The sequence below is a fragment of the Psychrobacter urativorans genome, from assembly GCF_904846695.1.
In the GTDB taxonomy this organism is placed as follows: Bacteria; Pseudomonadota; Gammaproteobacteria; order Pseudomonadales; family Moraxellaceae; genus Psychrobacter; species Psychrobacter urativorans.
This window is the reverse complement of sequence record NZ_CAJHBR010000004.1, coordinates 115,344-173,014: the sequence shown is the minus strand read 5'-3', so window position 1 is coordinate 173,014 and position 57,671 is coordinate 115,344. Positions and strand designations below refer to the sequence as shown.

48 protein-coding genes (1 of these 48 only partly in view) are annotated in these 57,671 nt (G+C 41.9%); 30 read left to right on the top strand and 18 right to left on the bottom strand.

Annotation, left to right across the window (positions count from 1 at the left end; translation table 11 throughout):
• Positions 1–412: 412 nt before the first annotated feature.
• On the bottom strand, positions 413–898 hold the full coding sequence (locus JMY09_RS05100) for a hypothetical protein (RefSeq protein ID WP_201622510.1): 486 nt from the start codon (positions 896–898) through the stop codon (positions 413–415).
• A 283-nt stretch (positions 899–1,181) separates the two neighbouring features.
• Between JMY09_RS05100 and JMY09_RS05095 the strand changes: the two genes are divergently transcribed.
• From JMY09_RS05095 to JMY09_RS05055, 9 genes are all read left to right on the top strand, one after another.
• On the top strand, positions 1,182–2,882 hold the full coding sequence (locus JMY09_RS05095) for a phosphoethanolamine transferase (protein WP_201622509.1): 1,701 nt from the start codon (positions 1,182–1,184) through the stop codon (positions 2,880–2,882).
• 182 nt (positions 2,883–3,064) lie between these two features.
• Entirely contained in the window at positions 3,065–3,751 is a 687-nt protein-coding gene (locus JMY09_RS05090; RefSeq protein WP_201622528.1) for a response regulator transcription factor, read from the top strand.
• A 121-nt stretch (positions 3,752–3,872) separates the two neighbouring features.
• Positions 3,873–5,213 (top strand): sensor histidine kinase, encoded by a 1,341-nt coding sequence (locus tag JMY09_RS05085; RefSeq protein ID WP_201622508.1) that lies wholly within the window; start codon positions 3,873–3,875, stop codon positions 5,211–5,213.
• Positions 5,214–5,588: 375 nt separating this feature from the next.
• Positions 5,589–5,990: a diacylglycerol kinase gene (locus JMY09_RS05080; RefSeq protein WP_227677176.1), complete on the top strand. Its 402-nt coding sequence runs from the start codon at positions 5,589–5,591 to the stop codon at positions 5,988–5,990.
• A gap of 78 nt (positions 5,991–6,068) precedes the next feature.
• Complete coding sequence (locus JMY09_RS05075) at positions 6,069–6,851, top strand: PAP2 family lipid A phosphatase (RefSeq protein ID WP_201622506.1); 783 nt, start codon at positions 6,069–6,071, stop codon at positions 6,849–6,851.
• A 145-nt stretch (positions 6,852–6,996) separates the two neighbouring features.
• A complete protein-coding gene (locus JMY09_RS05070; RefSeq protein WP_201622505.1) occupies positions 6,997–7,587 on the top strand; it encodes a YceI family protein in 591 nt (196 codons plus the stop codon).
• A gap of 56 nt (positions 7,588–7,643) precedes the next feature.
• Positions 7,644–9,053, top strand: a complete 1,410-nt coding sequence (locus tag JMY09_RS05065; protein WP_201622504.1) for a cytochrome c — start codon at positions 7,644–7,646, stop codon at positions 9,051–9,053.
• Positions 9,054–9,100: 47 nt separating this feature from the next.
• Positions 9,101–10,702, top strand: coding sequence for a flavin monoamine oxidase family protein (locus tag JMY09_RS05060; protein WP_201622503.1), 1,602 nt, complete (start codon positions 9,101–9,103; stop codon positions 10,700–10,702).
• A 157-nt stretch (positions 10,703–10,859) separates the two neighbouring features.
• The gene (locus JMY09_RS05055) at positions 10,860–11,513 is read left to right on the top strand and encodes a c-type cytochrome (RefSeq protein ID WP_201622527.1); all 654 of its coding nucleotides are present in this window, start codon (positions 10,860–10,862) and stop codon (positions 11,511–11,513) included.
• A gap of 351 nt (positions 11,514–11,864) precedes the next feature.
• On the opposite strand, the gene JMY09_RS05050 is transcribed toward JMY09_RS05055, so the two are convergent.
• Positions 11,865–12,287: a DUF1810 domain-containing protein gene (locus tag JMY09_RS05050; RefSeq protein ID WP_201622502.1), complete on the bottom strand. Its 423-nt coding sequence runs from the start codon at positions 12,285–12,287 to the stop codon at positions 11,865–11,867.
• 218 nt (positions 12,288–12,505) lie between these two features.
• Between JMY09_RS05050 and JMY09_RS05045 the strand changes: the two genes are divergently transcribed.
• Positions 12,506–13,801 (top strand): M20 family metallopeptidase, encoded by a 1,296-nt coding sequence (locus JMY09_RS05045; protein WP_201622501.1) that lies wholly within the window; start codon positions 12,506–12,508, stop codon positions 13,799–13,801.
• 87 nt (positions 13,802–13,888) lie between these two features.
• On the opposite strand, the gene JMY09_RS05040 is transcribed toward JMY09_RS05045, so the two are convergent.
• The gene (locus JMY09_RS05040; RefSeq protein WP_201622500.1) at positions 13,889–14,059 is read right to left on the bottom strand and encodes a hypothetical protein; all 171 of its coding nucleotides are present in this window, start codon (positions 14,057–14,059) and stop codon (positions 13,889–13,891) included.
• Between the two features lie 121 nt (positions 14,060–14,180).
• On the opposite strand from JMY09_RS05040, the gene dinB reads away from it, so the two are divergent.
• The 7 genes from dinB (at position 14,181) to infA (ending at position 22,958) form a co-directional block, all read left to right on the top strand.
• Entirely contained in the window at positions 14,181–15,305 is a 1,125-nt protein-coding gene (gene dinB, locus JMY09_RS05035; protein ID WP_201622499.1) for a DNA polymerase IV, read from the top strand.
• A gap of 269 nt (positions 15,306–15,574) precedes the next feature.
• Positions 15,575–16,771: a tRNA preQ1(34) S-adenosylmethionine ribosyltransferase-isomerase QueA gene (gene queA / locus JMY09_RS05030; protein WP_201622498.1), complete on the top strand. Its 1,197-nt coding sequence runs from the start codon at positions 15,575–15,577 to the stop codon at positions 16,769–16,771.
• A 300-nt stretch (positions 16,772–17,071) separates the two neighbouring features.
• A complete protein-coding gene (locus tag JMY09_RS05025) occupies positions 17,072–18,310 on the top strand; it encodes a type IV pilus assembly protein FimV (protein ID WP_201622497.1) in 1,239 nt (412 codons plus the stop codon).
• A 112-nt stretch (positions 18,311–18,422) separates the two neighbouring features.
• On the top strand, positions 18,423–20,324 hold the full coding sequence (locus JMY09_RS05020; protein ID WP_201622496.1) for a FimV/HubP family polar landmark protein: 1,902 nt from the start codon (positions 18,423–18,425) through the stop codon (positions 20,322–20,324).
• Positions 20,325–20,507: 183 nt separating this feature from the next.
• A complete protein-coding gene (locus JMY09_RS05015) occupies positions 20,508–21,620 on the top strand; it encodes an asparaginase (protein WP_201622495.1) in 1,113 nt (370 codons plus the stop codon).
• Between the two features lie 127 nt (positions 21,621–21,747).
• Entirely contained in the window at positions 21,748–22,602 is an 855-nt protein-coding gene (gene truA / locus JMY09_RS05010) for a tRNA pseudouridine(38-40) synthase TruA (RefSeq protein ID WP_201622494.1), read from the top strand.
• Between the two features lie 131 nt (positions 22,603–22,733).
• On the top strand, positions 22,734–22,958 hold the full coding sequence (gene infA / locus JMY09_RS05005; RefSeq protein ID WP_007395612.1) for a translation initiation factor IF-1: 225 nt from the start codon (positions 22,734–22,736) through the stop codon (positions 22,956–22,958).
• Between the two features lie 343 nt (positions 22,959–23,301).
• Here infA and JMY09_RS05000 read toward each other — a convergent pair whose 3' ends face one another.
• The 6 genes from JMY09_RS05000 to leuC form a co-directional block, all read right to left on the bottom strand.
• Positions 23,302–24,390, bottom strand: coding sequence for a L,D-transpeptidase family protein (locus tag JMY09_RS05000; protein ID WP_201622493.1), 1,089 nt, complete (start codon positions 24,388–24,390; stop codon positions 23,302–23,304).
• A gap of 300 nt (positions 24,391–24,690) precedes the next feature.
• Positions 24,691–25,794: a 3-isopropylmalate dehydrogenase gene (leuB, locus tag JMY09_RS04995; protein WP_201622492.1), complete on the bottom strand. Its 1,104-nt coding sequence runs from the start codon at positions 25,792–25,794 to the stop codon at positions 24,691–24,693.
• An 80-nt stretch (positions 25,795–25,874) separates the two neighbouring features.
• Positions 25,875–26,630, bottom strand: a complete 756-nt coding sequence (locus JMY09_RS04990; protein ID WP_201622491.1) for a hypothetical protein — start codon at positions 26,628–26,630, stop codon at positions 25,875–25,877.
• 121 nt (positions 26,631–26,751) lie between these two features.
• Positions 26,752–27,402: a 3-isopropylmalate dehydratase small subunit gene (leuD, locus tag JMY09_RS04985; protein WP_201622490.1), complete on the bottom strand. Its 651-nt coding sequence runs from the start codon at positions 27,400–27,402 to the stop codon at positions 26,752–26,754.
• A 53-nt stretch (positions 27,403–27,455) separates the two neighbouring features.
• Entirely contained in the window at positions 27,456–27,722 is a 267-nt protein-coding gene (locus tag JMY09_RS04980) for a hypothetical protein (protein WP_201622489.1), read from the bottom strand.
• 50 nt (positions 27,723–27,772) lie between these two features.
• Positions 27,773–29,191: a 3-isopropylmalate dehydratase large subunit gene (gene leuC, locus JMY09_RS04975; protein WP_201622488.1), complete on the bottom strand. Its 1,419-nt coding sequence runs from the start codon at positions 29,189–29,191 to the stop codon at positions 27,773–27,775.
• A 364-nt stretch (positions 29,192–29,555) separates the two neighbouring features.
• On the opposite strand from leuC, the gene JMY09_RS04970 reads away from it, so the two are divergent.
• Together JMY09_RS04970 and putP are read left to right on the top strand one after the other, a co-directional pair.
• Positions 29,556–30,428: a LysR family transcriptional regulator gene (locus JMY09_RS04970; protein WP_201622487.1), complete on the top strand. Its 873-nt coding sequence runs from the start codon at positions 29,556–29,558 to the stop codon at positions 30,426–30,428.
• Between the two features lie 1,208 nt (positions 30,429–31,636).
• A complete protein-coding gene (gene putP / locus JMY09_RS04965; protein WP_201622486.1) occupies positions 31,637–33,148 on the top strand; it encodes a sodium/proline symporter PutP in 1,512 nt (503 codons plus the stop codon).
• 352 nt (positions 33,149–33,500) lie between these two features.
• On the opposite strand, the gene JMY09_RS04960 is transcribed toward putP, so the two are convergent.
• The 3 genes from JMY09_RS04960 to JMY09_RS04950 form a co-directional block, all read right to left on the bottom strand.
• On the bottom strand, positions 33,501–34,943 hold the full coding sequence (locus JMY09_RS04960; protein WP_201622485.1) for an OmpP1/FadL family transporter: 1,443 nt from the start codon (positions 34,941–34,943) through the stop codon (positions 33,501–33,503).
• A 325-nt stretch (positions 34,944–35,268) separates the two neighbouring features.
• Positions 35,269–36,510 carry an OmpP1/FadL family transporter gene (locus JMY09_RS04955; RefSeq protein WP_201622484.1) on the bottom strand — a complete coding sequence of 414 codons (1,242 nt, stop codon included), beginning with the start codon at positions 36,508–36,510 and terminating at the stop codon, positions 35,269–35,271.
• Positions 36,511–36,700: 190 nt separating this feature from the next.
• Positions 36,701–36,961 (bottom strand): SlyX family protein, encoded by a 261-nt coding sequence (locus tag JMY09_RS04950; protein ID WP_201622483.1) that lies wholly within the window; start codon positions 36,959–36,961, stop codon positions 36,701–36,703.
• A gap of 209 nt (positions 36,962–37,170) precedes the next feature.
• On the opposite strand from JMY09_RS04950, the gene JMY09_RS04945 reads away from it, so the two are divergent.
• From JMY09_RS04945 to JMY09_RS04920, 6 genes are all read left to right on the top strand, one after another.
• On the top strand, positions 37,171–39,108 hold the full coding sequence (locus tag JMY09_RS04945) for an ATP-binding cassette domain-containing protein (protein ID WP_201622482.1): 1,938 nt from the start codon (positions 37,171–37,173) through the stop codon (positions 39,106–39,108).
• Between the two features lie 606 nt (positions 39,109–39,714).
• Positions 39,715–40,299: a ubiquinol-cytochrome c reductase iron-sulfur subunit gene (petA, locus tag JMY09_RS04940; protein ID WP_201622481.1), complete on the top strand. Its 585-nt coding sequence runs from the start codon at positions 39,715–39,717 to the stop codon at positions 40,297–40,299.
• Positions 40,300–40,321: 22 nt separating this feature from the next.
• A complete protein-coding gene (locus tag JMY09_RS04935; RefSeq protein WP_201622526.1) occupies positions 40,322–41,527 on the top strand; it encodes a cytochrome b in 1,206 nt (401 codons plus the stop codon).
• Entirely contained in the window at positions 41,527–42,243 is a 717-nt protein-coding gene (locus tag JMY09_RS04930) for a cytochrome c1 (RefSeq protein ID WP_201622480.1), read from the top strand. The genes JMY09_RS04935 and JMY09_RS04930 overlap by 1 nt, the downstream gene beginning before the upstream one ends.
• Before the next feature lie 308 nt (positions 42,244–42,551).
• Positions 42,552–43,166 carry a glutathione S-transferase N-terminal domain-containing protein gene (locus JMY09_RS04925; protein WP_201622479.1) on the top strand — a complete coding sequence of 205 codons (615 nt, stop codon included), beginning with the start codon at positions 42,552–42,554 and terminating at the stop codon, positions 43,164–43,166.
• Positions 43,167–43,225: 59 nt separating this feature from the next.
• Positions 43,226–43,660: a ClpXP protease specificity-enhancing factor gene (locus tag JMY09_RS04920; RefSeq protein WP_201622478.1), complete on the top strand. Its 435-nt coding sequence runs from the start codon at positions 43,226–43,228 to the stop codon at positions 43,658–43,660.
• Positions 43,661–43,764: 104 nt separating this feature from the next.
• On the opposite strand, the gene dcd is transcribed toward JMY09_RS04920, so the two are convergent.
• From dcd to JMY09_RS04900, 4 genes are all read right to left on the bottom strand, one after another.
• Positions 43,765–44,340, bottom strand: coding sequence for a dCTP deaminase (dcd, locus tag JMY09_RS04915; protein WP_201622477.1), 576 nt, complete (start codon positions 44,338–44,340; stop codon positions 43,765–43,767).
• 265 nt (positions 44,341–44,605) lie between these two features.
• Positions 44,606–45,844: an iron-sulfur cluster carrier protein ApbC gene (gene apbC / locus JMY09_RS04910; protein ID WP_201622476.1), complete on the bottom strand. Its 1,239-nt coding sequence runs from the start codon at positions 45,842–45,844 to the stop codon at positions 44,606–44,608.
• Between the two features lie 230 nt (positions 45,845–46,074).
• Positions 46,075–47,412 carry a magnesium transporter gene (mgtE, locus tag JMY09_RS04905; protein ID WP_201622475.1) on the bottom strand — a complete coding sequence of 446 codons (1,338 nt, stop codon included), beginning with the start codon at positions 47,410–47,412 and terminating at the stop codon, positions 46,075–46,077.
• Between the two features lie 216 nt (positions 47,413–47,628).
• A complete protein-coding gene (locus JMY09_RS04900) occupies positions 47,629–48,429 on the bottom strand; it encodes a 3-hydroxybutyrate dehydrogenase (RefSeq protein WP_201622474.1) in 801 nt (266 codons plus the stop codon).
• A gap of 797 nt (positions 48,430–49,226) precedes the next feature.
• Here JMY09_RS04900 and metG point away from each other — a divergent pair.
• The 5 genes from metG to JMY09_RS04875 all read left to right on the top strand — a co-directional run bounded on the left by metG (position 49,227) and on the right by JMY09_RS04875 (position 56,053).
• On the top strand, positions 49,227–51,323 hold the full coding sequence (gene metG, locus JMY09_RS04895) for a methionine--tRNA ligase (RefSeq protein WP_201622473.1): 2,097 nt from the start codon (positions 49,227–49,229) through the stop codon (positions 51,321–51,323).
• Positions 51,324–51,654: 331 nt separating this feature from the next.
• Entirely contained in the window at positions 51,655–52,719 is a 1,065-nt protein-coding gene (locus tag JMY09_RS04890) for an ABC transporter substrate-binding protein (protein ID WP_201622472.1), read from the top strand.
• Between the two features lie 87 nt (positions 52,720–52,806).
• Positions 52,807–53,835, top strand: coding sequence for an ABC transporter substrate-binding protein (locus JMY09_RS04885; RefSeq protein WP_201622471.1), 1,029 nt, complete (start codon positions 52,807–52,809; stop codon positions 53,833–53,835).
• A gap of 464 nt (positions 53,836–54,299) precedes the next feature.
• Entirely contained in the window at positions 54,300–55,199 is a 900-nt protein-coding gene (locus JMY09_RS04880; RefSeq protein WP_201622470.1) for an ABC transporter permease, read from the top strand.
• Positions 55,200–55,258: 59 nt separating this feature from the next.
• The gene (locus JMY09_RS04875; RefSeq protein WP_201622469.1) at positions 55,259–56,053 is read left to right on the top strand and encodes an ABC transporter ATP-binding protein; all 795 of its coding nucleotides are present in this window, start codon (positions 55,259–55,261) and stop codon (positions 56,051–56,053) included.
• Between the two features lie 141 nt (positions 56,054–56,194).
• On the opposite strand, the gene JMY09_RS04870 is transcribed toward JMY09_RS04875, so the two are convergent.
• Together JMY09_RS04870 and JMY09_RS04865 are read right to left on the bottom strand one after the other, a co-directional pair.
• The gene (locus JMY09_RS04870) at positions 56,195–56,851 is read right to left on the bottom strand and encodes a response regulator transcription factor (protein WP_201622468.1); all 657 of its coding nucleotides are present in this window, start codon (positions 56,849–56,851) and stop codon (positions 56,195–56,197) included.
• 94 nt (positions 56,852–56,945) lie between these two features.
• A protein-coding gene (locus JMY09_RS04865) for a sensor histidine kinase (protein ID WP_201622467.1) crosses the window boundary here: on the bottom strand, positions 56,946–57,671 show its 3' portion. The gene runs 1,488 nt beyond the window's last position; 726 of the gene's 2,214 nt are visible here — the last part of the coding sequence; the start codon falls outside the window, past its right edge; its stop codon occupies positions 56,946–56,948.

The following is a 57,671-nucleotide window of genomic DNA, read 5'->3' as shown; positions in this document are numbered from 1 at the left end:
CTAAGCACTAGTTGCTTGGGTTTTTTTATAGCAGATAGCTTTCACAAAAGTAAGATTTTAAATGAAGGATAAATAAAATGAAAGGGCCTCTGGGCTTCTAATAATAGTAAAACTCTGTACAAATGACCTTAACTTTGCATTAAAAGTATTATAAGTATGATTAAATATTTTGGATACTATAGAATTAGCCTAACAGCATACGAAGTATAACGGTTAGCAGTTAGCAAAATTGAAGTATGGGGTGCTCTGATAAATGTATTATGGTTGAATAAACGGCTTATCTTTGCAACAGCTATAGAGACTTGTACAAAAATCTTTGCTTAATGAGCACTCAAGGTCAGAATAGAGCCACCTATTAACTCGTAAAACAGAATAATTTAGACGAACAAACAAACTATTAACAGCTAAGTTACTATGACATACCATAGATTAGGCCATAAGGAACACAAAAAGCCGTGCTGTTTTTGATAGGTTTAAAGCAATGTAAAACGTTAGAAAAATCAGGATTTTTTCTTTTATAAATTCTATCCATTTCAGCTTGTTTTAGGCGCTTTAGAGTACGTGAGTCCAGCTTTATTACTTCTGCTGGCTTATCATTAAGAGTTATGGTTTCTTCAAGATCAAACATCTCTCCATTATCACCAAATCTAAAAGTGGCGTTATTAACAGTGGAGAAATCTTCATGAGAATCGGTTAGAAAATCAAGCTGCTGAACCGAATAAACTAGGCTGGCACCTACAGCACCCGCAAAGCTACAAGGGGTTTGTTTGAGTAATTTTTTATTGATTAACGATACTGTGCTGCAAGTGGTATCGCCAGCAACTTCACCGACCATAGCCATTGCACTAATAGACCCTAACATCATAGGCAAAATAATAAGCCATTTCTTAATAGACATTGGAGCAGCTCCCTATTGGTTTTGAAACTATCAAATATGAGTTAGAGTTGTTTGCCAACCACCTCTTCAATGTACAACTGGCCTTCAATAGCATGACGAGGATAGAAGTGAGATAAACTTTGCTAATCCAAATAATCTGACCTTAGAATATAAACATTTTAACGCTATTAAACGATAGTTTATTGTAATGAGGATACTTCCTGACCTACTTAACATCTTCTTAACAAGGTACTTGTTACCTTAGCAAATGAAACCCTCTCCTATTCTATTGAGAAGTCTGTGAATGTCAAAACAACCTATAAATAATCCAAGTATGCCACAAGATAATGCTACAAACCTTAGTAAAACGGCTACTGTAGCTAGTATTAAAAGCCGACTCTATAAGCGTCAAATCCATTTGGCCTACCTGATTATAGCAGTCACCTTGTATTTAGTAGCTAGCGCCAATATTGGTTTCTTTGAGCACGTATTGGCTATTTATCCGTTTGCTGAAAACATTGGTTTTATAGTTTCTCTTACTGGTCTATTGTTTGGGTTAATGTGGTTGCTGTTTCAGCTACTATGCTATCGTCCTACGGCAAAAATAGTGCTCATATTCATGGTGTTAACTGCAGCAGTATGTGGTTATTTTACTGATAACTATGGGACAGTATTTGGTCCTGATATGTTGACCAACAGCTTGCAGACCGATCAAGCAGAAGCTATGGGATTGATGGCACCGAGCTTTGTTATCAGGCTGTTGTTACTAGGTATATTGCCAGCTTTTATTATTAGCAAGGTTCGACTAAAGCGTCACGTTATCGGTCAAGCAATACTACAGAAGACGGCAACTTTGATAGCAGCTATTGCTCTAATTGCGGTGTGCCTGCTGCCTTTTGGTGATCAATACGCCACCTTTTTTCGTCAGCATAAATTAGTACGTAGTTATACTAATCCGATCACCCCTGTTTATTCAGTGATCAAATTAGGTATCGACTATGTCGATGAGTTACGCCGCCCTGACACGATGATACTGCATGCTACTGATGCCAAACGTAGTACAGCGGTCGGTGGTGCAGCCAAACCTAAATTGATGGTGTTCGTGGTCGGTGAAACGGTTCGTGCTGATCACGTTGGTCTCAATGGCTATCAGCGCGATACTATGCCCTTACTTGCCAGCCAGACAGACATTTATAGCTTTAAAGACGCAGCTTCTTGCGGCACTTCCACTGCTTATTCAGTGCCTTGTATGTTTAGCTATGCTAATCGTGAAGACTACGACCCTGATACTGCTGATTATAACGAAAACGTCTTAGACACGCTTAGTAAGCAAGGCGTCAATGTAATTTGGCGTGACAATAACTCCAGCTCCAAAGGGGTAGCAGATCGAGTTACTTTTGAGGACTACAAAACCGCTGAAAAAAACCCTGATTGTGATATTGAGTGTCGTGATATCGGTATGCTCGATGGTTTCGACAAACTAGTTAAATCAGCGGCTAAACCTCAAGATACCCTTATTCTGCTGCATCAAATGGGCAATCATGGGCCTGCTTATTACCAACGTTATCCCAAACAGTTTGAATACTATAAACCTGTATGTATGACTAACGAGCTGTCTAAATGTGATGATCAGTCCGTTATTAACGGTTACGACAATGCTATTCGTTACACTGATTATTTCTTAAATTCTATTATCGATACTCTAAAGCCTTATCAGCAAGACTATCAAGTAGTGATGGTATACATTAGTGATCATGGGGAGAGTTTGGGGGAGAATAATATCTATTTACATGGCATGCCCTACAATATTGCACCAGAGGCACAAAAGAAAGTGCCCGTGATTGTCTGGTCTCCTAAAAACAATAGTATCGATGCTAGCCGCTTAGCTAATATGACCAGCCAGCCAGTATCACATGATTTTATTACTCCAACTTTGCTTAACTTTTTTGGGATTACTACTAAAGAAGTTGATTCGCAGCCAACCTTTTTTAACTCTATTAATTAACTGCTAGTTTTGTTTTGGTTAAGCTTTGTCGAGTCGACGTACTGCTAGAGACTAGTTATCAATCGCATCCTAGTCGTTGATAGATAGCCATTATTAATACTAATGGCTAGTTATTGAGAGTTACTGATAGTTACTGATACTTGTTAACACTTATTAATAGAAAGCTCATGGATAACACGCTGATGCATAAAATACTTATCATTGAAGATAATCCCGATATCGTGGCAAATATCTATGCTTTTTTTGAGCCAAAAGGTTTTGAGCTCGACAATGCTCATAACGGACTGAGCGGATTGGCGCTAGCCGCAAATAATCGTTATGACGTCATCTTGCTGGACGTGATGCTGCCTGGTATGGATGGTACTAAACTGTGCAAAAAGCTCAGAGAAGAGCACCATAACAAGACCCCAGTATTAATGCTGACCGCGCGCGATACTATCTTAGATAAAGTGGCAGGGTTCGATAGTGGAGCTGATGATTATCTAGTCAAACCTTTCTCGCTGGTTGAATTGGAAGCCCGTATCAAAGCCTTAATACGTCGCCATCAAGACGAGCATTTTGGTCATAGTATAGAAGTAGGCAAGCTGTCTCTTAATGCTGCTGAACACAGTCTTAAACGCGAAGGTCAATTGCTAAAACTAACCCCAACAGGGTTTAAGATTATGCATACACTAATGAGTGCTGCGCCGCGAGTGGTCAGCAAGGCCGAGCTTGAAGAGAAGGTATGGGGAGAAGACACGCCGAATAGTGATGCTTTGCGTACCCATTTACATAGTGTACGCGCGCAAGTCGATAAGCCGTTTGCCGTACCAGTGATAGTAACCATAGCTGGTATTGGCTATCAGATCATTGATCCTGATCATGCTTAGACCTCCATAAGTAGCAGCTATCAGCTATCGGCAGCTACTTCCGGTAGCGTCTCGCTAGCTGCTTTAAATCCTCTATAGTGTTTTGAGCTTTTAACTTTTAGCCTTTAAATAAGTCACTGCCATGTTTAACTTAGACTCTATTACTAATAAATTTCGACTATCCTACTTAGTGTTTACGGTTTTTCTGTGTGCGACTTTTATCAGTATTTTCTTGTATGCTGAGACTCGAATGGAGCAGGAGCTAGTAAAAGCGCGTCTCCTGCAACAGTTACAGCTCAGTCAAGAGCAGCATGGCGAACAGAGCATTTATAAAGCCGACCCAGGCATCACCATCTATCAATACCTCGCTGCACCAGAATCGTTACGAAATTTAGCGACCGACACTGTGCAAGAGATAAAGGTAACCGTCGATAATCAAGGGCGTGCCTCTGAGACTAACCTACATTTTTTTACCTATCGACAAAACCAACATGCTTATATTTTGACTTATTTAGAAGACAAAGAAATGGTGATGGAAAACTATCCTGTTTTGGCAATTTTTGAGCACTTAGAAGATATATTTGCCGATGCGTTGAGAGTTGCCGTTATTTTGAGTTTGCTTATTGCGGCGATATTCTCGCACTTATCTGCTAAGCAAATTACTAAGCCACTATTAGATCTGAAGCGGGCAGTAGAAACTGAACATCAAAACTTAACGGAATTGACTCACCTACCCTCAGAGGTTGGCGTATTGGCAAGGGCAATTGATGAGCAGAATAATAAGCTGGCCGAGTATTTAAAACGTGAGCAGCTATTCACCGGCGATGTCAGCCACGAGCTACGCACACCATTAACGATTATCTTAGGCGCCTCAGAAGTGCTGGCATCGCAGTTGGCTGAAGATAGCTATTTGAGTGAATTTACCAATCGTATCAGTAATACTGCCAAAGAAACCTCTGAGATTATCAGTGCCTTACTACTGTTGTCTCGTAATCCTGAACAACTAGATGCGCCACCAACTTCTATTAATAGCATCGCCAATAGCGAAGTGACCCGCCTACAATATTTACTTAAGTATAAACCTGTGACTTGTACAGTCGTTGCAGACCAAGACTACATAGCCGAAGTACGGCCTGAACTGCTAAAAATGGCTTTAGGCAATCTAATAAAAAATGCCTTTCAATACACGGATGAGGGGGAAGTTATAGTGACTATCGATAATAAAAAAATCACTGTGACTGATACTGGTCTAGGTATTCCTGAGAGTATGATGCCGCTGCTATACAAAAGATTTAAACGCTTAGATCATAATAGTAAGCAACCTGCTGAAGGCTCGCTGGTAGAGGAGCATACTAGTAGCAACGTAGAAGGTACCGGTTTGGGACTGAGTATCGTGCAACGTATCATGACTCATATGGGCTGGCAGCTAAGCCATCAAGACCATAAAACTGGCGGCAGTACCTTTATTATTTATTATAAATAACCGCTATCAATTAACTCTCTTACAACGCTGGTGGTTTTAGAAAAACAACTGCTTTACCAAAACTCCCACTCTTAAAAAATGACTGCTTTTCAAACTGATTGCTTTTCAAACTGGCTGTCAAATCTGCTTGCTCAGCGACTAGCACTCCCAGTCACTGATATCACTAGCTTGACTCTACCCATGTGACTTCCGCCCTAATTGCTCGTTGTAGACGAGCATCAAGGTCTTAACGCTTTCTTAATATTCACTGTCTTATACTCAGCAATACTGATTATTAATGATAGTGAAGCCCTTAATATGAGCAAAGATAATCCTATATCTACCCCTGTCAATGTCCAACAGATCAACTGCGACCCGCTAGCTTTAGCAACCGCTATGCCGTTACTCGCAGCCGACAGCTTTGCTAGTCAGGCTAAAGGTAAAACTGGTGTCTCTCGTATTATTAAAGCTGCAGGCTATTCTATTGACGGCTTGCAAGCGGCTTATAAATTTGAGGCGGCTTTTAGGCAAGTGCTTTGGCTCAACGTACTATTGTTTATTGCCCTTATATTCCTGCCTTTGACTATCCCTACAAAAATGCTGCTGTTAATAAGCTGTTTTTTATCTTTGATCGTTGAGCTATTCAATACAGGTATTGAAGCCTGCGTTGACCATACTTCGACAGAGCAACATCCATTGGCCAAGATAGCCAAGGATGTCGGCTCTGCTGCGCAATTTCTAGCCTTGCTACTAATGTTTGTCTTATGGATGCTGGCCTTATCAAGCCTACTCTATTGAGCAATAGTTAGGCATATCGCAAAGGATCAAAGACTGTCGAAAGCTGGCGCAACTAAATGACTGTAATACGAGATATCAATGATCTTAAAAGTTAATTCAACTGACTGGCTTTGGCTCAAACTATTGGGCTTAACTATAATCGCAACTTTAACCTTAGAACACAGCCAATTAGATATTGATATCAGTCAGCTTTTTTATTCTAATGGACACTGGTTGCTGGCAAAGGGCCAACAGCCTTATCTATTTATCTTCTACGACTTTCCTAAAGCGTCACTCATACTGTTTGGGGTCTACTTACTCCTAAGCTTACTCTATAGTTACTGGCGAAACCGGCGTCCTTCTGCTTATGCTGATCCTAATAATGCTAGATCATTGCCTAGCAAAATATTTACGTGGTTACCCCGCCGTGAAATCAGTTATTTACTGCTTGTCATCATCTTAGTCCCTAGCATTATTGGCACTCTCAAAGGCGTCACTCATGTCAGCTGTCCCAACAATCTAACTCTATTCAATGGCGACTTAGCTTATCTAAATATTTGGCAAAACATCCTCGCTAAAACGCCAGCAAAGTGCTTTCCAGCCGCTCATGCCAGCGCCGGATTTGCCTTATATGGCTTGGCATACTTACCTAGCTTGCAGCGCTATCGAAGCAAAATTCTTATCACCGTCACTATTTTAGGCTGGAGTATGGGCTTATATAAAATGAGCATTGGTGATCACTTTTTTAGTCATACCTTAGTATCGATGCTGCTGTCATGGACTTTAGTTTGTGCATTAGCTGTTGGATTTTTTAAAACCAGCTTTAACCAGTTGGTTAACATGACTAATAGCCAGCTTACAAAGTCACAAGCAAAACGATAAAAATATTATAAAATACAGCTACTAAACCCTTGAAAAATAGTATATAAAATGGTTATAAGAACAATTTTTATCATCAATAAATAATAAAGCCTACCTTCAGCAATAAAGTACTTAGTGTATAAAAAATTGATAATGGAATATAGCTATGGTAGGACTATTGGGTAAGCGATTAGCGATGCTGGTAGTGATGCTAACTAGTTTTAGCAATAGTCATGCTGCCAACTATGTCATTGACTCTAATCAAACTAACGTACGCTTCGCTATTGATAATCTCAAAACTTCTGTCACTACTGGCGGCTTTTATAACGTTAAGGGTCAGCTGCAATACGATGCACTATTAAGAACCGGCAGTGTCGCCCTTATTATTCCTATAAAGTCTTTAGATACTGGTAATAAAGCTTTTAATCTAAAGCTCACTAGTGCAGATTTTTTTGATACGCAACGCTTTCCCTCTGCTACTTTTACCTCAACCCAATGGCACTTTAACGATAATAAACTAGGTACACAGGTTACCCAAATTGATGGCAACCTTACCTTGCATGGTGAGACTCATCCTATCAGTCTAAAAGCCACTAAGTTCAACTGTGCTTTGAGCACTACGATTAACAAGGATGTCTGTGCGGGTGGTTTTACCGCCACTATTGACCGCACCAAATGGAATATTAAGAAATACACTTTATTTGGTATTACTAAAGACCTCACTTTAAACATTCAAGTCAAAGCCATCAGACAATAGCTTTATGACAGTAACCACATCAACATCGTAGTACTAGCCAGTTTTATAAGGATATTATGACTGCACTTTCTGCACTCTTGTCAGCAATGCTACTTAGTATAGTATCCAGTGCTGCGCTGGCTGATAGCGCAAGCTCTGTTAGCTCCAGCCTTTATAATACGAGTTTGCTCAATACTAGCCCAGCTATTAGCCTACCTAATGTCAGTCCAGCCAATAGCGATTTGGCAAATCGTGGTGCTTATGTAGCGCGCACTGCTGATTGCATGGCTTGTCATCGCGAAAACTATAGTGGCGGCGTAGCGATCGAAACGCCTATTGGCAATATTTATTCAACCAATATTAGCCCTTCTAAGCTCTATGGCATCGGCAACTATACTGAAGCAGATCTAAAAAAAGCGCTACAAAAAGGCCGTGCGCCTAACCATCAGCTTTATCCAGCTATGCCCTATCCGTCCTATCATGGTATGAGCGACGAAGATATCAAGGCGCTATTCGCTTATTTCCAAACCGTACCGCCTGTAGAAGCCGCCCCTGAAAAAACCACTCATCTACCGTTTCCGCTAAATATCCGCACTTTGATGCTAGCATGGAATCTGATCAACGTGCCCTCTACTGACAATCGCTCAGGGCTCACCGCAACCCAGCAACGTGGAGAATATCTCGTTAATAATGCTGAGCACTGTGGTACTTGTCATACGCCGCGCAATCTTACTCAAGGTTTAAATAAGAAAAAATATCTATCTGGTGCGCCATTAGGTAAGTGGTACGCACCCAATATTACTCCTGATAACGACAGTGGCATCGGGCGCTGGAGCGAGCAAGATATCGTCACTTATCTCCGTACTGGCATGTTGGATAAACGCGCTTATGCGGGTGGACCAATGGCCGAAGCAGTGGCCCATAGCACTCGTTATCTAACCGATGAAGATTTGGCTGCGATGGCCGCTTACCTAAAAGTCGTTCCTGCTATCCAAACCGACGACGACTTGCTACCTGTGAACCTCGCACGCTTGCCAAGTCCCATAAGCCGCTCTATTGGTTATGACTTAATACAACAACAAGACTATTTGGCTCAAACTCTAGCCAACACTGAAGCAAAAATTAATACCGCTAATAGTGCTACTAATAGTGCTACTGATAGTCCTACTGATAGCAGCTCGCCCAAGTCACTATATCTTGCCGCTTGCGCCAGTTGTCATGGCGTCGATGGTTACGCCCAACCCGATGCCCGTTACGCTTCTATCGTCGGTCTTAGTAGACTCCGCCGAGCCAAACCTGATGCTTTGATTAACGTCATCGCTTATGGCGCTAAAGGGGCGCTAAATACCGCTCCAAAAATGCCCGGCTTCGCTAAAGAATTAACTCATGCGCAGATTGCTGATATTACCAATTACGTGCGAGTGAACATAGGTGGTCTGCAAAGCAGTAAGGTTACTGCTGATGAGGTAAAAAAAGTAATGAAATAAGTCAGTATTTGCAGTCATGGACGAATGCTCTATAACAAGGATAAACAATGAACGACCTATTTCAAGCGCCCACACGGCGGCAATTGCTAGCGATGATCGGTAAAACGGCTGGGGCAACCGCAATGTATCAGGCTATGACTACGCTAGGGTTTGCTGCTGAGTCTAGTTTTAAAACCCAGATCGAGCTAAAAGGCGCACCTGCTGGTGCTAGTATCGTCATACTTGGCGCTGGTTTGGCTGGCCTTACCGCTGCTTATGAGCTACGTAAAGCGGGCTATAAAGTAACTGTGCTTGAGTTCCAAAATCGTGGTGGTGGCCGCAGTTGGACGCTCAATAGCGGTGATAAATATACTGAGTTAGGCGGTAGCGAGGTTAGTTGCGACTTTAAAAAGGGCAACTACTTCAATGGCGGACCTTGGCGCCTACCCGTTCACCATTACGCAGTATTTCACTATTGCAAGAAGTTTGGCGTTGCACTACAGCCGTTTATTCAAACTAACGATCGTGCCTACTTACACCGTACCAATCATTTCAATGGCGCACCGCAGCGTCTGGGCGAAGTACAAAGCGATATCCGTGGTTATGTCTCAGAGCTACTATCTAAAGCGGTGAATGTCGGTAGCCTTGATAATGCTGTCAATAAAGAGGATAAAGAAAAGCTGTTAGAAGGTCTAAAAGGCTGGGGGGTTCTGGATAATAATTACCGTTATGTCAAGAGCCACGAAACTAGCAAGCACCGTGGCTATAGTGTCTATCCGGGTGGTGGTCTGATGCCAGATGCTCAGCCATCGACACCCATACCTAGAGACAAGTTACTGAATTCAGGAATGTGGGCCGATATTTATAATAATTATACCGTCCAAGTCCATCAACCAGCGATGTTTCAGCCAGTCGGTGGTATGGGGAAAATCGGTGATGCTTTCACTCGTGAATGTGGTGATATGATCGAGTTCAATGCAAAAGTCACCAAAATCGAGCAGGATGATAGCGGTGTCAGCGTCGATTATGTCGATAGCAATAATCTTGATGGACTGTCAAAAACCGTACGTGCCGATTGGTGTATTTGTACCATTCCATTGTCAGTGTTAACCCAAATAGACATCAATGTTTCAGCACCGATGAAACAAGCTATGGCAGCCGTGCCTTATGACACCTCCTATAAAGTAGGCTTAGAATTTAAACGTCGATTTTGGGAAGAGGACGAGTGGATTTATGGTGGTATCAGCTATACCGATATGCCCATTACCCAGATATCTTATCCTTCACAAGATATGTTTACTACTGGCTCAGGAGTGCTACTAGGTGCTTATGGATTTGGTGAGGCGTCTTATAAATTTAATACTCTCAATCCTAAACAGCGCATCGACGCAGCACTGCAATATGGCAAATACATTCATCCACAATATCCCAAAGAGTTCCGCTCTGGTACTTCAGTAGCTTGGCATCGTATCCCATGGGTACTCGGCTGTTATGGTATTTGGAGTGAGTCAAGTCGTGATCAGTATTACAATACTTTGTGTGCTATCGATCATCGTATCGTTTTGGCAGGCGAGCATTGCTCGCATATTCCGGCTTGGCAGGAAGGGGCGATACTATCTGGTATGGATGCTGCCACCCGTTTGCATCAACGCGCAAAAAGTATTGGCTAGTAGTCAGTAGTAGCCTTTAGCTAAAAACTGACAGCTTAATAGCAGTAACGTTAAAAACCGTTGATTTAAAAACAATCAAACTGCAAAGCTGTTGAGACAAAAAGATATTGAGCTAAAAAGCCATATTGACGCAATAATAGAGGCCTTAGAAGGGGAGATAGAGATGATAAAACCAAACTTGCTTGCTACATCTATAATAATAGTAGGGTTAGGTGTCACCACCTTATCGGGCTGTAGTCGCTATAGCAAAGACCAAGCCGCTGCTAGCACTGCTACCCTAGCCGATCTACAAGCTGCGCAAGTGAGGTTTGATAATCAAGCCAGTCGTAATAATGGAGCCTGGGGCGCAGTCTATAGCTCTAAAGAAGAGCTCAGAGAGCCAAGGGGCAATATTGTCGATGTCAGCTCGCTACCGACAATGGCAGAAGATGTTGACTTGCAACCTTGGTTAATCAAATTCGAAGGCAGCTTACAGGGCAAAACTGGGTTTTTTAGTACGGATGGTAAAAAGCTCTATAATGATTCTTGTGCAGGCTGTCACATGGCTGATGGCAAAGGGGCACAAGGGGCGGGCTACTACCCACCGCTAGCTAACAACAGCAAAATGCTATCAAAATACTATATTATCAGTGTAGTCATTAATGGCCTACGTGGTATGCCCTCCTTTCACAGCATGATGAATGATCAGCAAATAGCAGCGGTTACTCAGTATGTGCATAGCGATCTAAATGGCTTTACTGATACTGTCACTGCTGCTGATGTCGCCCAGCTACGTCATGAGTTCCCGCCGGGCGCTGATCCAAGCGAATAATAGTAATAGAGTATGTTGAACCTTCGACCACAAAACTGACACCTTTTTAGCAGAGACTATTGTTAGGCGCTGATTTTATAACAGTAGTCAGTTAAAACTCTCTAGACGAGTCTTATAAGGGAATAGTTGTCATAAAGTAGCGGCAAAAAAGTCCTGTTCTTATTGTTATCTGTTGGCCTATTGGCCTGTTAGATTGATGCTAATATCACTCTATCCGTTATAAAACCTAGCCCAAGCATCTGCATCCAATTTTTACTTAGACTAAAGTAATTTTAGCTATCAGCAGTGTCTACTTGTAAGGGGTCAACATGCTGTAATTAAAAAATAGCTACATTTGGTTATAGCGCTTTATTATCGTCCTAACAAGGCTAGGGTTCTCTTATCATATGACCCGGCAAAGAACTGCTGCAACAGCTGCTCAAAAACCGAGCCTTTACTAGCGGCTAAAGCAAATAGCGTTAATGAAGAATGCAACTTCAAGTTATCAGGACTACCAAAAATTTCTAAAGCGCTTTTATCAGAATGCGTTAATAACAGCTCAGCACACTGCAATAATCGCCCACTAAGTACTTCATGCTGCAAGTAGGCTTGTGCTTGCGCTAGGCTGTCTAAAGCAAAACGTCTAGCCATAGCACTATGACCTAATCCTAAAAGCTGCGGAAAAACAAACCACATCCAATGCGAACGTTTGCGACCTTGGGTTAGTTCTGCTATGACTTGTGGGTAAACACCATCTTGTGCTTGCACAAAGTCATCAAATAGAGTGTTATTCATAAAGTAATCCTATATATATTTCACTGCAAATATTTAAATTATTTCAATACATATGACGATCAAATTGTTAACATTATAGCCGAGGCTTCATTGCTGCTAATTAAGGCTAGCATAGCGTGATCGATACGCTATAACCTCCTTACTAAGTCTGTTAACCTCACTATAGAGTAAATAATACTAAGCTTTTAACTCGAGCGCCAACCAAGGAAGGAATAAATATGAAAAGAGCTTTATTATCATTAGCTATCGGCTGTGTTGCCTGCAGCACGTTTAGTGCTAACGCTACTATCAATGTCGATAAAGAGGCCAAAAAAGTAGAAAAAAAAGTCATTGAATGGCGTCGTGATTTACATTCAAATCCCGAACTCAGTAATAGAGAAACTCGTACTGCGGCCATTGTTGCCAAACACCTGAAATCCCTGGGGATGGAAGTTGAAACCGGCATAGCCTACACTGGGGTTGTAGGTATCTTGAAAGGGTCAAAACCAGGACCTACCGTAATGCTTCGGGCCGATATGGATGCACTACCTGTTACCGAAAAAACAGATGTGTCTTTTAAATCAACCAAAACGGCTATCTATCAAGGATCAGAGGTAGGCGTGATGCATGCCTGCGGACATGATACTCACGTGGCTATGCTAATGGGGGCCGCTGAAGTACTAGCAGGGGTAAAAAACGAGTTGCATGGCAACATTATGTTTGTGTTTCAGCCAGCTGAAGAAGGTGCTCCAGAAGGAGAACAAGGCGGCGCTGAGCTAATGTTAAAACAAGGCATATTCAAAAAATATCAGCCAGACGTTGCCTTTGGACTGCATATTATGTCGAGCCTAAACAGCGGTCAAATTGGTTATCGCAGTGGTCCTATCATGGCTAGTGTAGACACTTTTGAGATCACAGTGAATGGTAAGCAAACTCATGGCTCAGCACCTTGGGGCGGGGTTGATCCTATTGCCGCAGCAGCGCAAATTGTGACTGGCATGAACCATATCGTCAGCCGTCAAATTGATATCACTAAAGAGCCTGCTATTGTCTCGTTCGGTAAAATACAAGGCGGCGTACGCGATAATATCATTCCTGATAAAGTTGACATGATAGGCACTATTCGTAATTTTGATATGGATAATCGCCAACAGATATTTGAAAAAATTAAAACCACCGCGACTTATATAGCAAAATCTTCAGGTGCAGAAGCAGACGTTAAAATCATCGAGGGTTATCCAGTCACTATCAACAATCCAGAGTTAACGACTAAAATGTTACCTACCTTACAAAACGTAGCCGGTAAAAATAACGTCATTGAAGTCTCTAAATTAACAGGTTCTGAAGATTTCTCATTTTATGCCAACGAAGTCCCTGGTTTGTTTGTATTTTTAGGGGGAACACCAGTGGGACAAGATGCTAGCAAAGCACCTACTAACCACTCTCCTTACTTTTATGCCGATGAATCCTCATTTAAGGTGGGTACTAAAGCTCTTAGCCAATTAGCGGTAGACTATCTGGCAATGAAAAAGTAACCCTTAACCGCTGAGTTAAAACTTTAGGCTGAACTAACTTTATCTTAGGAAGACGAGTGTTAGGATCAGCTAAACAATTATAAAAAGTCAGATACTTATGGTGTCTGGCTTTTTTATATTTTGCTGTTGGTTGTTTATTGTAGAGACTGAAAGGGTCGGTACAGCTGTACCGTCTTCTAAAGTAGCCCCAGAGCTGACACCCTCATCTACTGCCTCTGATCGATTGGGCGGTAAGCTCAAGCCATAATCCGTTGCCATAAAAAGCCGATCATCAATAACCAGAGTAAAATCAAAAGCCATACAAATATATGACTCAATAGCAGGCTACATAATAAATCTCCTATTAAAAGACGGTCCTATATCCGTTAAAATAGTAATTATGACCTTTGATGCCCATCCAGTTAACCAAGACTTGGTTAATACAAACTTAGTAATGCCAATTCAGCGTAAGATTATCCATCTTGATATGGATGCTTTTTACGCTAGCGTCGAACAACGCGATTTTCCTGAGCTGCGTGGTAAGCCATTAGTAGTAGGCGGCGATCCTAAAGGACGTGGTGTAGTTGCAGCCGCTAGTTATGAAGTGCGTAAATTTGGCGTACGCTCAGCGATGTCTTGTTATGAGGCACGTAAGCGCTGTCCTGAAGTACTATTTGTGCGTCCACGTTTTGAAGTTTATCGTGCAGTTAGTGCTGATATCCGAGCGATTATGCATAGCCTTACCCCGTTAGTAGAGCCTCTATCTTTGGATGAAGCTTATATCGATGTCACTGGGCTACAAGTCCATCACGGCTCAGCGACTCTAATGGCCAATTGGTTACGAGCGCAGATACTACAGCATACTGGGCTCACCGCCTCGGCTGGGGTATCTTTTAATAAGATGCTAGCTAAGATCGCTTCTGATATTAATAAGCCTAATGGCACGGCAATCATTACCCCTAGCGACGCTGATGCCTTTATTAGTTCGCTACCAATCGAGCGCTTCCATGGTATTGGCAAAGCTACCGCTAAGCGTTTACATGCGATGAATATCAGTACCGGAGCCGATCTACGCCATGCGTCAGCGGTAATGTTGGTTAATGAATTTGGCAAGCGTGGCCAGTTTTATCATGATATCGCTCATGGTCGCGACGAGCGTCCAGTTAAGGCTGAACGTCAGCACAAATCAGTTGGTTCTGAGACTACCTTTCAAGATAATCTACGCCTTGATGAAGCCCTGCTAGTACAGATTTATGAGCAAAACGCTGATGCTTATATCCAAATGCATAATAAACAGCTCATTGCCTACACTATCACCCTTAAGATTAAATATGCTGACTTCAGTCAAATAACCCGCTCGCATACTTTATCAACAGCGTTTGATAGTGCTGAGTCTGCTCACTATTGGCTCAACAAACTGTTTGCTGATATCCCACGTGACTTGCCTATTCGCTTAGTAGGGGTTACTTATTCATCGTTAGCTCCAGCGACGCAGACCTTAGCGCAATTGGATTTATTCGAATAGCGCCTTGCTATTGCAACTGACTAATTTATAGCTTGTATAATTCTACTTAGGCTATTTTAATAGTAGCATTCTGGTCATAGGAAGATCATGCCTACTGCAACACTGCAACTGGTTGTAGATTAAGCACTGATTAAAACCGTTAAAATCAGCCAGCCAATGCCGACAAGTAAAGGCAGATATAGTTAGATAAATAGCCTGCGTAATCTACTCCCTTTGCTGGTGCTTTCTGCTACAATTACGCCAAAATACTCCTCTACTTACTGACTCTTATGACTGCTTCTAACTCTGTAACTTCTGATCCCAAAACCTGTGCTAACAATCCTGATTCAGCTCCTCTAGACTACTTAAGTGTGGCTGATTATGATTATGAGCTGCCGGATAGCTTAATCGCCCGCTACCCCCTAGCCCAGCGCTCAGCTTCTAAGTTGCTGTACTTGCCAGCCACTACTGACGCTCACATACAGATAGAAGACCATCTGTTTACTGAGCTGGCCTCACTATTGAATGCTGGCGACTTAATAGTATTTAATGATACCAAAGTGATGAAAGCAAGGCTGTTCGGTAGTAAAGATACTGGCGGTAAGGTAGAAGTGTTGATCGAGCGTTTATTGGATAGCGTTGCTATTGAAAAGCTGTTAGAAAGCACTATCGCTGATGCAGATAAACCGGTAGAAACACCGCAGTATGTCGCACTTTGCCATGTCAAAGCCAGCAAAGCGCCAAAACTAGGTCAGAGCTTATCTTTAGCTGATGATCAGATGCAATGCATTATGCTCGGACGTCAAGAGAACCTATTTATCTTGGCTTTTGCCGCGCCTATTTTGCCAGACTTAGAAAGCTACGGAGAGCTACCGATACCGCCGTACTTTGAGCGCCATGCTGACGAAACTGACAATACTCGTTATCAGACTGTGTTTCATGACCCAGCCAAGCTTGCTAGCGTCGCTGCTCCTACTGCCAGTTTACATTTTGATCAAGAAGTACTATCTATGCTCAGCGACAAAGGCATTAATACTGCTTTTGTCACCCTACATGTCGGGGCTGGTACTTTTGCGCCGGTCAAAACTGACAATCTGCTTAACCATACTATGCATAGCGAGTATGCCTATCTGCCGCAAGATACCGCAGCGCTGATCAATCAAACTCATGCTAATGGCAAGCAAGTTATCGCCATTGGAACTACGGTAGCTCGGGTTCTCGAAAGCGCTTATCAGCAGACTACACAGAATGGCGGGGCGCTAGCTAGCTGGTCAGGAGATACTGACATATTTATTTATCCAGGCTTCCGTTTTGGGGTAATTGATCGCTTGCTGACTAACTTCCATTTACCCAAATCGACTTTGCTAATGTTAGTCGCCGCTTTTTCTGGCAAAGCCGCTATAGAACAAGCCTACCAACATGCTATCGAGCATCAATATCGCTTCTTTAGTTATGGTGATGCCATGTTACTGGACAAAAAACGGTAAATATTAGTTATTAAATAAATATTATTAGCCAAACATAAGCAAATAAAACCATAAACAGGGCAACAAGAATTAGTAAAAAAGTATTGCACCCTTTGAATAATAAGCTTAATCCCTAGTTGCTATATATAAATATAGTTGCTTTATATAAATTATGCAAAGTAGCTACACTAGGTTTTAACCAGATAAAAGTCAGCTTTTGTTGTCATAGTAATGATAATAGCTTACTATTGATAATTACTTATAGTCATTACTTATATTCCGTACTTAAAGTCATTATCACTTATTATAAAAGGGTTAAGCATGTCTTGGCATTTACCTCAGCGCTTAACCAATATCCATTTAACGGCTGTACATAAAACGCTAGCGACCGGGTTGCTCTACTCCATTAGCGCTACGCTATCGTTAGCTACAGCGCAAGCGGCGACTATAGGCAAGATCGTAGTCACCTCTGAGCAGCATCAACCTCTAGTAGCTATTATTTCAGTTACTGATATCCACACCGAAGACTTTTCTGCTAGTTTGGCAAATCCCGTGGTTTATCAACAACTGGGGCTCATCCCAACGGACTCCATGTCTGTACACTTTGTCACCACTTCTGCTGATGCGGGTACCATGGTGATTAGCACCACGCAGCCTGTCTCTAAGCCGTTTGCTGATGTAGTGTTGTCTATCAATGAGAAAGGCCAACGCAATATCATACCTAAGACCTTACTGATGCCATTGCATAAAAGCGTAGCGATTAGGCAACCTAACCAAGCCACAGCCACAGCACAAAAGACTAATCTATCTGTAGTTAGTGATCATACAGCGCAAACCTTAGCTGTCAAACGGGGAGCACCGCCGCCTTTATTCGCTTCGTCCAGCCCCTCAGTAGCTAGCTCTGCGATGGCTAATGCGCAAATACTGGCCATAGCTATGCCCAGCACTAAAATACCTAGCGCTAGTACTGCCAATGTCAGTAACGGTTCCGCTACGGCTGTGCCAAAAGATATAGCGCCTGATAACCAAACAATTACTATAAGCTATGATGTGCAACGTAATGATAGCTTATGGAGCATCGCTAAAAAGATCGCTGTGCAAAACAATATCGACGTACAAGCAGTGATGAAGAAAATCCAACATCAAAACCCTGATGCTTTTATAGCGCAAGATGCCAATCGTCTAAGAGCCGATGCACAATTGCAGCTTCCCAATTACCAAACTCGCCCATCGCAAAAAAGCCTGCCAGTAGCTATCGCCGCACACAGAGCACACTATCGCGTTAAACCTTTAGCAGATGACCCTATCAATAAAGCTGAACAGGCGGTGGCTACAGAAAAAGCTATAGCAATCCCTACTAAGCTCACGGTTACGAAGTCGACAGCTGGTAATGATACTGAGTCTGATAGTACTGAGTCTAAAGCTCAGAGTGCAGCTGTCAGTACTGTCAGTATCGACATCTTAGCGACACTCAAGCAATCGAAGCAAAGCAAAGTGGCTCAAGACCAAGAGGTACAAGCGGCTAACCATACTCTTATTGGCTATAGGCAAAAGCTATAATTACAAAAACCAGCTGAGGTTAAAGCTGATCTTAAAAAGTTAAGTAATCAATAATTGCCTAGCTACTCAGTATTTTCTGCTATAAAAAGCGCTCGTAAGCTTGGGAGTATTCATGGATAACATGCTATATATCGTTGCAGGATTGGCTATCGTCTTGTTGTTAGTGCTGTTAGTCAAACGCAGAAATAGCGCTCAACAACCTTTAATGATGAATAAAAAACCTGAGTCCTCCCGATCTAATTCAACGGTATATCGTTCTACGGTTAGCAAAAACAATCTCGATAACTGTTCTGGTGAGGCAACTAAGTTTGATAGCGTCACTATCGCTCAACGTTTTATCGATCAGCAACGTTATGATAAAGCTATTGAGGCCCTACAGCGTGGCTTAGCCAAAAAACCTAATGACGGTCCGTTATTATTGAAGTTATTAGATATCTATGTAGTCACCAACCAACGTGATGACTTCTATCGAATTTATAATACTATCCAGACCGATAATGATCAGACAATTATTGAACAAGCGCAGCAACTGCAAGACTTAATGGCGGGACAGCAACCGAACTTAGAAGAAAGTGATGCTTTGTTAACTATGAGTTTAGTTACTGATGATACTAGCGCTGCTGCATCTCATAGCCGATCCAAGCCGCTTATTGCTACCTCAGATACTGCTAGTACCTTTGAGCAAGATGACTATTTATTAGATTTGCATTCCTTACCCTCAGTAACTGATACTCAGCCTGCTAGTATAGCTGTTGATCCTAAGCAATATGGGCAAGAATGCGCCAGCTTTGATCTGTTATTGGCTGATTTAGAAGCTGCTGATCTAACCGCTACCCCTTTCACTGATACCCCTTTTACTGATACCCCTTTTACTGGCAATAGCGCTAAGCCCCCTATTGCCTCAATAGTCTCTGCTGATGCTATTAACCTAACTGCTACTAATAGCGCCAGCAATATCGACGATGACTTTAGCCTTAGTTTTGATAACGGTTCTGATGATATGTCTGACGATGTAGCTGACCCTGATACTAGTGCGTTGACAGCAGAATGCTCTGAGCCTTTAATTGATGATCAGTCTACTCAGCAAACCTTAAGCGCTGATAGCTTACTAGCTGACACTATTAGGGCTAATAGCGCAGTTGACCAGCTCAGTTTTAATCAAAGCTTTGAGAAAGAGGTTAACAAAGGTCTTGAAGACCGTTTTGATGGTAGCTTTGATGATAGCAATAATGATAATGATGATTTTGTTATGGATTTAGCAGATCTTAGTATTGAGCCTAAGATAGACAGCACTATAGATAGTCTTAGTGCTAATGAGCTTGCTTCTGCACAAGCACACAGACAAGATTTTGTATTTAGTTTAGAGGATAGTGCGATTGGTATTGATGCTGCTGCGTTTGTAGATAATGCTACTGATGGCTTTGATACCGATATTGATATTGATATTGATATTGATACTGATACTGATACTGATACTGATACTGACTTTGATATTGAGTTAACTGCTGCTGATGTAGCAAATACAGCTGACAGTCCAACTAACGATAATTTATTTGATTTTGCATCTTCAGATGATGCTGATGCTGATGATATGGCTATAGCTGACCTTACAGACTCTTCAAGCAGTACCCCCGCTTCTGAGTCCACCGTAACTGATGTTGCTGATAAGTCATCTGTAGAAGAGGATTGGCTGCTTACTGATGATTTCGTTAACAGAGTTGCCAGTAGTGCTGAACCAGTTACTATCTCTACTCGTGCAGCCACAGAGCTATCGTCAGTAGAGATAGCAACCGATAGTAGCGAGCAGACCCCTGTTGAGTTTGACTCACCATTTTCAGCAGATTTTAACTTTGTGAAGTCGTTAGACAGCTATCAAGTCATTTTAGATTTGGCATATCAGTATTTACAGCTAGGAGAGAATGATAGTGCTAAACGCTTGCTTACTGAAGTAGTCGATCAAGGTAGTAGCGAGCAGCAGCAACAAGCGCAAGCTTTATTAGCTCAGATCACTTAAACGGCTAGTTTGTTTTTTTAATCCTCGTTATATTGTTTGAAACAATCTCTAGCTAAAAATAGCAGCGGCTGACCTAGCAATTTTTTGGTCAGCCGCTGCTATTTAGCATTTTATACTAGCGTTTTCCCTATATCATCTTTATCATCTTTATTACTTCTATCCATTATTTATAGCGATACTCTTATGTCCCTATCCGCTCCATCCGTTACTGTCATCGAAGCTAATACTAAACCAGTACAGCTGATTTATGCTGGTGGTACTTTTGGTAGTTATGGTCGCCCGTTAGCACCACTAGCAGCTGATGAGTTTTTGCCTGCCCTCCAATCCTTATTGGCGGCCCCCGAGCAAGTGAATTTTTTGCCTACTATCTCTTGGTTAGACAACAGCTTAATCAAGGATAGTAGTCAGCTGACACCCAATGACTTTGTGCACTTTTATCAGCTATTATTAGCCGCTTATGCCCAAGGATCACGCCGTTTTATCTTAATTACTGGTACTGACACTTTAAGCTATTTAGGAGCTTTTTTAGCGGAAGCTTTTGCAGGCTCGGATATCTGTATCGTAGTTACCGGTAGCATGCGACCCTTACTTAATAGCGAAGTGTTAAACAGTTATCAAGTCGATGAGAACGGTGATGCTTGGGACAATCTAACAGAGTCATTAAGACTGGCTAGTGCTGGCGAATCAGGGGTGAAAATAAGCTTCGGTGGTGAATCATGGCCAGCACAAACGGTACAAAAGATTCACAGCCAAGATTTTATGGCATTTACGGGTCACACGCGAGCGGCCTATCCTGCTAACAGCTATATCAAATGGCTGGCAGATACCCGACGTCAACACTGGCTCGATGATCAGCAGTTGCTCAAGGTCGATATCGAAGGTCGTGCTCAACAGGCGCGCATTCATGCACTATATTGCTTACCTAACGATACTTCAGTGCTGGCCAATCAACTACAAGCGTTATTGAGTGAGCTGCCTTGTGGTATTATTTTATTAGGCTTTGGGGCTGGTAATGTCCCTTATTCACCCGCACTTGCCAGCGCTCTACAAGCCGCTTATGAGCAAGGTCATATGGTCATTTGTGCTAGCCAATGTCCATTCGGTGGGGTTAGCGACAGTTATGCGGCTGGCAGCTGGCAGTATGACTATCAAGTGATTGCTGGTGGGCGCTTAACTATTGCTGCTATTTATGCGCGTTTATTATGGTTACTGCTCCGCTATGATAGTCCAGCACGACGACGCCAACGCTGGACTTACGATGTCAATCAGACTAGCACTGCTATAAAAAAACGCTAATTTCTATTGCTTAAAGATTAGCTAGTCAAAGAGTAGCGAAACACTAGTAAAAACCTCAATCAAAACAGTAGCGAATTGACCTCAATATTGCTAACCAATCACTAATAGAACTGTACCTACAACTCTTATGATAGAACCCAAGTTTGCCCCAGCGCTCAAAAACAGTAATACCGAACCTGCCACTTATACCTTAGCGATTGCTGTTGAGTTTTTGGGTACCCACTATCATGGCTGGCAAAGACAGAGGGAAGTATTAGGTGTTCAGCAAGCACTAGAGACCGCCATCAGCACTGTGGCTAATGAGACTGTTGAAGTAGTCGCGGCTGGGCGCACTGATGCTAGCGTTCATGCGAGTAATATGATCGCCCACTTTGTCACTCATGCTTATCGACTGCCTCATAACTGGCTACGTGGGGTCAACAGCTTACTCCCTGGTGACATTGCATTAAGATGGGTGCAGCCGATGCCTGAAGATTTTCATGCACGTTTTAGTGCTATGGCTCGACGCTACCGTTATATCACCCTGAACCAGCCTCAGCGTCCAGCTATCCTTAATCATCAAGTCACTCATGTTTATGAGCCCTTAGATCTGGCAGCAATGCAACTGGCGGCGGCAGATATAGTAGGTACTCATAATTTTACTAGCTTTCGTGCAGCAGCTTGTCAATCTAATCAACCGGTACGTAATGTCAGTCATGCTAAACTTTTTCAGCATGGTCAATTTATAGTCTTTGATATTCAAGCTGATGGATTTTTGCATCATATGGTACGCAACTTGATGGGTACTTTGTATGCGATAGGACGCCATGATTTATCACCAGCCAGCTTTAAGCAGATCCTAGCAGCAGAGGATCGTACTATTGCTCCTCCTACTGCCTCAGGTGACGGGCTATACTTTATCAATGCTTATTACCCTGAACACTTCCAGCAGCAATTGCCCGCTGCGCCTTTAACCCCTATTTGGCTCAATCTACCTGATTAATGAGCTTAAATATTGAAAAACAGATATACATATCACTTACACAGTGTCAAGCAAAAATCATATGTCTGGTTGCGTTAAGGCGCTAACTTACGTATAATATGGGCTTATTTTTCATTGATTGATATAGAATTATGGCCAAAAAAGACGACATTATTGAATTTGAAGGCGAAGTCATTGACACCCTTCCTAACACTCTGTTCAAAGTTCGTTTAGAGAACGGACATGAGATCATTGCTCACATCTCAGGTAAAATGCGTAAGCATTATATTCGTATTTTGACTGGTGATAAGGTCAAGGTCGAAATGACCCCTTATGACTTGTCAAAAGGTCGTATCACTTATCGTGGTAAAACCTAATAGCTAGTTTAACTTAGTGGGCGCTTTATCCAGCTAATACAGCCAGCAATCATTGATTTATAGCTGGATGGACTATAGGATACTAATAATAAATACCCGCTCACTGTAGTAACTTAAAAAATTGTTAGTTAAGACACTGTTATTTAAGTTCTTTAACATAGTTTTACTAGAGATATACAAGCTTATTTTATTGCTTAGGCCACTTTTTAAGCAATAGAATAAGCTAGAATTTAATCCTAATGCCCATAAAAATACCGCTAATATCAGCGGTATTTTTATGGGCGTTTTATGGCTATTATTCTATCTAGTGGCGCAGTTTTTCTTTAGTTATACTTAAAGTATTTTATTTAAACTCAACTGTAGCACCATTCTCAATAGTACCTAATAGTGCCAAAGCGTCCCAGTTAGTCAGACGTATACAACCTGCTGACGCCTGACGGCTGATACGAGCAGGATCTGGCGAGCCATGAATGCCATAAGAGGGTTTACTTAGCCCAATCCAAACGGAACCTACAGGATTGTTTGGTCCTGGTGGAATAATAGACTTTTTGCCATCCTCAGCCGTATAAGTATAGTTAGGTTCATGGACTTTGACTTTTACGGTATGACTACCAGTAGGTGAAGGCGTCGAAGTACTGCCCACTGTAGTAGGATAACTGGCAATCAATTTATCTGCTTTGTCATAAGCATATAAGGTCTGAGTGGTTTTGTCAGCGACTACTCGACTGACGGGCTTAGTATTAGGGTTACTAGGATTATAGACAATGATAGTCTCCCCAGCACTAAAGCTAGCGTTTGCATTGAGCGACTTTAGATACTTCTCATTCATATGGAACTTTTCTGCCAGCCCCTCCAGCACACTCTCGTAATACATGCCATCGAGTTTGGCCTTATCCTCTGCACTAGCAGGAATCGTAGTGGTTTTTATATTGATATCATCTTCAGTTAACTTATAATTAACTAAGACTGGTTGACTAGTCAGACGTTCACTCGCCGTTAGTGCCTGCCAAGTTTCTTCATTCAAAGTATCAGTTACGCTTAAGTTATTAGCTTGTTGAAAGGCTCGCATAGCTTTGCGAGTATTTTTTCCCCAATAGCCATCCACAGCCCCAACGCCATGCTGATGCCAGTTCAATAATGCTTGTAGTTTAGTGCCTAAACTTTGATCTATTTTTGCCCCTTTTGTCCATTTAGCGCTGTTTACTTTTTGCGCCGTCTTCGGCAATTTTTCAGTATTATAGTTGATAGTAGGTAGCAGCTTGTTTAACGAAACTGCTGTTTTGCTATCCCCTGTTAATTTTTGACTGACCCCATTAGTAACGGGACTAATGTCAGTATCAGTGTTAGGTGCCGCTATAGCTGGACTCATAAATAGCATAGTAGACAAACCAATTGCGGCCATAGCACTACTAATTTTAGTTAATGAATACATGTGATCTCCTCAAGTTTTTTACTGGTATTGGTGATTTTTAATTATTTATTTCAGTTATTATCGTTAGGTTATTTAGCAGCTGTTTTTTTACACTTATAACACTATCAATCATGCCATAAGCCTATGGGCGCATACACTAGTATTGTGTTAATAGACGCCTACCCTTAAGGTATCTATGTTAATACTGGCCGTTTTGCCAGCAAAAAATAACTAGCATAAAAAAACCTATAAATAGCTGAGCTACTTATAGGTTTTATGATGTTTAACTAGAGGGCTAAGATAGCAACCTCAATAATAAATTTACAACAGTTTGGCTAGTACTGCTTGACCCATCTGCTTACATCCTACTTGGATCAAGCCAGCTTCGTTTTTATCCAAAATATCTATAGTACGTAGACCATCATCTAATACATCACTTACCGCTTGCTCAATCGCTAGAGCGGCTTGCTCTTGTTTAAAGGTATAACGCAGCATCATAGCCACAGACAAGATAGTCGCTAATGGATTGGCTTTATCTTGCCCAGCGATATCTGGCGCTGAACCATGACAAGGCTCATACATGCCTTTGCCGTCTTTATCTAGACTGGCAGAAGGCAGCATACCGATAGAGCCAGTCAACATAGCCGCTTCATCAGACAAGATGTCGCCGAACATATTGCCAGTAACCATCACATCGAACTGCTTTGGATTTTTGATCAGCTGCATACAAGCATTATCAGCATACATATGCGACAAGGCCACATCGCTATAGTCGCTCTGCTGCATAGCTGTCATAGTCTGCTTCCACAGCTCCGTGACTTCTAACACATTGGCTTTATCCACTGAACACACTTTTGGTGCTAACCCTGAAGCTTTTGCCCGAGTTCTCGCCAGCTCGAAGGCTACTTTACCTATGCGCTGAATTTCACTAGTGCTATAGACCATAGTGTTATAGCCTTGCTGCTCACCATTTTCTAAAGTGCGAATACCGCGTGGCTCACCGAAATAGATGCCTCCAGTTAGCTCACGTACAATCAGTAAATCAAGCCCTTGGATAATCTCAGGTTTGATACTCGAAGCATTCACTAGCTGAGGATAGAGTTTAGCCACCCGCAAGTTAGCGAAGAGACCAAGCTCGCTACGGATCTTTAGCAGACCTCGCTCAGGACGCTTGCTACGCTCTATAGCATCCCACTTAGGCCCTCCAACAGCGCCTAATAATACAGCATCAGCAGCGCGCGCACGTGCCAGCGTTTCTTCTGGCAAAGGCTCGCCAGTAGCATCGACTGCCACGCCGCCAATCAATCCAGACTCAAGCGTTAACTGTAAATCAAATTTATTATTAACTGCGGTTAATACATCAAGCGCTTGGGTCATGATTTCAGGACCAATACCATCGCCTGCTAAGGTTAAAATCGTTGCCATACTATTCCTTGTTACTGGTTGCTCATTAATAATCGATAACTTCGACAATAATGAGGTAAATTATCCGTGCCATTATAAGGCTAGTCGCGTTTGTTATTTTTGTTAGCTTTATTTGCTAGTGCTAATTCTACAAACTCGCCTTCGCTTTCTACATCTGGCTGCTTGCAAAAACGACGTTTTAAAACTTTATCTTTCAACAAATCAATACATAGTGGTGTAGGTGAAGCACTGTCTAATAAACTGTCATTATTTTCAGCAAGCTTTTGACGGTAGGCTTGTAACACATAAGTGCCTTGTTCTTTAAACTCATCAATCAGGGCAAAGCGTTCAACATAACCGACATTATTCTCAGGATAAAAATTGATGTGCACTTCACGTTTGATCGGCTTAACACTAGCATAATAATTAGTCAGGTTAGGCATAGCAGAAGCGGTTAGCGGTATTATTTTTATTGACTTATTATCAGTCAACGGTGATACCTTAGCCTGCACTTGTGCTTGCTCAGCTTTACTAAGCTTAGCATAAGGCTTGCCATTAGTGCTTGCCATAGAGACTAACAGTGCTGGGTTAACTGGCTTATGAGTGTCAGACGATATTATAGGTATAGTATCAATTTGAGTAATTTCACAATGATAAGTGCCTACGCAAGCAATGTTGACCTCATTGAGCATAGGAATGATTTCTCCTGCCCACACTTGCGCTTGCTTAGCATTTTCTATCTTTTTATAACCTGACTGATAGCTTGATAAGGATTGGCAGCCTGACATAGCTAACAAAGACAGCAAGCTGATTGCCACTGCCGTTTTAGTGAATAAAGTGTAAATTCTTTCCTTCATAATGTTAGCTACTGTCTAGGTTAATAATAAATTACCTATTATTCTAGCCATATTGTTACTATAACTCAACGCCATAGTAACAACTGTCTGCCTTTATTTGTAGCAGTAGTCAGAACTAGATTTAGGCATGCACTTGGTTAAATATCCAAGGCGTTTTTTGCATCATCTGTTGCTCATAATTTTTAATAGCATCACTGTGTTGCAAAGTTAGACCGATATCATCAAGCCCATTCAACAAACAGTGCTTACGAAAAGCATCAATCTCAAATGGGTATTCTTCACCTGTTGGCGTAATAACCACTTGGCGCTCAAGATCAGCACTTAACTGATAGCCTTCGTTAGCAAAAGTAGCTTGCATAAGACTATCAACGATAGCCTCATCAAGAACGATAGGTAGCATGCCGTTTTTAAAACAATTATTATAAAAAATATCAGCGAAGCTTGGGGCAATCACCGTACGAAAACCATATTCCGATAGTGCCCAAGGAGCATGTTCACGGCTAGAGCCACAGCCAAAGTTCTTACGTGCCAATAGAATACTCGCGCCTTGATAACGCGGTTGATTCAGAATAAAGTCTGGGTTAATAGGACGATTACTATTGTCTTGACCGGGATAGCCTTCATCTAAATAACGCCAGTCGTCAAATAGATTTACCCCAAAGCCAGTGCGCTTGATAGATTTTAAAAACTGTTTGGCAATAATTTGATCGGTATCAACGTTTGAGCGATCCATCGGACAGACTATACCCGTTTGGGTGTTATAAGCTTGCATGATTATTCCTATTCTATTTTTAATAAATCAATGTAATGGTAGTGGCTATAAAATCACCAAGTGTAGTTAAAATGAACTTTATTCATTGAAGAGAATTCAACCCCATTACTCTCTTCAAAATGAATTCTTGTAGCTAAATTATCAGTAACTATAATAGTAGCCACATGGCGCTGGTTTATTTTACATATCCAGTAAATCATAGGACTTGCAACACTAGGCAATTGATAGTCATTTAAAATTATAGTTATCAATGCTCGCAGTGGCAGTGTGGATTCTAGGCCGAGCTCAACACAATGAGGGGCATCAATGTCATCGGCCATCCCAACAGAATCTCTAGTTACTTCAAACTTAACTATGATGTCAAAAAGTCTCAGTAATTACGCACATCGACAAAGTGACCCGCTAAAGCTGCTGCTGCTGCCATCGCAGGACTGACTAAATGAGTGCGTCCTCCATTACCTTGACGGCCTTCAAAGTTACGGTTAGAAGTTGAAGCACAATGCTCTTGTGGCTCAAGCTTATCAGCGTTCATAGCCAAGCACATTGAACAACCCGGCTCGCGCCATTCGAAGCCTGCCTCAGTGAATAGCGTATCTAAGCCTTCCGCTTCAGCTTGCAGTTTCACTTGTCCAGAACCAGCAACCACGATAGCTTCTTTAATAGTACTAGCTACCTTGCGCCCTTTAATAACTGCTGCAGCATCACGTAAATCTTCGATACGTGAGTTAGTACAAGAGCCAATAAAGATACGATCAAGCTGAATATCGGTGATTTTTTGGCCGCCTTCTAGACCCATATAAGTATAAGCGCGTAACCACCCTTCCTGCTGCGACTCATCAACAGCTTGATCAACAGTCGGTATCGATTGAGTAATATCAACCACCATCTCAGGAGAAGTACCCCAAGAGACTTGCGGTGCGATTTTGCTACCATCGATTTCAATAACAGTATCGAATACTGCATCAGCATCCGAGTGTAGCGTGCGCCAATAAGTTTCGGCTTGCTGCCACTGCTCTGTTGTTGGCGCGTAAGGACGGCCTTTGACATAATCAATAGTGATATCATCTACTGCCACCATGCCTACACGAGCACCCGCTTCGATAGCCATGTTACAGACGGTCATCCGCCCTTCCATACTCATCGCTTCGAATACTTCTCCAGCAAATTCGATGGCGTGTCCTGTACCGCCTGCAGTGCCAATTTGGGCAATAATAGCCAATACTACATCTTTTGAGGTTACTCCAGTGCCAAGCTTACCATTGACCCGAATCTGCATATTTTTCATTTTTTTGGCAATCAAACACTGAGTGGCCAATACATGCTCAACTTCTGAGGTACCAATACCATGAGCCAAACAGCCCAAAGCACCATGAGTAGCCGTATGTGAGTCACCACAGACTACAGTCATACCTGGTAATACTAAGCCTTGTTCAGGGCCGACGACATGCAAGATACCTTGCCGCGCATCATTAATAGTGAACTCAGCAATATTAAACTTAGCGCAATTGTCATCTAAAGTGACTACTTGTAAGCGGGAAACTTTATCTTTGATCCCAGCTACACCTTGTAAACGCTCTTTGGTGACTGTCGGTACGTTATGATCAGGGCTAGCAATATTGGCAGACAAACGCCAAGGCAGTCTATTGGCCAATTCCAAACCTTCAAAGGCTTGCGGACTAGTCACCTCATGCAATAGATGGCGATCAATGTAGATTAAGCTGGAGCCATCGTCACGCTTAGTGACTTCATGAGCATGCCAAAGTTTGTCATATAAAGTTTGAGCGGCCATATTACTGTCCTTTCTTGGTGGCTAATGGCTAGCTATTCCTACTGATAGGGTACTTTGTCTATCAAATCACTATAGATACCGTGTAGGAAGTAACTATTCTAGCGTTAGCTGCCTGTTGTTATTAAGAGTATCGCAAAGTCGTTAGCGATTATTAGTTACTAATATTACTTACTAAAGAGGGTTATCGAAAATATTTATCATATATAGTGTCAATAATTGTCTTGATACCTTGTGATTATAACAGCCTAATTCTATAATAATAATTGATGATTTTTATCTATTCACAAACTTTTATTTCTAAGAAGTTTTGATTGGGTGAGACAACTTTTATTTATGATTCGCTTTTATAGCTAAGGATACTAGTTTGAATACTACTAATTTGATTACATTTGTCACGGTTATGCAGATAGGCAGTATATCAGGCGCAGCAGAAAAGCTGTTTATTACTCAGCCTGCAGTAAGCAAACGTATCAAAAATTTAGAAGATGAGTTCAAAATCACTCTGTTTGATACAGTAGGAAGAGGCATTGTACCGACTCAAGCTGCTAGCGAGATGCTGCCTCATGCTAAGCGGTGGCTGGATGATTATGAAAACTTTAAGATAAACTTACAGCATTCAAAACATATTATATCGGGAAAGTTAGTCATCGGTACTAGTCATCATATTGGCTTACATCATCTGGCACCAGTATTAAAACACTTTATTCAAAGCTATCCAGCCGTACAGTTAGATGTACGTTTTGTCGATTCAGAAGAAGCTCATAAAGCCGTGCTTGATGGCGATCTGTCATTGGCCTTTATGACTTTGCCACCAGTCTACGATAAGCGCTTAACCTATCATACCTTATGGTCAGATCCACTGTACTTTATGACGGGCACCTTATCACCCTTGGCTAAGAAAACCAACGTTACTTTAGAGCAGCTAGCGCGTTATCCTGCTATCTTGCCTTCTGCCAACACTTTTACTAGTCAAATTACTTTAGCAGAATTTGCCAAGCATAACTTAAAACCTTATGCCACTATGAGTACCAATCCACTTGAGTCAATCCGCATGTTGGTCTCAGTAGGCCTTGGTTGGTCAGTACTACCACAGACCCTTATTAGCCAAGATTTAGAACGTATAAATATGGCAGACAATATAGAGCTACAACGCTATTTAGGCGTGGTGATCAATCCAAAACTAACGCCTTCTAGCAGCGTTACTGCTTTACTTGACTTGCTCTCTCCTATTGATTAACCGATCAGAGCAACGGTTTGAGTTGTCAAAGTAACGGGGGTTGATTGTGTTTTATGACTCAGATAGATCTTTTATGACTCAGATAGACCTACAGTCTATATTTATAGATCGACTGTTCACTACAATCACAGTGCAGTGACATTTACAGACTTTATAACATTAAGGCCTGTTCAACCGTCGGCTACAGCCATTATTATTCATAGCTATACTATTAACAGCTATAGTATTAACAGCTATTATTTAAAGGCTAATTGTAAAACAGTAGCCAAATAAAGCTCTATAGACTAGTCTCAATAAAAGCATAGTTCTACTAGTAAGTACACGTAAGTACTGGCAACACCCCCTCCCTTTGCCAACAGTAAGCATAGCTGTTGGCTTGCCGACGAGCAAAGCGGTACTTTGCTGGTGTGTGAGGCTAGCTGATATTACTCACTAAGATATAGTAAAGTTAGGTAAACTATATTGATAAATGTCAATGACAGCTAAAAACTGCTAATAACGATAATACTAGCAATCCATCTTCGATATCTTTTATTCAAATCCTATCCGAAACCTAACTTGGCTTAACTAGCTCTATCAGTAGCGTCTGCTGATAAACATCCAACCCCAGCTACCTCATATATTTTCACAAAAAATTACATTTATAATATTGATTGGTACTGATTGTACATCTTTAGCAATCTTTTATTGCAGGTTGGTTTTAAAACCTGTATAAACAGTTTGTTAGATTAATTAATTAACAGCCCTATATTTAGCAACTTTATTTTTAACCAGTAAATCAACGCAAGCTATTGAATTTATAGATTATTAGATGACAATGGTTAATGAGGTTAGTAGTCCATTAGGGGCTGCACTTCATAATAAGTCACTTATAAGATCGACAATAATACTATCAAGATAGAGCTAAAAAGACCGAATAATAGACCAACTAACAGTTTTAGATGATTGGTTTTATGCAGATGAGCTGATTGTTAGCAACATATAGCAAGTCTGAACAAGCCTCTGAACTACTATCAATCATGTAAAAATTTCAGTAAATATTTACTTAATATCGGAGTGCTTACCAATTATTAAGTATTACTGGTATTAACTATTTTTTACTACTGGTTTTTTCTGCTTTTTAATACTATCTTTTTATAGTGTATTTATAGTTGTCTGTCTTATAGTTATATCTCATTACAGCCAAGCAGTTGGCTAAGGACAGTTATATGAACGGAGTTTCAAGTGGCGTACTGATATCGCTTGGCGTCTACTTTTTGGTAATGCTTGGGATTGGTGTTTATGCTTACTTTAAGCAATCCAATGACACAGAAGGTTATATGCTTGGTGGCCGTAGTTTAGGCCCAGCAGTCACAGCATTATCTGCCGGCGCATCAGACATGTCTGGTTGGTTATTACTTGGCCTACCTGGCTATATGTATGCTGACGGGGTCGTCAGTATCTGGATTGCACTAGGATTAACTCTTGGTGCTTTATTAAACTATATTATTGTGGCGCCTCGTCTGCGGGTTTATACTGAGGTTGCCAATAATGCTATTACCTTACCTGATTACTTCGCCAACCGCTTTGAAGATAAGTCGCATATGTTGCGCGTTATCTCAGCGATAGTTATTATTTTATTCTTTACGGTTTACACTGCCGCTAGTTTAGTTGGTGGTGGTAAGTTGTTTGAAAGCTCGCTAAATCTTTCTTATGCTACTGGCTTATGGGTTACCGCAGGTGTCGTTGTCGCTTATACCTTGTTCGGTGGTTTCTTAGCAGTGTCTATGACTGACTTTGTGCAGGGTGTTATCATGCTATTTGCAATGATAATTGTACCTGTTGTGGCCTTTACCGATCTTGGTGGTATCTCAGCGGCTACTACTGCTGTTAAAAACATCGATCCAAACCTATTGAACTTCACCAACGGCTTACCTGACGGTATGGCGATCTTGGGTATCATCTCCTTGATGGCATGGGGCCTAGGTTATTTCGGTCAACCGCACATTATCGTCCGTTTTATGGCGATTCGCTCGGTCAAAGACGTTCCTACTGCCCGTAACATTGGTATGAGCTGGATGGTTGTTAGCTTAGTTGGTTCATTAATGACTGGTTTTGCTGGTCGTGCTTATGTACAAAAAACGGCTATGACGTTGGATGATCCTGAGACGATTTTCTTAGTATTCACTCAGTTCTTGTTCACGCCATTAGTCTCAGGCTTCTTGTTAGCGGCTATTTTAGCGGCAATCATGAGTACCATCTCATCACAGCTGTTAGTAGTATCAAGCTCACTAACTAAAGATGTCTATAAATTATTCTTGGATAGAGAGGCTTCAGAGTCTCGCCAAGTAATGGTAGGACGTATCTCAGTTATAGTGGTTGCTATCGTGTCAATTATGCTAGCTTCTAACCCAGATAGCTCAGTACTAACCTTAGTATCTAACGCTTGGGCAGGATTCGGTGCTGCCTTTGGACCTCTAGTTATCTTTAGCCTTATATGGCGTGGCATGAACCGTAATGGCGCAGTTGCCGGTATGGTTGTTGGGGCGTTAACGGTTATTTTATGGATATATGGTCCATTCCAGATGAATGGTATGGCGCTCAATAGCTGGTTATATGCTATCGTTCCAGGCTTTGTGTTAAGTACTATAGCTATCTTTGTGGTGAGTATTGCAACAGGCGGTCCAAAACCTACCGTTGCTGCTACCTTTAAAGAGATGGAACTTAATCTACACAAATAAGCTTAGCTTATTGACTATAAATCATAATTACAAACCTCGTTGCCGTTACGGTAGCGAGGTTTTTTATTGGCTATTTATACTAGTATTTGGTTTTTCTAGCTAACCAAATCTTGCTAAGTTAGTCATTTTAGCCCAGCACTTTTGCTACTATCCTCAGCGATAAAGTCGGTCATTTACTATTGAACCAACAGCTATTTGAATACCAAATAAGGCGTCCTGTTATCTCCTGCCTTCCAACCTATCTCACCCGCTAGTTACTTTATCTGCCGTAAATCACAGCCACAAAAAAGCGACCCTTTAGGATCGCTTTCTTATAGTAACTCTTACAATAGTCTCACTATGCGTTTAGCGCTTAGAAACCTTGCTTGGCTTGGTAAGACAGCTTAGCACCTAAGATGTAACCATCATTATCTTGGAAGTCACCAACGATTTTACCTGATGGTAATCTACCTTTAGCATCACCGAACCATAAGTATTTACCACCAGCTGATACTGCCCAGTTTTCGGTAAGGTTGTACTTAGCTCCAAGACCAAGGCTGTAATAGCCATCGATAGGACCAAGTGAAGTAGTCTCATCACCAGTACCACTATCCCAGCCTACTGTACCACTAACGGCAAGTGCTGGCGCTATACGCTTGGCCACCCCTAGTTCTACTTGCCACTGATCATCATCATAATCAACTAAGTTTAAACCATTAGGACCGTAGTTGCGCTTACTAACCTCATTATATAATGGCGGTGTAATGGCAAAATCGCTCCAAGGTACCCAGCGTACTTTAGCCGTAGCCAAAGTGGTTGGATTCAAGCCAGTCTGAAAATCAAAGTTAACGGATTTAGGAGTAGTAATACGATAATTACTATTCTGAGTAGCCGCAGCTGGATTACCTGCTAAGGTTCCTGCTAGAGGATAGGTTTCAGAGACATCTAAATCATGATCAATTTCAGAACGATAAGTTAACGCTGCTTTTAAGGCAATTTCAGGTTTGCTATAAGACATCCCAGCGATATAACCATAGTCCATATTAGGATTACTGTTTGAAGTATAGCCAGTAGCCGGGCCATAAGCCAATCCACGCAGTTTTACTTCCGCTTGAATACGCTGAGCGACTGGGCCACCGTAAATTTGGAATTCTTTATTAGCACCAAACTTAGCACCAAGGATAGCGGTTAAGTTTTCGCTACGTACTTCAACATTGGTATTTTGACCTGCCGTACCGAACTCTCCATTAACAATGCCAACTGCTGGAGCTAATGCTGTTAAAGCACCTTGCTCTTGCGGCGTCAAAGTGCCGCCTAGTCCTATTTTACGTTGAAGAGCGTTCACTGTAGCTTGTGCTTGAGCAAAACTAGTGACACCAAGTGGTGAACTTGGACCAATAAGACCTCCAGAAATACGCGTAATAGTAGCTTCACGGGTATCGCCACTTTGAGCTACAAAGTTGCTTTCCTTATATTCAGCAGCAGCACCAAACGGCTCATCATAAATAATACCTACACTAAAAGTATTATTAATATCCGCTTTTACCCCATAGCGAAAGAAATCGTATGATTCAGCAATATCACCAGTGTCCCGACCTTCGACATAAGTATTGCTAGTAGGAACAACGTTGGCACTGTCTTTACCACTGACATCAGCATCAATATAAGTATAGACGGTTTCAGCATAGAGTCCATCTTGGAAAAAAGCAGTGATGTCTTGACCTGAACGATCTAAGCCGGCAGCGCTAGCGGCACTAGCAATAGAAAAAGCAGCAACTGCTACCGCAAGGGTTTTTAACTGAAAAGTAGGGCGCATTATATCTCTCCAAACATCCGCATTGTTTTGCCGTTATCACGATTAAGTTATTACTGAATATATGATCGGCGTCCTAAATTGAATAGTAGTTCCTTTTTCACGCTAAGACAACAAGTAAAGTACTTTATTTCTCAAATACGACTGGATAGTACAAATAGTATTGACATATGTTTTAGAAAACTAACAATGAAGCTAAACATTTGTAAAGAGTATAAAAAAAGCGACCCCTTTAGGATCGCTATATTTATACTTAATTCTTTGAATTTATTATAAAAAAATTATTTATAAAAAATTTATACCTTAAATCATTAGTTCTTTCTATTGGTTACTGTGCGGCCTGATAAGAAAGTTTTAGACCCAGTGCATAACCTTCATTGTCTTCAAAGTCACCAACGATATTTTTGGAAGGTATTTGTCCTTGTGCATCTCCGAACCACAAGTATTTACCGCCGGCTGATATCGCCCAGTTTTCAGTGACATTATACTTAGCACCAAGACCTGCGCTATAGTAACCTTCGATAGGGCCTAATGAAGTTACTGGATCGCCAGCACCACTATCCCAGCCAATATTACCAGTTACGGCTAGGGCTGGTGTAAGGCGTTTAGCTAGTCCAAGCTCTACTACCCACTGATCTTTATCATAGCTCACTAATGGCAAGCCATCAGGACGATAGGCAGGATTAGCAGTGCTCACCTCATTGTATAGTGACGGCACAATGGCAAAGTCGCTCCAAGGTACCCAGCGCACCTTTGCAGTGGCTAAAGTAGTCGGATTAATACCCGTTTGAAAATCAAAGTTTACTGACTTAGGGGTAGTAATCTCAATACCACTACTTCTGTTTGTTGGAAATGCAAACGGTCCACCAGCTACTGGCGGTATAGAACCACCAATTATCGTTGCCAAAGGATAGCTTTCAGATGCTTGCGAGTTATGCTCAATCTCAGAGCGATAAGTCAACGCCGCTTTTAGCGCTATCTCAGGCTTACTATAAGCAATCCCTGCTAGCCAGCCGTAATCTTGGTCAGCACTGACATGAGTAGTATAACCATTAGCTGGGCCATAGCTTAAACCGCGTAATTTTACGTCAGCTTGTACGCGCTGAGCAACTGGACCACCATAGAGTTGAAAATTCTTATTAGCACCAAGTTTTGCGCCAACGATACCAGTGATACTTTCAGTACGCACTTCGACATTAGTCCCTTCACCATTTCTAGGTGAGTTAGGATTTTGATCGACGAAATTATTATTGCCTCTATAGTCAGCTGATGCCCCAAAAGGCTCGTCATACAACACACCCACACTGAATGTATCGTTAATATCAGCCTTTACTCCATAGCGGAAGAAGTCATAAGACTCAGCGATATCGTCGATGCTGTGGCCTGATGCATCAGTACCTGTTACGTCAGCATCTAGATAAGTATAGCTAGCCTCAGCGTATAAGCCATCTTGTAGAAATGCAGTAATATCTTGACCCGAACGATCCAAGCCAGCAGCACTAGCAACGCTAGCGATAGTAAAAGCTGTGATAGCCACAGTAAGCTTTTTTAATTGAAAAGTGGCTTGCATAATGATCTCCAAATATCCTTATTGTTGCACTACTCAGGCTAGCTAATAGCAGGGCAGCAGTTTAAGCGAAGGATATTAATGTCTTTTGCTTAGTAAGACAACCATCAAGGTGCGCTATTTGCCTATTATGACTAGGCAGTCATAAGGCGGTTATCATGATACTAACTTTACCCTGCCACTAGGACACCGATTAGTAGTGGGGCGGGCGGTCAGCCATGATATCGAATGGCGCAATGCCCTCCTCGCCGCTTTGACCTTCCACTTGTTTATAAACCAGTTGCAGCTGGCGTTGCAGATCACGAATATTTTTGTCTTGGTGAGTAATGACTTGATCTAGACGCTCTACCGTCATCTCTAAATGAGCCATAGTCATTTGTAGCTCAATCACTTGCTCTGTAAGTTCAGCTTGCACGTCAGCATGGTTGGCTGGCCGCGATGATGCTGTAGTCATAATTTTCTCAATAATGGTTTTGTTAGTAATACAGGGAGGTTAATAGAGGCTGTTACAGTAACTAGGATAAAGTTTTTTATAGCCACTAAACTGCTATGGGGGCATGTTATAATATTGGCAATTTAGTCACAGCCCTTATTGTAACAATAATAAGGATTTTATTAGACTAAAACCTATTCCACTTACTATATATAAGCTTAAGATACTTTATGGCACTGATACATTTAAAAGATATTCATCTCGCCTTTGGCGTAGCTCCCGTTCTTGATGGCGTAGATTTTAGCATTGACGCCGGTGAGCGTGTGTGTTTAATCGGTCGCAATGGCGAAGGTAAATCCACTTTGTTCAAACTGATTAGTGGTACTTTGCAGCCTGATAGTGGCGAAGTCATTACTAGCAGTAGTGTACGTGTTGCTATGCTTGAGCAAGATGTCCCTGAAACTAGCGGTCGCATCTTAGATATCGTCATGGGTGGCAGTCGCCGCACTGCCGATCTACTGATCAGCTATAACCAGCAGACTAATCTTTGTGCGGATGGCGACATGGATGCCTGTGAGCGCATGGCCACTTTACAGCATGATATCGATGCGGTACATGGCTGGGATTTAGAGCGTGAAGCTACCCGATTAATCACTACTATGGGGCTTGATCCTAATGATGACTTGTCCTCATTATCCGGTGGTCGTAAGCGCCGAGTACTATTAGCCCGATCTTTGGTCACTAAGCCTGATGTGCTATTACTTGATGAGCCAACCAACCATTTAGACGTTGATAGTATCGAGTGGCTGGAACGCTTCTTGTTAGACTGGCAGGGTTTGACCTTATTATTCGTCACCCATGATAGAGCTTTTGTGAATAAATTGGCCACTCGTATCGTTGAGCTGGATCGTGGATTATTGACTAGCTATGATGTAACGCAAGGCGAAGGTGGTTATGCTCGCTATCAAGAGCTAAAAGAGCTACAACTACTAGCTGAAGAAAAGAATAATGCCAATTTTGATAAAAAACTGGCCCAAGAAGAAGTCTGGATTCGTCAAGGTATCAAGGCACGTCGTACCCGTAATGAAGGCCGTGTTCGTGAGCTAAAGGCCTTGCGTGAAGAGCGTGGTGGTCGTCGCGAGCAGGTCGGTAACGTCAATATTACTATGGATGCTGGCGAGAAAAGTGGCAAGCTAGTCTGTAAAGTCAAAAACTTGCATCTTGAATATGATGGTAATGTGCTAGTCGATAATTTCACTACTACTATCATGCGTGGCGACAAGATAGGTATTATTGGGCCAAACGGTGCCGGTAAGACTACTTTGATCAAAGCCTTGCTTGATATGTCTGACGATGAAGTTATCAAAACTGGTAATGTTGAATTGGGTACTAACCTCAAAATCGCCTTTTTTGATCAGCTGCGTGATCAGTTAGACCTAGAAGCTAGTGTGGCGCAAAATGTCTCAGAAGGCTCAGACTTCGTTGAAGTTGGCGGTCGCAAAACTCATATTATGAGCTATCTACAAGACTTCCTATTTGCTCCAGAGCGCGCACGTACTCCTGTTAAAGCCCTGTCAGGTGGTGAGCGTAACCGTGTACTACTAGCTAAGCAACTTCTTAAGCCTGCTAACATTCTAGTACTCGATGAGCCAACTAACGACTTGGATATGGCAACGCTTGAACTCTTAGAGGAGTCTGTAGCTAGCTTTAACGGCACTATATTGCTAATTAGTCATGATCGCTCATTTATGGATAACGTAGTCACTTCCACTTGGGTCTTTGATGAAGACGCAGAGGGTAAAGGCGTTGTGCAAGAGTACGTTGGTGGCTATCAAGAATACTTAGTACAAAAAAATCGTGCCCAAGCGGCACAAGCTGCTAAATCTAACACTGCTGCTACTAAGAGCACGGCTAAGCTTACACCAGCCGCTGTTAAGTCCAATAAAAGCACAAAAAAGCTTAACTTCAATGATCAGCGTGAGCTTGACGCTCTGCCAAAACAAATTGCCGCTTTAGAAACTGAACAAGCGGAGCTGCAACAGAAACTAGCTGATGGTTCTTGGTTCATCAAAGAATTTGATGCGGCTACTGTGGCTAGCGAACGCCTATTAGCTATTGAAGAAGAAATAATGGGCAAGCTTGAGCGTTGGGATACCCTTGAAGGCTAAGCTGTATTAGCTTGAAGGTTAAACTATAGTAGCTTTAAGGCTACACTATACGGCGTAGCCTACTGCATCTCTGAGTGGACAATCAATAACCTTAAGTAAATACAAGGTTATTGATTGAAAACTTTTAGTTTGAAGATATGTTGATTGGAAAACATCTTCCATTGCTGTCATTTAAAAATAAGTTTATCACCACAATGACAGGTGGATGGTAAGAGATGATTTTTGCTATATTTTGTCTATTTACCTTACCGAAATATACTGAAAGTTAGTGAACATTGTCTTCATTTGCAGTATCATTCCCTATTGTTAAATACCCTTATAATTTATAAGGTAATCGATACCCCAACTTCGGTAATATATATCTTGTCTCAAACAGTGATAACAAGATGGCTACAGGCATTTTTATAATGTTTACCAGTCAAGTATAGCCTATCGGGTCTGCTTTATTTTTAACACAATAATTTGTTTTATGACCAAAATAGCTTAGAATAGCAACAATTAGCAAAATTAGGCACCGCTAAAGTGGCTGGTAACTGACATTGTAAATTTCTAAGACACAAACCCAGTGTGGGATAATCCCATTTCATTCACCTGGAGGAAGTATTAATGAGCCAAGCCGAAGGCGTTAATGTACAACGTCGTAGAGTTCTTATTGCCTCAACTGCCGCAATTGGCGCCGCTGGGGTAGCTGCTGTTGCCACCCCTTTTGTGCGCTCTTGGTATCCAAGTGCCAAAGCAGAAGCTGCTGGAGCAGCAGTTACCCAAGATATTGGTTCTGTCGAAGAAGGTCAAATGATCGTCGTAAAATATCGTGGCAAACCTATCTTTGTAGTCAAACGCACAGAAGAAATGTTAGGTAACTTAAAGCCAGTAATTCCATTACTCTCTGACCCTGACTCTCTTGCATCAGTGCAACCTGAATACTGTGCCAATCCTACACGTTCATTAGATCCATCAGTATTGGTGGTTGAAGGCGTGTGTACACATTTAGGCTGTGCTCCAAACTACCGCCCTGATGTTGGTGCAACTGACTTAGGTGGTAATGATTGGTATGGTGGGTTTTTCTGTCCTTGTCATGGCTCTAAATATGACTTAGCGGGTCGTGTTTATAGTGGCGTTCCAGCACCGCTAAATTTACCTATTCCAGAATATAGTATGGACGGTACCATCTTGACGGTTGGGGAGGCTTAACATGAGTATAGGCAAAAAACTTATGCACTGGGTGGACGCGCGTTTTCCAGCGACCGAAACCTATGAATATCATATGTCAAAGTATTATGCACCGAAGAACTTTAACTTTTGGTATTTCTTTGGTGTGCTATCTATGGTGGTATTGGTTAACCAATTGGTTACTGGTATCTGGCTTACGATGATGTATAACCCTAGTGCCGAAGGGGCATTCGCTTCGGTTGAGTACATCATGCGTGACGTAAAAGGTGGCTGGCTGATTCGTTATATGCACTCGACAGGCGCTTCAGCGTTCTTCGTAGTAGTATATTTGCACATGTTTAGAGCGCTACTTTATGGTTCATACCAAAAACCGCGTGAGCTTATTTGGCTTATCGGTATGGGTATCTACTTAGCATTGATGGCAGAAGGTTTCTTCGGGTATCTACTCCCTTGGGGCAACATGTCATTCTGGGGCGCACAGGTTATCTTGAACTTACCTGCAGCACTACCAGTGATTGGTGATGGTCTTGCCGAATGGGTACGTGGTGATTATATTATCTCAGGTATCACCCTTAACCGTTTCTTTGCCCTACACGTAGTCGCTATTCCATTAGTGTTAGTCGGCTTAGTGTTTATGCATTTGGTAGCTCTGCATCATGTGGGTTCAAATAACCCAGATGGTATCGACATCAAAAAGCTAAAAGACAAAAACGGTGTACCTTTAGATGGTATTGAATTCCATCCGTATTACACTGTGCATGACATGGTTGGTATTGTAGTATTCTTTATCTGCTTCTTTGCTGTGATATTCTTCTTCCCAGAAGGCGGCGGTTTCTTCCTTGAGCCACCAAACTTTGAAGCGGCAAACTCACTGAAGACCCCAGCTCATATTGCACCAGTGTGGTATTACACCCCGTTCTATGCCATTTTACGAGCTGTTCCTAATAAGCTTGGTGGTGTTGTAGCGATGGGTGGTGCGATTGCGGTACTGTTCTTGATACCTTGGTTAGATAGATCACCTGTACGCTCTATGCGTTACAAAGGTATCTTATCGAAGGCTGCGTTAACTATCTTCGCTATCAGTTTTGTAGCTTTAGGATATTTAGGAGCGACGCCAACGACGCCAACAGCGACAGTAATGGCTCGAATATTCACTGTGTTATATTTCCTGTTCTTCTTATTGATGCCGTTTTACACTGCCATAGAGAAGTGTAAACAGCCACCAGAACGTGTCACCGGAGGTCACTAATGAGCACCTTAATCAAATACCTAACTGGTTTAGGCTTAGGCGTGGCATTGAGCTTTACTGCTGGCACTGCGCTAGCAGCAGAGGGTGGTGAATGTGGCGACTTTATCAATGCAGAAGGTTACACTGAGCATCTAGCTTGTAGTAAAGCCCCTATTGATTTTACCAATAAAGGCTCGCTGCAAAACGGTGCTAAGATGTTTATGAACTACTGTGCTGGCTGTCACTCAGCCAAGTATGTTCGTCATTCTCGTATCGCTAAAGATTTAGAGATTCCGCCTGAATTGGTGGAAAAGTACTTGATGGTGACTACGGATCAGATCGGTGATCATATCAATGCTGAGATTGATCCTGAAGTTCAAGCATCTTGGTTTGGTGCTCCTCCTCCAGACTTGTCTTTAGAGACTAGACTGCGCGGTGATGATTGGGTTTATACCTACTTATTATCGTTTTATGAAGATCCAAGCCGTCCTTGGGGTGCTAACAACTTAGTTCTGAAAAACGTGGCCATGCCTCATGTGTTGAATAATCTTCAACAAGATCTAAGTGATGAAGAATTTAAATCTGAAGTTGGTGATTTGGTTAACTATATGGCTTGGATGGCTGAACCTGTCCGTCATGATCGTCAAGTAATCGGTTTCTTCGTAATTTTATTCTTGTTAGTATTACTGATTCCAGTTTGGTTATTGAATAAAGAATTCTGGAAAGACGTCAAATAATATTTTCTGTATAAACCCGCGTTAGATACTGCTAGCTTTTAGCATTGGTTTTAAAAAAGGCACTACTTCGGTAGTGCCTTTTTTTAATGACCTTTTCTAATGGCATTTCTTATGTTATTTTTAATAAACGATTGATAACTAGTGATAATGATAAAAGCTAGCAGTGTAAAAGGGATAAATACTAGTCAAATAGTAGCTAAATCTTATATGTATAGCGGTACGATAAAAGCATAGATTACGCTTACCACCTTGATAAAAGCACTAACTTTGTTTACGATGGCAGCCTTAACCACTACCTTTAGGCTGCTATGATCGATGCAAATGACATTCCAAGTAGTCAGCTAATTTTATATGCTGATGACGGCTACGATAGTCATGTGGTGCGCCTATTGCTTGAAGAAAAAAAACTTGCTTACTACTTATCACGTCTGCATTCTGAGCGTCCTGAAGACTTAACGGAACTGAACCCTTACCATACTTTGCCAGTATTGCAGCAGCGTGAAATTGCTTTGTATGAGATCAATGTAATTTTTGAGTATTTAGAAGAGCGTTATCATGCAAATAAGCTTTTGCCAGATACGCCGCAAGAGCGTGCGCAATTTCGTCAATTGGCTTGGCGTATCCAGCATGATTGGTTAGTATTGGGCAAACGCTTGTTAATGCATCCAGATAGTTTTAATAAGGCTCAGGCGCAGCAAGCCAAAAAGCAGCTTACAGACTCTCTGATTACTTTATCACCACTGTTCGCCCATAAATCGTATTTTATGGCTGATGATTTTGGCTGGTGTGATGTATTATTAGCACCGTTGTTATGGCGTTTGGGGGAGATGGATATCGAGCTGCCAAGGGCGATCAGTCGTCCATTGCTAGACTATCAAAGTCGTTTGTTTGAGCGTGATAGCTTTAAAAAGAGCGTACGTTGAATTAGTTGAATAAACCATTAACCACAACTTTTAAGTATTATTTGTAGAGGAATTATAAAATGAGCGATGCTACTACTTCAATTACTCCTACTCGCCCTTATATGGTACGTGCAATTTATCAGTGGATAGAAGACAACGATCTCACCCCTTATCTGATGGTTGATGCTACTGCTGAAAACGTGCAAATTCCTGTTGGGCATGTACAAGATGGTCGTATTGTATTAAATATAGCTAGCCGTGCTACTGGCAACATGAGTATGGAAAATGACTATGTGCATTTTAGTGCGCGCTTCGGTGGTGTATCACAAGAAATCTGGGTACCAGTGAAGGCTATCTTAGGCATCTATGCTAAAGAGAACTCGCAAGGTATGTTCTTTGATCCTAATGAGTATGATGACTATCAACCAGCAGAAGAAGTTCCTGCCGCTACTACCCATGCAAAACTTGCCGCCCCTAAACGCCCTAACAAGGCCGGTCTAAAAGTTCTAAAATAAGGACTGATCGGCGGGGTACAAAAAAAGCTAGGCATATTGATTATGCCTAGCTTTTTTATATTTTAAGATCAAGAAAAATCTATCCAATCGCTTACGATCACCGATTAAGTTCTAGGCAAAGTCACTCCACGTTGACCTTGATACTTACCGCCACGATCCTTATAGCTAGTCTCGCAAACATCATCAGCATCACTTTGGAAGAACAGCATTTGGGCTACCCCTTCACCAGCATAAATACGCGCTGGTAAGTTGGTGGTATTACTAAACTCTAAAGTCACATGCCCTTCCCACTCTGGCTCCAGCGGTGTGACGTTAACGATAATGCCGCAACGTGCATAAGTCGACTTACCTAAGCAAATGGTCAATACGTCACGTGGAATACGGAAATATTCAACTGTGCGTGCCAGCGCAAATGAGTTAGGCGGAATAATACATTCATTACCAACGATATCGATAAAGCTTTTTTCATCGAAATTCTTTGGATCAACGACTACGGAATGTACGTTAGTGAATACCTTAAACTCAGGAGCACAGCGCACATCATAGCCATAACTTGAAGTACCGTAGCTGATCAAGCGCTCACCAGCATCATTAAAACGTACTTGACCGGCTTCAAACGGCTCAATCATATTATGAGCTTCAGCTTGCTCACGAATCCAGCGGTCAGACTTAATAGACATTGTTAACCCTTAGCTTATTTACTAGAACATTTAATAGCGATGATTATACGGAATTACAGACTAAATTTATAGGCAGTTAGTGGATATAAATTAGGCAGTTAGTGGATATAAATAGAGCCTAGAGTCTTTTGTAAATTAGCGCTACTGTTAACACAAACCATAGCGCTAAACTCTATGCGTTTAATATTGGCATTGTAATGCTATTAGCATTATTGCCATTAGCTGCATTACCTTTAAAGTCGCTTAGACTTTGAGCTGATTAACCTTAAAAAATGCGCTTGTCATCGACAGGCTTAGCAAATTTATTAATATTGGCCTCGATATTTTTGGCAATGCTTATATAGTACGGTGCATACTCATCATTAGCAGAGACGCTAGGGTTTCCGGTATCTACTTGCGCACGAATACCGCTAGCTAAAGGCAGCTGTCCTAGTAACGGTACTTGGTAATGCTCAGCAAGATAGTCGCCACCACCAGTCCCAAAGATAGCTTCAGTATTGCCACAGTTACTACAAGTATGCAGCGCCATATTTTCTACTACCCCAAGGACTGGAATATTGGTCTTGTTAAACATCTCGATACCTTTTTGCGCATCGAGCAAGGCAATATGCTGCGGTGTAGTGACGATAACCGCACCAGTCACTGGGATACGCTGAGCTAGAGTCAATTGTATATCGCCGGTACCTGGTGGCATATCTATTACTAAATAATCGAGCTTTGGCCAATTGGTTTGATTGTACAGCTGCATCAAGGCACCCGTTGCTTTTGGCCCACGCCAAGCTACTGGAGTATTATCGCCATCGAGTAAGCTACCGATAGACAACATCGCCAAACCACGTGCATTAACAGGGACGAACTGCTCATTCTCCAGCTCTGGCTTGACATCTTTGACCCCGAGCATCGTCGGCATGCTAGGACCATAAATATCAGCATCAAGTACCCCAACACGATTACCTAGCTGTTGTAGAGCTAAGGCAATATTCACAGTAGTAGTTGATTTACCAACACCGCCTTTACCGGAGGCTACTACAATAATATGACGAATACGGGGGTGGGCCGCCAGCGATGCTTGGGTAGGTGCAGCCTTAGTAATAGGCGGCTCTGCATTGGGTTGAGTCGCCGCCGCACTATGAGCATCAGAAGTGCTAGCGCTCTTGCTCATAGCGTCAGTAGTTTGCGGCATAGGCTTAGGTTTTGGCAAAGTAGAACCGCCCCCTTTAACAGGGGGTGGCAGACGCACGTTCATATGAATAGTCTTAATGCCATGTAGGTGTAGTAGCGAGCCGAGCTCTTGCTGCACAATCTCAGGATCGCTATCTTGTGGCAGACGCAAATCTAAAGTGAGCTCATCACCAACACGGTCTATGCCAGTCACCATTTGCGCAATACTGACGTTATTGACGTGATAACCAAGTAGCACTTTGTCAACAGCACTATCACGCTCGGCTTTTTGCGTAGCGGTTTCAGGTTTTTCTGGGGTTATTTTTTTTATAAAGTTAAACATAGCGGCCTTTACAGATTATGATCGATGGAGTTATAGAGTGTTTGATGCTATCAGTGTAGCCGAATTACAGCTATAAAAAAACCACAACGCCATTAGATATGACATTGTGGTTACAGAACGCTTATATCTTAACAGCAGCGTTAAACAGGCGCTACATCTAGCCCTTGATCACCAGCGGAAAATTAATGTATATCTACAGCGTACTAAAGCTTAAATCATGAGACTCACTATCAAACCACTAAGAACTTTGAAGCGATAAATAGATAAATCAGAACTCCTGAGGCATCACATACCGAAGTAATTAAAGGGGCACTAGCAGTAGCCGGGTCAAAGCCAAATTTACTTAGTACAAAAGGTAAGCTCATACCAATCATGCAACCAATCATCACAACTGACATCATACTTAGCGCCAGCACTAGAGACAATATAGCGTCACCACGAAAATAACCGATGATAGAGATGGCAACGGCCATACTAGCGCCCAGCAACAAGGCAACCACAGATTCTCGGCCTAGTAGCGAGAACCAATCACGCATTACCACATCACCAGTCGCCAACGCTCGTACCATCAAAGTGGCGGACTGTGAGCCTGCATTACCGCCACTATCGACTAGTAGCGGTAAGAAAAACACCAGTACTAAGTTGGCAGCAATCACCTCTTCAAAGTGCGAGATACCAAACCCAGATAATAAGTTACCGAAGACTAAAAACACTAGCCAAAAGACGCGCTTGCGATATAGCAGGGTAATACTGACATCTTTTAACCTCCCCACCATAGTCGATACGCCACCTGACTTATGAAAATCGTCGGTAGCCTCTGCACTGGCGACATCCATAGCATCATCATGGGTAACTATCCCAACTAACGCCCCACTATCATCAATAACTGGCAAAGCAATTAGATCATAACGTGCTACCATTTTTGCCACATCTTCTTGATCGTCTTTGACGTGACAAAACACCGGAGAGTTCATAATGATGTCACTGATTAACCGCTCTGGAGTAGCCAGTATCAAGGCTCTTAATGACACTACACCTAGCAGCTTACGCTGATCATCGATCACATAAGCATGATAGATAGTCTCTGCATCGGGAGCTTCTCGTCGCAAATCATCTAGTGCCTCAGCGACGTTCATCTCAATACCTAAAGCTGCATAATCCGAGGTCATCAAAGCGCCTGCAGTCCCTTCCTCATAAGCGGATAGTAGGCGAATATCTTCACGTTTTGCATGAGCTAATGCTGGCAATAGGGCATCACGCTGATCTTGCTGTAGACTTTTATATAAGTCAGTACGTTCATCAGCAGGCATCTCACCTACTATTCTGGCTAAACTGTCTCGAGGAAAGGTTTGTGCAAGTACTACTTGAATATCAGTTTCTAGATAGGAGAATACTTTTGATCGATTAGGCAGTCGCTCTAAGAGCTGGCAGGCAAATATGGGTTTGATTAGCGCCAATAGGTCAGCGATATCAATGGGGCGCAGCGTTTTAATTTGATTGATCGCTCTGTCGAATTGTTGTTGTTCGATAGCATTGCTTAAGGCTAAAGCCAGATTTTGATTTTTCATTATTTTTACTCCGTGCGCTTTTATATCTGCGCAGCAAGCAATCACTAAAAAGAACCAATAGTATTGGCTTGAGTTGATCGAAAAGAGGATGCTAATGCATTAACTTTTTATTAGCAAGCTACAGGAGGCTAATAAAAAACCACAACGCCATTGAATGACCTTGTGGTGATATAAATACTCTTTTAGATTTCTAATTTAAAAATTTAATGCAAAAAACTATCTCATGCACCAGCCATGACTAGCATTAATAGACTGACCAGTGAAGACATTGCTTGGGAAGGCAGCTAAGAAAAGTGCCGTTTGTGAGACATCTTCAATAGTAGTAAATTCTTTATTAAGGGTATTAGCTAATAGAATATCGTTCACTACGGACTCTTCGCTAATACCTTTTTCGGCAGCTTGCAGTGGGATTTGCTCATTAACCATTGCGGTTCTGACAAAGCCGGGAGAGATCATATGCGAGCGGACGTTATGTGGTGCGCCTTCTTTGGCGACTGCACGGCACAAGCCCAACAGTCCGTGCTTGGCTGTAATATAAGGGGCTTTAAATAGCGATGCATCATGAGCATGAATAGAACCAATATAGATGATCGTGCCGCCTTTATTATCTTTATACATATGTTCTACAGCGGCTTTAGTAGTCAAGAACCCACCATCTAAATGGGTAGCTAGCAGATTTTTCCAGTTATCAAAGGTCATCTTATTAATAGGGTTGATAAGCTGAATACCAGCGTTAGAAACTAGAATATCAATGCCGCCAAAGGTATCAATCAGCTGCTTAACACCGTTGTTAACGGCATCTTCAGATCGAACATCCATATCGATCGCTAACGCTTTGCCACCAGCTTTGGTGATGATATCGACGGTTTCTTGGGCACCTTCAAAATTAATATCAGCAACGCCGATGATAGCACCAGCTCTGGCGTATGTCTCAGCGATATCACGTCCGATACCAGCTGCTGCACCAGTGATTAAAGCTATTTTTCCAGTCAAATCTTGTTGTACTTGGGTCGCCATATATTGTCCTTATTATGGTTGATTGTCGTTGACACGTAGTAGTTGAAACGCTTTAAAAAGGTTTCTTATGACGTGCTGCAGAGTAAATAGTAGCAATCCATTTGCTATTATTTGAGGAAATGAAAATCAATTACGAGGTGTGCTTGAGTCTTATAGTGTTTACCAGTACTTGTTATTACTTATGAATAGTGCAGATAGTTTTTAATTATGATTTTGCTCAGGGTTCTATAGGGGGTTATTCTTATGCCTACTGCTAATTACCTTCGATGTTTATACTTGAGTATTTATAGAAGTAACTAGTTGTAGCATGCCATAGCCAACAGTGTTGGATATCTTTGATGATTGAGAATAATCGGTAACTGTGAAACAGCGGATGATTCGAAGAAGCAATTTTTTGCATCAAAATAAATAATTGGCTGTTAATTGGTATTATAAATATTCTGTAGTAGAGCGCTATAAGAGCAGTCTTAATAACTAAATTAACAGTGAACATCCATAGACTGGATTTAAGCGGTGATTTAATATATACCATTTATCGTCCTAATGCAGATTAATTTTCGATAATTATCCCTTGGAAAAGTTATCTCTATGATAAAAAAAAGTTATCAGTAATCATTTAAATGCTGTTTAGGCCTTCTAACAGTAGATAATTACTAAGCATTAGCACAAATTTGACTGAATTACGGTATCATAGACAGCATTTTTAAATTTTATAACTTAGCGGCGGTTAGTGACTATGTCTAAAGCTATACCGCTGCCAATAACTACTGTACTTATATTAATATAAAGGTGATTTTGTGCGTGAGATTTTAGTAACTAGTGCCCTGCCCTATGCTAATGGCTATATTCATTTGGGCCATCTTGTAGAATATATTCAAACTGATATTTGGGCACGTGCCATGAAAGCGCAAGGCCATCAGGTGACTTACGTCTGTGCCGATGATGCCCATGGCACCGCTATCATGCTCAAAGCTCAAGATAATAATGTTACTCCAGAAGAGCAAATCGCTACTGTTAAAGCTTCACATGAAGCTGACTTTGCTAAATTTTTGATCGACTTTGATAATTATTATTCCACTCATTCAGAAGAGAACCAACATTTTTCAGAACTGATTTATCGTCGCCTAAAGAGTGCCGGTCACATTAGTACTCGTGATGTTGAGCAACTATTTGATCCTGAAAAGCAGCTATTTCTAGCCGATCGCTTTGTCAAAGGGACTTGCCCTGAATGCGCAGCTGCCGATCAGTATGGCGATAACTGCGAAGTCTGTGGTACCACTTATGATGCTATGGAGCTAAAAGACCCACGCTCAACCTTGTCAAATGCTACGCCGGTATTAAAAATATCTAAGCATTATTTCTTTGACTTGCCGGAATTTGATCAGTTTTTACGAGATTGGACACGTACTGATAAGCGCTTGCAACCGTCAGTTGCGAACAAGCTACAAGAATGGTTCGATGCTGGTCTTGCCAGTTGGGATATCTCTCGTGATGCGCCCTATTTTGGTTTTAAAATACCCGATACGCCAGCGGGTGAGCCTGACAAATACTTTTATGTATGGCTAGATGCACCAGTTGGCTATATGGCCAGCTTTAAGAACTTGTGTGAGCAGCGAGCAGGTACAGAGAATGCTCTAGATTTTGACCGCTATTGGATGCAAGAGAACGAGCATAAAACCGAGGTTTATCACTTCATCGGTAAAGACATCGTGTACTTTCATGCGCTGTTTTGGCCAGCGATGCTTGCTGGTAGTGAGTTCCGTGCCCCGACTGGAGTATTTGCTCATGGCTTCTTGATGGTCAATGGCGAAAAAATGAGTAAATCGCGCGGTACTTTTATCAAAGCCGAAACGTATGCTGAACACTTACATCCTGAATACTTGCGTTATTATTTTGCCAGTAAGCTGTCTGATAAAGTTGAGGATATCAACCTCGATTTAGAAGACTTTATGCAAAAAGTCAATTCTGACTTAGTCGGAAAAGTGGTCAATATTGCTAGTCGCAGTGCTGGGTTCTTAGTAAAAAAATACGATGGTAAACTATCAGAGATCTGCGCAGAACCGCGCCTATTAGAAGACATCACTAAGACCGGTGATGAGATTGCGGCAGCTTATGAAAACCGTGAATTCTCCCGAGCCATGCGCTTAATTATGCAATGTGCTGACAAAGCTAATGAATATATCGATGAGAAAAAACCTTGGTCGCTAGCCAAACAAGAAGGTGCTGAACAAGAAGTTCAAGATGTCTGCTCAGTAGCTATCAATATCTTCCGCCAACTGATGGTTTATTTGGCGCCAGTATTGCCTGAGCTTACTGCTAACGCTAAAGAATTCTTAAATATCGATGACCTAAGCTTTGCCAGTCGTAACCAATGGTTGCTAGGCCATCAGATTAATAAGTTCAAACCTTTAATGCAGCGTATCGAAGAAAAAGATATAGAGGCTATGGTAGAAGCTTCAAAAGCGTCGTTAGCCCCTACCCCTGATGCGGCAGCTGCGCTGGCTTCTACTAGTGCTACTATGGCGGCGGTTAAAGCCGACAATAATGTTGATGCTGAGCAAACTGACTATATCGGTATCGATGACTTCAGCAAAGTTGAGATGAAAGTCGCTCATGTCATTGCTTGTAATCATGTCGAAGGCGCAGATAAGTTATTGCAATTCACCTTAGATGTTGGTGAAGATAAGCCACGCAATGTATTTAGTGGTATTCGTAAATTTTATGAGCCTGAACAACTGGTAGATAAAAAAGTGATTTGCGTTACTAACTTGGCACCACGCAAGATGAAGTTCGGCATATCTGAAGGTATGGTACTGTCTACTGGTAATCCAAAGACCCAGCTAACGGTTATTACTCTACCTGACAACTGTGTCATTGGTGACCTTTTGGCATAATGGCTTAATGGCTTAAATAGCAGCTAAACACCCTAAAACACTAAATGAGATGCCCGCTGTGGCATCTTTTTTATGGCTGATAATTTATTATAAATTAATAATTATTAGGTCTACTATCAGGTCGGTTATGATCTTATAGTCAGCTATTGGCTTCAATAAGCCTTATGGCTTAATTACTTATTGCGATTAGTTACATTACTGTCATAATATAGCTATTCAGATTAACGAAACGATTACTTTAAGGGTCGCCCATCAGCAAAACTTTATATCTACTTATGGTATTGCTAGATGACTGACTAGTACTTTCCAACTTAAGAGTTAACCTAATAAAATGACTATTGCCTCTACTCTACGCCTAAGCTTATACGGAGTTACCATCAGCGCTCTCAGCATATTTTCTGCTATTGGCTGCTCGAACTCTTCTACCGAAACTACTGTGGCTGCTGATCAAAGCAGCACTACAGCGGACAAGCCCATTAAGACCATAGCCATCACTCAGATCGTTGAGCATCCCTCTTTAGATGATATGCGTCGTGGCATTATTGATGAGCTGGCAGATAATGGCTATGTAGAAGGCAAGAATCTAAAAGTCAACTTTCAAAGTGCGCAAGGTAATACCGCCACAGCAGGACAGATCGCCAAACAATTCGTTGGCGACAACCCTGATGCTATCGTTGCTATTTCCACCCCATCAGCCCAGTCTATAGTTTCGGCCACCACCACGATACCTATCGTCTATACTGCGGTTTCTGATCCGCTAGGCGCTAAACTTATCACTGCTGATGGTAAGCCATTTCAAGATAACTTAACCGGTCTATCAAGCCAGCTACCATTAGAGCCTCAATTGGATCTACTGCAACAGCTTAAGCCTGATCTTAAGACTATCGGCTACGTCTATAGCCCTGGCGAGGCCAACTCAGTTTCATTACGTGATGATCTAAAAGCAGCGCTGCCAGCACGTGGTCTCAAGTTGCTAGATATCCCAGCCAATCGTCCAACTGACATAGGGATGGCAACTCGCAGCCTGCAAGGACGGGCAGAAATCATCTATACTTCATTTGATAATAATGTAGCCTCTGCTTTTGAAGCGATGACTCAAGCAGCTAATGAGCTGCGTATGCCCATCGTAGCTTCTGATGAGTTCAGCGTTCAGCGCGGTGCAACAGCAGCTCTTGGGGTTAATGATTATGACTTCGGTCGAGTCACTGGCAAGATGGTTTACCGCATATTAAATGGTGAAGCGATCAATACTATTAAGCCACAAGTTATGAATGATCTGACTTTATATGTCAGTCCTAAGCATGCCAAAGCACAAGGGGTAAGCCTACCTGCTGACATGCTCAAAAAAGCTATCAATGTTGATACTAAAAGTAGTACTGAGACCGCTGCTAAGTAGCAGCTAGGAGTTACCGTAATCCTCTTTTAGAGTTTAGCGCTTTTTCATTTATCGTATGGATACACTATTATTTTAGGAGTAACACCCATGTTCTATCAGAATCGTTTTGCGAAAGCTTTATTATTGGGCGGTGTTTGTACTGCTATCTTGACGGGCTGCAACCAAGCACCAAAAGAGGATGCTAAGAGTGCCGATGGCGCCGCAAGTGCTGACACTAGCCTAGCTATGAAAACAGTAGCCATTACTGCTATCGTTGAGCATCCAGCACTCGATGAAGTGCGCAAAGGCGTTATTGATGAGTTAAAAGAAGCTGGCTTTAAAGAGGGCGAAAACTTAAAGGTTAACTTCCAAAGTGCGCAAGGCAATACCGCCACTGCAGGTCAGATTGCTAAGCAGTTTGTCGCAGATCAGGCAGATGTTATCGTCGCTATTGGTACCCCGTCAGCACAGTCAGTAGCCGCTGCTACTAGCACCATTCCCTTAGTATTCTCAGCCGTTACCGATCCAGTAGAAGCTAAACTAGTCTCTAAGCTTGACGGTTCTGGCACTAACGTTACTGGTGGTTCTGATGCGCTTCCTTATGAGCCACAGATCGAATTGATGCGCCAAATTATCCCAAGTCTTAAGAATGTCGGTTATGTTTATAGCCCAGGTGAAGTCAACTCAACGATTATCTTAAAGAATCTTAAAGAGAAGCTTACGCCGCTCGGTATCAATGTATTAGAAGCTCCTGCTCAGCGCAGTACTGATATTGCTATGGCTGCTCGTAGTTTAGAAGGTAAAGTCGATATGATTTATACTTCAACGGATAATAACGTGGTTTCGGCTTATGAGTCTTTATATCAAGTAGCTAAAGAAAGCAAAATTCCATTGATTGCCTCGGATACTAGTTCTGTTGAGCGTGGTGCTATTGCTGCTTTAGGGGTTGATTACTATGCTCTAGGTCGCGAAACAGGCAAAATTGTAGCGCGTATTTTAAAGGGTGAAAAACCAGGTGAAATCGCTGTTTATACGCCGCAAGCGCTTAACTTATACGTCAGTCCAAAACATGCTACTGAGCAAGGTATTACTTTGCCACAAGCGGTCATCGACAAAGCTAAAGAAGTAGTAAAATAGCTCACCGTCATTACTGCCTGAGTAGTAATTAATAGAAGAGGCGTGGGCCGAGTTATGATAGTAGTGCCCTTGAAAAGGTTACTGCTGCAAGCTTAAAGTTAGAGGTAGTTGTTTAACCGCTTTCAATCCACGCCTTGCTGTTACTAGCAGCTAATAGCTCTAGTAATAGCACTAACCAGTCATTATCGACTATTAACGGTTAATTGCCCTAAAAGGGATAATATTTACTCTTATCATTATCTATTTTAGCGTTATAATATAGTTCACAAAATATAGAAGCCGCCCAGCTATCCTTTAATAGACTGGGCTTGTTTTTTAAGGTTTAAAACTGAAAATTTATGTTAATTCCTCACTGTAAACTGTTTTGGTTCACTATAACTGCAGATTGTCTGATCTGTTAAACTTACCGCTCAATCGCTACTGAGAGTGTTCAGTAGCTTGTAGCTATGACTTATTGATTCCTTATGTCTTTAATTGCTTTTTTTGGCGCGCTTGAAAGTGGCCTAATCTATGGTTTAGTAGCACTAGGTGTGCTGATCTCCTTTAGAACCTTAGACTTCCCCGACTTAACTGCTGATGGTAGTTTTCCATTAGGCGGCGCAGTTGCGGGTATTTCCATCGTTGCTGGAATCAATCCTTGGTTGGCTTGTGCTCTTGGCATGCTCGCTGGTTCTGTTGCTGGTATCGTCACTGCTTGGCTACATGTCAAGCTGGGTATTCTACAGTTGCTAGCCAGTATCTTGGTAATGGTCGCCCTCTATTCAGTCAATCTACGTATCATGGGTGCGCCAAACTTACCGCTATTGGGTGAGAATACGGTATTTAGCTCATTGGTCACCGATGGCAATGGCTATTGGATGCGCTGTGTGATTATCGGCGCAGTAATCATCATCGCTAAGCTGTTTTTAGATTGGTTTTATAGTACAGAAACCGGTCTATCTATGCGGGCTACTGGCTCCAATTTGCGCATGGCACAAGCTCAAGGTATCAATACCTCGTGGATGACTATCACTGGTATGGCAGTATCGAATGGCTTGATTGCCTTGGCGGGTGCGCTGTTTGTACAGACGCAAGGTGGTGCAGATATCTCTATAGGTATTGGTACTATCGTCATCGGTTTAGCCGCGGTTATCATTGGCGAGACTATCATTCCAGCCAAACGTATTTGGTTGATTACTTTAGCGGTTATCGTTGGCGCGATACTCTATAAGCTATTTATTCAAGTGGCGCTATCAAGTGATACTCTACGCAGTATTGGCTTTGGACCACAAGACTTAAACTTGATTACTGCCCTATTGGTGGTCATTGCTTTAGTATTACCCAAAGCTAAAAATAAATTTTTGAGTCGCAAACTTCGGGCTTAGCATCTATCCATTTTAGCCTATTAGCCACTGTATATAAGCAAGTAGAAGGAATCACGATTATGATGCAAGCTACAGATTTGCGCTTGACCTTTAATCCAGGCACACCTATTGAAAACCCTGCGTTACGCGGTATCAACTTAAATATTGCTGATGGCGAATTTGTCACCGTCATTGGAACTAATGGTGCTGGTAAATCGACGTTTTTGAATGCGGTCAGCGGTACTACACGGGTAGATAGTGGCTCCATTTTACTCAATGGCTTTGATGTGACCAAAAAGAGTGCTCATCAACGTGCTCATTGGGTGGCTCGCGTGTTTCAAGACCCCATGGCTGGAACTTGTGAAGCGCTAACTATTGAAGAAAACATGGCTTTGGCCTATAAACGCGGTGGCAAACGTGGGCTAAGCTTCGCTCTTAACGCCACTAACCGTGAGCTATTTAAAGAAAAGCTCTCAGTATTGAAACTGGGACTTGAAAACCGTCTGACCGATCGTATGGGCTTACTCTCTGGTGGTCAACGTCAAGCAGTCAGCCTATTGATGGCCTCTTTACAACCCTCAAAGATCCTATTACTCGATGAGCATACTGCGGCTCTTGATCCTAAGACTGCTGCTTTTGTATTAGAGCTGACCGACAAGATCGTAACTGACAATAAGCTGACGACAATGATGGTCACCCACTCTATGCAGCAAGCCTTAGCACATGGTACTAGAACGGTGATGCTACACCAAGGACAAGTGGTTTTGGATGTGGCAGGAAATGCTCGCCAAGGGATGACTGTCCACGATTTGCTCGATATGTTTGAGCAAACCCGTGGTGAAAAAGTAGAAGATGATAGTTTGATATTGAGCTAGATCTAGCCCAATAATCCGCTTAACCAAAAGCCCATTTCTAAATTGAAAATGGGCTTTTTATTTGCCAGTCATATTAAATATAAAAGGTATAACTATTTATATTTAGGTTTTTTGTATTTACTAGCAAACAGCAAGCAGCAATTACAAATCCAATAGTGCCAACTTTTGAATTAACTCACTAACGTGCTGCGCTTCCATCTTCTTCATTACTTGTGAGCGATGCACTTCTACTGTGCGTACTGCTATATCTAGATGATCAGCAATTATTTTATTTAAATTACCTTGCATAAGCTCATTGGCGACTTGTTTCTCTTTATCAGTCAGCTGAGTATAGAGCTTACGAATATAATAAAGCTTGGCACGTTTGCAGGTCAAGGCTTGCGCACTGGCCAGTGCTTCTTGCAAACGACGGCTATTAATAGGCTTTTCTAAATAATCTGCCGCCCCCTCTTTCAACATCATTACTGCATCGCTAATTTCACCATTGCCCGTTAGAGCAATCAAAGCTATAGGACTTTTTTTATTATTAAGATGAGCTTGTAGCTCCTGCCCACTCATATCAGGCAGCATTAAATCACTGATAACGACCGCAGGACTATAAATATCTACTTCAGCCAAAAACGTCACTGCGCTCGCCCATAGTTGGGTCACTAACCCTAGACTGCTCAACAAAAACTCGCAAGAAGTACGCACACTCTCCTCGTCATCAATAATATGAATCAGCAGCTGCTCATCATAAAATCTATCATCGCCCGTCAAAGGATCAGGCGGGTCGCTTGGCGTAGGCAAAGAAGTCATAGGCTACCTGTTACTTTTTATATTAATATTTTCAATAAGGGTAATGTTTTTAATAGGAGCAATTTCTTAGATAGTATTTTGTAAGGGAGTACTTTTAGTCGGTTATATTTTGATTATCTCTCACCAAGTTCAATGGTAGATATATCTTAACTTGCGCCCCGACTTGGTTATTTAAGGACGAGCCATCAATCGCTTTACTCAGCTGTATTTGTCGATTTAATGAAGGATGTTTAAGATGCAGTTGATAATGAATAGCTAATTTTTGCATATCAGCAAGTTCTTGCTGGCTATCAGTATTCCTTAGCTGCATCATACCACCAAGCGACTTACATAAGCGCTGACAAATCATTAACCCTAACCCTAGACCTTCCGCTTTACTTGAGGGCGCGGCATAGTGTGGCTGCTGACTACTCATAGTAGTGGGCTGCTTAGCCGTCAAACGATCTTGGTCAAAGCCGCCACCGTCATCAGAGAGGATTAAAGCCAACCAACTTAGCTCTTTATAGAATACCTTCTGACAACGCAGCATTATATGCTTGGCCCCTTGTTGCTGCGCATTAAGCATGACATTGATCAATAGCTGATCGAGTACTAAGCTGGGCAATTGCAAATACTGATAGTTGCTAGCATAGCCAAAGCTAATACCTATAGCCTTATCTCCCATAAGAGTGATGCACTGCTGATAAGTCTCGGCAATATTGACCTTGGTTTCATCAGTCGTTGAGCGCCCTGCCCAACGTCGAATATTAGTGATCACTGCGGCGACGCGCTCAGTCTCGCTGACAATCTGTTGTAAGGCTTTTTCTGACACTTGTCTTTC

Coding starts and splice junctions, on each gene's coding strand:
- JMY09_RS05100 (WP_201622510.1), bottom strand. CDS start 898: ATGTCTATTAAGAAATGGCTTATTATTTTGCCTATGATGTTAGGGTCT.
- JMY09_RS05095 (WP_201622509.1), top strand. CDS start 1,182: ATGTCAAAACAACCTATAAATAATCCAAGTATGCCACAAGATAATGCT.
- JMY09_RS05090 (WP_201622528.1), top strand. CDS start 3,065: ATGCATAAAATACTTATCATTGAAGATAATCCCGATATCGTGGCAAAT.
- JMY09_RS05085 (WP_201622508.1), top strand. CDS start 3,873: ATGTTTAACTTAGACTCTATTACTAATAAATTTCGACTATCCTACTTA.
- JMY09_RS05080 (WP_227677176.1), top strand. CDS start 5,589: ATGCCGTTACTCGCAGCCGACAGCTTTGCTAGTCAGGCTAAAGGTAAA.
- JMY09_RS05075 (WP_201622506.1), top strand. CDS start 6,069: ATGATCTTAAAAGTTAATTCAACTGACTGGCTTTGGCTCAAACTATTG.
- JMY09_RS05070 (WP_201622505.1), top strand. CDS start 6,997: ATGGTAGGACTATTGGGTAAGCGATTAGCGATGCTGGTAGTGATGCTA.
- JMY09_RS05065 (WP_201622504.1), top strand. CDS start 7,644: ATGACTGCACTTTCTGCACTCTTGTCAGCAATGCTACTTAGTATAGTA.
- JMY09_RS05060 (WP_201622503.1), top strand. CDS start 9,101: ATGAACGACCTATTTCAAGCGCCCACACGGCGGCAATTGCTAGCGATG.
- JMY09_RS05050 (WP_201622502.1), bottom strand. CDS start 12,287: ATGAATAACACTCTATTTGATGACTTTGTGCAAGCACAAGATGGTGTT.
- JMY09_RS05045 (WP_201622501.1), top strand. CDS start 12,506: ATGAAAAGAGCTTTATTATCATTAGCTATCGGCTGTGTTGCCTGCAGC.
- JMY09_RS05040 (WP_201622500.1), bottom strand. CDS start 14,059: ATGGCAACGGATTATGGCTTGAGCTTACCGCCCAATCGATCAGAGGCA.
- dinB (WP_201622499.1), top strand. CDS start 14,181: ATGACCTTTGATGCCCATCCAGTTAACCAAGACTTGGTTAATACAAAC.
- queA (WP_201622498.1), top strand. CDS start 15,575: ATGACTGCTTCTAACTCTGTAACTTCTGATCCCAAAACCTGTGCTAAC.
- JMY09_RS05025 (WP_201622497.1), top strand. CDS start 17,072: ATGTCTTGGCATTTACCTCAGCGCTTAACCAATATCCATTTAACGGCT.
- JMY09_RS05020 (WP_201622496.1), top strand. CDS start 18,423: ATGGATAACATGCTATATATCGTTGCAGGATTGGCTATCGTCTTGTTG.
- JMY09_RS05015 (WP_201622495.1), top strand. CDS start 20,508: ATGTCCCTATCCGCTCCATCCGTTACTGTCATCGAAGCTAATACTAAA.
- truA (WP_201622494.1), top strand. CDS start 21,748: ATGATAGAACCCAAGTTTGCCCCAGCGCTCAAAAACAGTAATACCGAA.
- infA (WP_007395612.1), top strand. CDS start 22,734: ATGGCCAAAAAAGACGACATTATTGAATTTGAAGGCGAAGTCATTGAC.
- JMY09_RS05000 (WP_201622493.1), bottom strand. CDS start 24,390: ATGTATTCATTAACTAAAATTAGTAGTGCTATGGCCGCAATTGGTTTG.
- leuB (WP_201622492.1), bottom strand. CDS start 25,794: ATGGCAACGATTTTAACCTTAGCAGGCGATGGTATTGGTCCTGAAATC.
- JMY09_RS04990 (WP_201622491.1), bottom strand. CDS start 26,630: ATGAAGGAAAGAATTTACACTTTATTCACTAAAACGGCAGTGGCAATC.
- leuD (WP_201622490.1), bottom strand. CDS start 27,402: ATGCAAGCTTATAACACCCAAACGGGTATAGTCTGTCCGATGGATCGC.
- JMY09_RS04980 (WP_201622489.1), bottom strand. CDS start 27,722: ATGGCCGATGACATTGATGCCCCTCATTGTGTTGAGCTCGGCCTAGAA.
- leuC (WP_201622488.1), bottom strand. CDS start 29,191: ATGGCCGCTCAAACTTTATATGACAAACTTTGGCATGCTCATGAAGTC.
- putP (WP_201622486.1), top strand. CDS start 31,637: ATGAACGGAGTTTCAAGTGGCGTACTGATATCGCTTGGCGTCTACTTT.
- JMY09_RS04960 (WP_201622485.1), bottom strand. CDS start 34,943: ATGCGCCCTACTTTTCAGTTAAAAACCCTTGCGGTAGCAGTTGCTGCT.
- JMY09_RS04955 (WP_201622484.1), bottom strand. CDS start 36,510: ATGCAAGCCACTTTTCAATTAAAAAAGCTTACTGTGGCTATCACAGCT.
- JMY09_RS04950 (WP_201622483.1), bottom strand. CDS start 36,961: ATGACTACAGCATCATCGCGGCCAGCCAACCATGCTGACGTGCAAGCT.
- JMY09_RS04945 (WP_201622482.1), top strand. CDS start 37,171: ATGGCACTGATACATTTAAAAGATATTCATCTCGCCTTTGGCGTAGCT.
- petA (WP_201622481.1), top strand. CDS start 39,715: ATGAGCCAAGCCGAAGGCGTTAATGTACAACGTCGTAGAGTTCTTATT.
- JMY09_RS04935 (WP_201622526.1), top strand. CDS start 40,322: ATGCACTGGGTGGACGCGCGTTTTCCAGCGACCGAAACCTATGAATAT.
- JMY09_RS04930 (WP_201622480.1), top strand. CDS start 41,527: ATGAGCACCTTAATCAAATACCTAACTGGTTTAGGCTTAGGCGTGGCA.
- JMY09_RS04925 (WP_201622479.1), top strand. CDS start 42,552: ATGATCGATGCAAATGACATTCCAAGTAGTCAGCTAATTTTATATGCT.
- JMY09_RS04920 (WP_201622478.1), top strand. CDS start 43,226: ATGAGCGATGCTACTACTTCAATTACTCCTACTCGCCCTTATATGGTA.
- dcd (WP_201622477.1), bottom strand. CDS start 44,340: ATGTCTATTAAGTCTGACCGCTGGATTCGTGAGCAAGCTGAAGCTCAT.
- apbC (WP_201622476.1), bottom strand. CDS start 45,844: ATGTTTAACTTTATAAAAAAAATAACCCCAGAAAAACCTGAAACCGCT.
- mgtE (WP_201622475.1), bottom strand. CDS start 47,412: ATGAAAAATCAAAATCTGGCTTTAGCCTTAAGCAATGCTATCGAACAA.
- JMY09_RS04900 (WP_201622474.1), bottom strand. CDS start 48,429: ATGGCGACCCAAGTACAACAAGATTTGACTGGAAAAATAGCTTTAATC.
- JMY09_RS04890 (WP_201622472.1), top strand. CDS start 51,655: ATGACTATTGCCTCTACTCTACGCCTAAGCTTATACGGAGTTACCATC.
- JMY09_RS04885 (WP_201622471.1), top strand. CDS start 52,807: ATGTTCTATCAGAATCGTTTTGCGAAAGCTTTATTATTGGGCGGTGTT.
- JMY09_RS04880 (WP_201622470.1), top strand. CDS start 54,300: ATGTCTTTAATTGCTTTTTTTGGCGCGCTTGAAAGTGGCCTAATCTAT.
- JMY09_RS04875 (WP_201622469.1), top strand. CDS start 55,259: ATGATGCAAGCTACAGATTTGCGCTTGACCTTTAATCCAGGCACACCT.
- JMY09_RS04870 (WP_201622468.1), bottom strand. CDS start 56,851: ATGACTTCTTTGCCTACGCCAAGCGACCCGCCTGATCCTTTGACGGGC.